Source organism: Plantactinospora sp. B5E13, from assembly GCF_039871775.1.
GTDB lineage: Bacteria > Actinomycetota > Actinomycetes > Mycobacteriales > Micromonosporaceae > Plantactinospora.
Genome location: NZ_JBDPLT010000013.1, coordinates 115,092 through 172,762 on the forward strand (window position 1 = coordinate 115,092; position 57,671 = coordinate 172,762).

Below are 57,671 nucleotides of genomic sequence, written 5' to 3' on the forward strand. Positions count from 1 at the left end.
GATCCTGCCGCTCTACCTCATGTTGCGCGACCTGAACCTGGTCAACTCGTACTACGCGGTGATCCTTCCGCAGGTCGCCTTCGCGTTGCCGCTCACCATCGTGATCCTGCGTCCGTTCCTCGCCGCCATTCCGCGCGAACTGGAGGACGCCGCCGCGATCGACGGCACGGGCCGGCTCGGTTTCCTCTGGCTCATCGTGCTGCCGCTGTCGAGGCCCGCGCTCGTCACGGTCGGGATCTTGGCGTTCGTGGCGAGTTGGAACGCGTTCCTGCTGCCGCTGCTGGTGCTCAGCGACGCCAGCCTGCACACCCTGCCGCTGGGAGTCCAGAACTTCTCGAGCCAGTACACCTCCGACACGGCGGGCATCCTCGCCTTCACGTCCCTGGCGATGCTGCCGGCACTGCTCTTCTTCACCTTCGCCGAGAAGCAGATCGTGGGTGGCCTGCAGGGTGCGGTCAAGGGCTGACCGGTAGCGGTGGGTACTGACCGCCGGCCCGGCGGGCACCGACCGAGGATCGCGGGGTACGGACCCGGTGGCATCGCCGGGTCCGCCCCCGCGCCCGGCGCCCGGCGGTGCGGGCTCCGGCCCCGACCCCGGCTGCGGTCGGCGGCGCCGGGCCCCGCCCCGTGGGGGACCAGGGGTCATGATCGTCGTGATCGCCCTGGCGGGGTACGGGCGATTTCGCCGGCCGATGTGAGATTCCCCGACCGGGTCTGGCACAATGGGTCGCTGGTATCCGGCTGCACGTTCGGCGCCCTCTACCCCGGGCGTGTCGCCAGTCCATCGAGCAGTCCCCGGCCCAAACCCCACTGTGCCGGTCGGCTCTCACCCGCGCACCGCCCGTTTCCGGGCCGGTGGACATCGCAACAGGAGCGAACACACTGTGGCCGTAAAGATCCGGCTCCTGCGGATGGGTAAGATCCGCAACCCGCAATACCGTATCGTCGTCGCCGACTCGCGTACGAAGCGTGATGGTCGGGCGATCGAGTTCGTCGGGATCTACCAGCCGAAGGAAGACCCTTCGGTGATCGAGGTCAAGTCGGACCGGGTGCAGTACTGGCTCTCCGTCGGTGCCCAGCCGAGCGAGGCCGTCCAGCGACTGCTGGAGAAGACCGGCGACTGGCAGAAGTTCAAGGGCCTGCCGGCTCCGCCGCCGCTGCTGGTGGCACCGGAGCGGGCCGACCGCAAGGCGGCCTACGAGGCTGAGGCGCGGGCGGCGGCCGGACTGGCCGAGGCGGCCAAGCCGGCGAAGAAGGCAGCCAAGGCGGCCCCCGCCGAGGCCCCCGCGAAGACCGAGGAGCAGGCCGGTGCGGACTCCGGCGAGCAGGCCTGACGTGGCCCTTCGGCCGGCGCTCGAGCACCTGGTCAAGGGCATCGTCGACCACCCGGACGACGTACGGGTCCGGATGGTCGACTCCCGGCGGGGCAAGCGCCTGGAGGTCCGCGTGCACCCCGAGGACCTCGGTACGGTCATCGGCCGGTCCGGTCGGACCGCGAAGGCACTGCGTCAGGTCATCGGTTCGATCGGTGGACGTGGCGTACGGGTCGACATCGTCGACTCGTACTGATCCGTGACGATGCTCCTGATCGTCGGCCGGATCGGCCGTCCGCACGGTATCCGCGGCGAGGTGACCGTGGAGGTGCGGACCGATGATCCCGAAGCACGGTTCGCCGTCGGATCGGTGTTACGCACCGATCCGACGGCGGAGTCCGTCGACGTCCCACCGGTGACCGCGCACGGCGAACTTGTCCGGGTGCCCGAACAACTCACGGTCGAGGCGACCCGGTGGCACCAGGGCCGGCTCCTGGTCACCTTCGACGGGGTCTACGACCGGAACGTGGCGGAGGCGCTGCGCGACACCCTGCTCTGGGTCGACAGCGCGGCGGTGCCGGCGCCGGAGGACCCGGACGAGTTCAACGATCACCAGCTGGTCGGGCTGACCGTGGTGACGCCCGCCGGTGAGGTGCTCGGCGAGGTCGCCCGGATCGACCACGCGCCCGCCTCGGACCTGCTGGTCCTGCGCCGCCCCGAGGGGCGTACCGCGCTGATCCCGTTTGTCAGGGCGATGGTTCCCGAGGTCGACCTGGCCGGGAGACGGGTGGTCGTCGACCCGCCGCCGGGGCTGCTCGACCTCTGAGGTGTCGCCCGGCTGGGGTGTCGGCAGGCGCCCTTCCTACCCAAGAAGCGACAAGAGGGGCCCTTCCTCACATGCGGGTCGACGTGGTCTCGATCTTTCCGGAATATCTCGCTCCGCTGGAGCTGTCCCTGATCGGGCGGGCCCGGGCGACCGGCGTACTGGATGTCGCCGTGCACGACCTGCGGACCTGGACCCACGACGTGCACCGGACGGTCGACGACACCCCGTACGGCGGTGGGCCGGGCATGGTGATGCGGCCCGAGCCGTGGGGGGAGGCGCTGGACGCGCTGGCTCCGCCGGGGGCGGAGCCGCCGCGGCTGGTGGTGCCGACCCCGGCCGGGGCCCGGTTCACCCAGTCGACGGCGTACGAGTTGGCCGCCGAATCCCGGCTGATCTTCGCCTGCGGCCGGTACGAGGGGATCGACCAGCGGGTGCTCGACCACGCCGCGACCCGGATGCGGGTGACGGAGGTCTCGCTCGGCGACTACGTGCTCTTCGGCGGCGAGGTCGCGGTTTTGGTGATCATGGAGGCGGTCACCCGGCTGCTGCCGGGCGTGCTGGGTAACGCCGACTCGCTGGCCGAGGAGTCGCACGCGCACGGGTTGCTGGAGGCGCCGGTCTACACCAAGCCGCCGAGCTGGCGGGGGCACGAGGTGCCGGAGATCCTCCGCTCCGGTGACCACGGCCGGATCGCCCGGTGGCGGCGGGACCAGGCCCTGCTCCGGACGGCCGAGCGCCGGCCGGACATGCTCGCCGCGCTCGCCCCGGCCGAGCTGGACAAGAAGGATGTGGCGACCCTGGCCGGGACCGGATTTCAACCCTCGGTTGACTATATGGCAGAGTAGTGGGGTTGCCGCAGTCGTGCGCGCCCGCGTACGGCTGCGAGGATCCCCGCCAGGGCCCGTTCCGGGCCTGTCGTGGGGATCAGAATCACCCATCCGCGCGCCGACGATCGGTGCGCCGTGAGCCTTCGAGGATGCAGCGATGAACACCCTGGACGCCCTTGACGCCCAGTCGCAGCGGACCGACCTCCCGGACTTCCGGGCCGGTGACACCGTGAAGGTGCACGCCCGGGTGGTCGAGGGCAACCGGTCCCGGGTCCAGATCTTCGAGGGTGTCGTGATCCGGCGCCAGGGCGCCGGACTCCGGGAGACCTTCTCCGTTCGCAAGATCAGCTTCGGCGTCGGGGTGGAGCGGACCTACCCGCTCAACAGCCCGGCGATCGACCGCATCGAGGTGATGGTCCGCGGTGACGTCCGCCGGGCCAAGCTCTACTACCTCCGTGAGCTGCGGGGCAAGAAGGCCAAGATCAAGGAGAAGCGGGAGAAGCGGGCCAGCTGAGGCTGATCCGACCGACCACGCCGAGGCGATCGAGGGGTGCCGTCCCGGGCCACGCCGACTACGCTGGCCGCACGGGCAGAAGCGATACCGCGACCCTGGCTCCGTCGGGGTCGCGGTACAACCCCGCGCTACCGCTCGCGGTGCGCCATCACCGGAGTTGGTCCGGTGATGGCGCGGTGTCTCGGGATCGGGGAGATGCGTGGTGCGTAGGGTGGACGAAGAGGACGATGTCGAACCATGGCGTCGTCGGCCCCGGCGATCCCGACGCACCCGGAAACAGATGCCGCTCTGGCAGGAGTTGCCGCTCCTGCTCGTGGTCGCCTTCTGCCTCGCCGTTCTGATCCGTACCTTCCTGCTCCAGGCGTTCTTCATCCCCTCGGGGTCCATGGAGGACACCCTGTTGATCGGCGACCGGGTGCTGGTCAACAAGATCGTGTACGACCTCCGGGATCCGGTACGCGGCGAGATCGTGGTCTTCCGGGGAACCGCCGAGTGGGCACCACAGCTCACCGAGGAGCCGGATCCCGGATTTGTCGCGAAGCTCGGACGGACCATCGGCGACCTGGTCGGAGTGAGCCGCCCGGGCGACAAGGACTTCATCAAGCGGGTCGTCGGACTCCCCGGTGACCGGGTACGGTGCTGCGACGACCAGGGTCGGGTCACCGTCAACGACGCTCCGCTCGACGAGCCGTACGTGCTGGAGAACTCCCCACTGGACCTGCCGCCGAACCGGGACGAGTGTCGGTCCCGCCAGTTCGACGAGGTGGTGGTGCCTCCCGGGCAGTTGTTCGTGATGGGTGACCACCGGCTGGTGTCGCAGGACGCGCGCTGCCAGGGGACGGTGCCGATCGACAACGTGATCGGCCGGGCCTTTGTGATCGTCTGGCCGTTGTCCCACTGGACCTCCCTGCCGGTGCCGGATACCTTCGAGGACCTGCCGACGCCGGTCGCCGCCCCGGCCCCCCTGGACGCACCGGGTGCCGGTGACGGACACCGGGACGGCACTCCGCAAACCGCCCCCAACCTGGGAGATACGGCCATCGCCATGCCAATTCTGGGCTCTCTGCTCGTTACCCAGCGTTCCCGGCGTACGTCCGGGACCCGGCGTCGTAGGCTCCATCCGTGATTGACGAGCAGACCGACAAGCCGAAGCCGCGCGGTTCGTTCTGGCGGGAGCTGCCCATCCTGCTGGGCGTGGCGATCCTGGTCGCGGTGCTGGTCCGCGCGTTCGTGCTGCAGACCTTCTGGATTCCGTCCCCGTCGATGGAGCACACCCTCGACATCGACGACCGGGTGCTCGTCAACAAGCTGGTCTACGACTTCCGGTCGCCGCACCGGGGGGAGATCGTGGTCTTCAAGGCCCCGACCCAGTGGACCGGCAACCCGGAGGGCGAGGACTTCATCAAGCGGGTCATCGGGGTCGGTGGCGACCGGGTGGTCTGCTGTGACGAGCAGGACCGTCTGATGATCAACGGTCAGTCGTTGGACGAGCCGTACATCTTCCGGGACCCCGGTGGCGTACCGGATCCGGCGGCGGACACCGAGTTCGACATCACCGTGCCGCCGGGCCGGCTGTGGGTGATGGGCGACCACCGCTCGCAGTCCGGCGACTCGCTGGAGCACTGGCAGCAGAGCCAGAGCAACATCGACGTCGCGACGATCCCCGAGGATTCCGTGGTGGGGCGGGCCTTCACCGTCTTCTGGCCGGTCGGCCGCGCCACCTGGTTGTCCGTGCCGGACTCCTTCGACGCCATCCCGGATCCCAAGAGCTGACGGATCCCAAGAGCTGACGGATGCCGCGTCGGCGGCGTGCCGGGTGGACGGGGCGACCGGGTCCGGAGCGCCGTGGGAAGCGTGGTCGCCCCGCCCCGGACTAGGCTGGTCGGATGACCGTCTTCACCCCTCGCCAGGCCGCCCGGGTGCTGCTGGTCGACGGCGAGGACCGGGTACTGATGTTCCGGGGCTGGGACCCGGCGCGACCGGAACACCGGTACTGGTTCACCCCCGGCGGCGGCCTTGACCCGGACGAGTCGCCGCAGGTGGCGGCCGCGCGGGAACTGGCCGAGGAGACCGGGTTGCGGGTCGCTCCGGACGAGATCGGCGAACCGGTCTGGCGGGAGACGACGGAGTTCTCCTTCGGCGGCCGGTGGTACCGCCAGGAGCAGCAGTTCTTCCTGGTCCGGACCGGCCCGTGGGAGGTGGACACGGCGGGATTCGACTCGGTCGAGCGGGACACGATCGACGCCCACCGGTGGTGGACGATGACGGAACTGGCGGGCACGACCGAGCGGTTCTATCCGAAGGAGCTGCCCGAGCTGCTGCGCCGGGCACTGGAGGGGGAGAAGGCGTGCTGACCCCGCCCCGTACGGTGGTCCGCCGCGAGGGCGGCATCTACGCGATGGAACGCGCGCTGCGGCGGCGTGGCTTCCGGTACGTCGCCGGCGCCGACGAGGCGGGCCGGGGTGCCTGCGCGGGTCCACTGGTGGCGGCGGCCGCGGTCCTGCCGGAGGGGCGGCGGGGCGAGATCGACGGGCTGACCGACTCCAAGCTGCTCACCGCCGCGGCCCGGGAGCGGATCTACGCCGAGGTGGTGGAACGGGCCCTGGCGTACGCGGTGGTGATCATTCCGGCGGCCGAGGTGGATCTCCGGGGCCTGCACGTCTGCAACCTGGCCGCGATGCGTCGGGCGCTGGCCTCGCTCCCGGTCTCCCCGGAGTACGTGCTGACCGACGGGTTCGGGGTCGACGGCCTCGGTGTGCCGGGGCTCGCGGTGTGGAAGGGTGACCAGGTCGCCGCCTGTGTCGCGGCGGCGAGTGTGCTGGCCAAGGTGACCCGGGACCGGATCATGGTCGAGCTGGACGACCAGCACCCCGGGTACGGATTCGCCGAGCACAAGGGATACATCACCGCCGAGCACACCGCCGCGTTGGAACGTCACGGTCCGTGCCCGGAACACCGCTTCTCGTACGTCAACGTCGCCACTGTCTCCGGGCGGATCGGTCATCCGCCCCGGACCCGGCGCCCTGCCGGGCTCGGCGGGATCGAGTCGATGGCGCGGGCCGGCCAGCTAGGGAGTACCGTCGGCGTGGCGTTGGGCGAGCGGCCTCGGCCATCAGCGTCGGTGGGGGAAGATGTGGCCATGGAAGGCGGAGTGGGATGAGCGCGGAAGATCTCGAGAAGTACGAGACCGAGATGGAGCTGCAGCTCTATCGGGAGTACCGCGACATCGTTCGCCAGTTCTCCTACGTGGTGGAGACCGAGCGCAGGTTCTATCTCGCGAACCAGGTAGATCTGCACGTCCGTAACTCTGACGGCGAGGTCTACTTCGAGGTGGAGATGCACGACGCCTGGGTCTGGGACATGTACCGGCCAGCGCGATTTGTGAAGAATGTCCGGGTGATGACGTTCAAGGACGTCAACGTCGAAGAGCTGGAAAAGCCTGATATCTCGCTACCCGCTGATTCCGGCTTCGGCGGCTGACCGGTCTGGCGCAGGTGGGCCGGAGTCGAGGCCACGGCCGGGTTTGCGGCCAGGCCAGGCCAGGCCAGGCCAGGCCAGGCCAGGCCAGGTCGCGGCCGGGGCCCGGGGGTTGCCGCCGGCGCGAGCGGCCCGACCAGCGGCTCCGCAGGCGCTGACCGACTGAGCCAGTCGTCGGGGGCGGAGCGGCCCGACCGGCGTACCGGCCGGACCCGTCACCTCGGCGCCCGACCCGGCGCCCCGGTTACTGCTCCGCCGCGACCAGCACCTCGACCCGCTGTACGAGGTTGTTCGCGAACCCGCCCCGGTTCCACGGCTGTTCGACCGGCTGGACCCGGCCCGAGGCGTCGGTCGCCCGGGCGCCGAGCGTGTAGCGACCCGGCGTCGCCGTCCACTCGTACCGCCAGCGGCGCCACGCCCACCGGTCGTCGACCGCCTCCGGCCCAGACGCCCCGTCCGGGCTCGACAGGTCCGGAACCAGCTCGGCCGCAACCCAGGTGACCCCGCCGTCGGTGGTCACCTCGACCCCGGTCACCGGCCCGTGGCCCGACCAGGCACGGCCCTCCACAATGCAGGGCCCGGGCCGCACCACCCGGGTACGTGACATGAAATCGGGGAAGCCGGGCGGTTTCAGCAGGGCGCGCGGCTCGATCCGGGTCACCGGTACCCCCGGATCGTCGGCATCGGTCCGGACCCGGTACGCCACCGCGTTCTGGTAACCGTCGAACTCGCGGTCGAGCACGCTGATCCGGGTCAGCCACTTGACGTGCGCCATGCCGTACCAGCCGGGAACCACCAGCCGCAACGGCGCGCCGTGCTGTGGCAGCAGTGGAAGCCCGTTCATCTCGTACGCCAGCAGCACCTCGTCCCGGAGCGCCTCGGCGACCGGCAGACCCCGCTGGTAGTCCTGTTCGACGCCGCGTTCGACGCCGTGGTCGGCCCCGGTGAACACCACGTCCACCGCGTCCGGGCCGAGCCCGGCCTCGCGGAGCAGCGGAGCGAGCGGCGTACCGGTCCATTCGGCGGTACCCACCGCCTCGCTCAGCCACGGCTGGCTGACCGGCCGGGGTGTCAGCAGCGCCCGGCCGTTGCCGGCACACTCCAGGGTGACCCGCCGGGTGACCCGGGGGCGGTCGCGCAACGCGTCGAGATCGAGGGTCAACGGCCGCTCCACCCGGCCGTCGATGGTCAGCGTGTGCCGCTCCGCGTCCAGGTCCGGGATGTCGTAGTGGATGAGCAGGTAGTGCAGACCGACCGGGGTGACGTCGTAGCGCAGCGCCTCCAGCGGCAGTGCGTGGTTGCGCGCGGCCAGGCCGAGTTCCTCGAGGCTGATGGCCTCCTCGGGCTCGGCCACGCGACCCGGCCGACTCACCTCGTCCAGTGCGGTCATCAACACTCCTCTGACCCGGTAACGGGACTGGTCCCCGTGCTGGAGCTCCAGACTAGGGGAGCTTTCCGAGCAGGTCGTGGCCGGTCCGCGCGGCGCCGCGAGCAGAGCGGACATAACAGATCATCGGGCTTCGCGGGCGTTTTCCACAGTCGGGGCGGTTGTCCACAGGTACGGGTCAACCCAGTTGCGGCAGCGGGTGGGCGGGACGACGCTGCAGGACCATGAGAGGGAGACCACGCGATCGGGCGGCCACGTTGCCGGTGCCACCACCGTCCCCGAATGTGGGGCTGTTGTCGACGGTGTTGGCTGCCGCGTCGACGGTGCTGGCGGCCGTGTTGTCGGTGGTGCTGGTCGCCGGCACGCCGGGAGTACCCGCTGCCGGATGGTCGGGAGCGCTGGTCGCGTCCCCGGCGGGCGGTTCGACCGCGTTGCCGCCGGGCGGGCGGGTCGGGCTTCCGTCGGTTGGGTCCGTCGTGCCGGTCCGACGTGCCCCGGCCGACGCCTTCCGTTGGCCGCTGGACGGGACGCCCCGGCTGGTACGCAAGTTCGATCCGCCACCTCGCCCGTGGGCCCGCGGGCACCGTGGTGTCGATCTTGTCGCGTCGTCCGGGGCGACGGTACGGGCGGCCGGGGCCGGTGTGGTCCTCTTCGCCGGGATGGTCGCCGGCCGGCCAGTCGTCAGCGTGGCTCATCCGAACGGGTTGCGGACCACCTACGAGCCGGTACGACCCGAGGTCAGGGCCGGTGACCGGGTAGCCGCCGGGGACCCGCTCGGGTCGCTCCAGCCGGGCCATCCCGGATGTCCGACGGTTTCCTGTCTGCACTGGGGGCTGCGTCGGGGCGAGGAGTACCTCGACCCCCTGCTGTTACTCGGGCTCGGACGGGTCCGGCTGCTCCCCGTCGACGTCGGGTCCGGGCACGGTTGACCGTCCGGATCCGGGGGCCCGGATTGACCATTCGGCCTGGGCCGTCAATCTGGCCGAGCCGTCAGCCCGGCCCGGGTTGTCACCGGTGCCGGGCGAGCAGGGCGGGCAGAGCCTCGGCCAGCCGCTGGTACTCCTCCACCCGGTTGTAGATCTGTCCGGAGAGCCGGAGCCAGCCCCGGCCGTTCCACGCGTTGATCGCGACGTCGACGCCGAGTTCGTCGGCGATCCGCTCTCGAAGTGTCACCGCGTCCGCGAAGGTGGTCGCCAGACCGGCCGGTAGCGGGAGGAGCCGCATCGAGACCATCGGCCCGCCGGGATTCGGCAGGTCGGCCGGCGCCACGCCCAGGGCCTGACCGACCAGCCACTGCCCGTACGCGGCGAGTTCCGCGTTGTGTGCCCGTACCCGCTCGATTCCGAGCGTACGGAGCGTGAAGATCCCGACCGGGGCGGCGAGCCAGGCGCTGTAGTCCTGCGTCGCCTGCCACTCGACGGAGAGCGGAAAACCGCTGTCCTGCTGCCAGGAGACCGCCAACGGTTCGATCCGTCGCCGCCACTGCGGCGCCACCACCAGAGCGGCGGTGCCCCGCGGCGCGAAACCCCACTTGTGGAAGTTGCCCACCCAGAAGTCCGCGCCGATCGTGTCGACGCCGATCGGCAGCATTCCGGGGGCGTGCGCGGCGTCGACCAGGACCGGCACGCCGCGTTCCCCGGCCGTCGCGGCGATCGCCGCCGCCGGGAACAGCCGGGCGGTGGACGAGGTGATGTGGTCGACGACAAGCAGCTTCGTACGACCTGGCCGCAGCCCAGCCCGGACGATCTCGACAACCTCCTCGTCGGTGGCCTGCAACGGCACGGTGAGGGTACGGCGGACAGCCCCGGTGCGCCGGGCCTCCCGATCGATGGAGAGACTGACCGCGCCGTACCCGTGGTCGGTGCAGAGCACCTCGTCACCCGGCTCCAGACGCAGCGACTGCAGCACGATGGCGGCGCCGGTGGTGGCGTTGGGGATCAGCGCCGTGCCCTCCGGGTCGGAGCCGAGGAAACCGGCCAGGTGGCGGCGGGCGTGCGTGATCCGGTCGACCAGTCCGAGGGTGAAGAACCGCATCGGATTCGCCTCGGTCTCGTCCCGGAGCCGCTGTTGAACCCGCTGGACCGAGATCGGGACCGCGCCGAACGAGCCGTGGTTGAGTTGGGCGACGCCCGCGTCCAGCGAGAACAGGAGTCGAGCGCCCGGAATCGGTTCGGGCGGCTGCGGCCCGGTCGTGCTCACCGCATGATCCTAACCGTCGGCCGGGCCCGGCGGAGCGCTGCCGGCCTGGTCAGGCCCGGGGATGCGCCTGTCGGTACGCGGCACGGAGCCGTTCCGTCGACACGTGGGTGTAGAGCTGGGTACTCGACAGCGAGGCGTGCCCGAGCAGTTCCTGGACCGCGCGCAGGTCCGCACCGCCCTCGAGCAGGTGGGTGGCGGCGGAGTGGCGCAGACCGTGCGGGCTGGTCCGGGGCAGGTTGGCGGTCTGCGTGTAGCGGCGGATCATCCGTCGGACAACCGTCGCCTGGATCCGGCCGCCGCGGGTGCCGAGCAGCAGCGCCGTACCACTCGCCGGACCGGCCAGCACCGGTCGGCCACGCCGGAGCCAGTCGTCGATGGCCCGCTGCGCCGGCAGCCCGTACGGCACCGTGCGCTCCCGGTCACCCTTGCCGAGGACCCGGACCACCCGCCGTGCCGGGTCGACGTCGCCCAGGTCGAGGCCACACAGTTCGCTGACCCGGATACCGGTGGCGTAGAGCAGTTCGAGCACGACCCGGTCCCGTACCGCCTCGGGAGAGCCGTCGTCGACGGGGGCCTCGACCAGTTGGGTCGCCTGGTCGGCGCGGAGCACGGCGGGTAGCTCCCGGCGGGTCCGGGGGCTCGCCAGGGCCGCGCCGGCATCGGTGTCCGTACGGCCCGTCCGGTGCGCCCAGCCGGTGAAGGTACGCGCCGACGCGGCTCGCCGGGCCAGTGAGGCGGGGGCGGCACCGAGGGTACGCAGTTGGGCCAGCCAGCTCCGCAGCACGGCGAGGTCCAGGGCACCCGGATCACCGCAACCCATCCGGACCGCGTGGTCGAGCAGTGACACCACGTCCGCGACGTAGGCGCGTACGGTGTGCGCCGACCGGTTCTCCACCCGGGCGAGGTGTTGGGCGAACTCGTCCACGGCGTTCTGGAACGGCGGCGGTAGGGCCTCGTGGCGGGCCCGGGTGCTGTGGCGTTCCGCGCGACGCATCACCCATGCACGGTGGCTCCCAACGGTGGCGACGTCAACCCGGCACACCGGGGACGCGGCCGGCTCCGGGACGTCCGACCCCGGCGGTGGGGAGGGCGTAGCCGTCGTCACGCCGGACGAGCAGGCCGAGCTGCTCCAACATGGACAGCTTCCGCAGCGCGGTACGCAGGTCGAGCCCGGCCCGGGCGGCGAGCACCTCCGGCCCCACCGTGCCGCGGCGGGGCACCGACTCCAGGACCAGCGCGGACTCGTCGTCAAGGTCGTCCCGGGGCCGGGCCGGCCCCCGGGCCGGCGGCGCCAGGTCCACGCCGATCCGTCCCACCTCCTCGAGGATGTGCGGCACGCCGGTCACCAGGCGGGCGTTCGGGTGTTCCCGGAGCAGTTCGTGCGCGCCGACGGACATGGCGGAGGTGACCGGGCCCGGTACCACCATCGAGGGTCGGTTCAGCGCCAGTGCCCGACGCAGCGTCTGGGTGGCGCCGCTGCGCGCCGCCGCCTCCACCAGCACGGTGCCGGCGGTGACGGCGGCGATGACGCGGTTGCGGATCAGGAAGCGGGGCCGCAGCGGCTCCGCCCCGGGCGGCCACTCGCTGATCAGCAGCCCCACCTCGGCGATCCGGTCGAAGAGCGCGGTGTTGCCGACCGGATAGGGACGGTCGACACCGCAGGCCAGCACCGCCACCGTGCGACCACCCGCGTTGAGTGCGCCCCGGTGCGCCGCGGCGTCGACGCCGAAGGCGCCGCCGGAGACGACGGTCCAGCCCCGGTCGGCGAGGCCGTAGCCGATGCCGGCGGCGACGTGCTGCCCGTACGCGGTGGCGGCCCGGGAGCCGACCACCGCCACCGAACGCTCCAGGGTCTCGCCGAGGTCCCAGCCACCCCGTACCCAGAGGCAGAGCGGTGGCGCCATCTCCTGGTCGACCCGCCGGTCGGCATGGGCCAGGGTGAGCCGTTCGAGGTGTCCCAGCTGTGCCGGCCACTCGCTGTCCTCCGGGGTCACCAGCCGGGCACCGAGCCGCTCCGTGATCTCGGCGGCGGTGCTCGCGACCTGCCACGGGTCGCCGGCGCCGAGACGGGCCGCAGCCTTGGCCCGCAGTCGCTCGTCGGTGACGTCCCCGGCGCACAACCGGCGCAGCGCGTCAACCGGGCCGAACTGCCTGACCAGACGGAACACCGCACGGTTGCCCGGCTCCAGCAGCCAGGTCAGGGCGATCCTGGCCACCTTGGCCTCGTCCATCCCGGACATGCCGCGGCTCGGTCCGCAGGCGTCTGCCGCAGGACGCGCCCCGTGCGGTCCGGATGTGATCGGCTCGCTCATCCCACGCTCCCGGTCCGCAGCTGGGTCGCCTCGTCGATGTCGGCGGCCTCCGGACGATCCCGCCCGTCCAGGTCCGCGATGGTCCAGGCGACCCTGATCACCCGGTCGAAGCCGCGGGCGGAGAGGACGCCACAGTCCAGGAGCTTCCGGAGCGCCTCGGTGTCGCGGGTGGGCAGACGCCACGGCGGACGTCGCAGGTGCGGGCCCGGCACCTCGGCGTTGACCCGCCATCCACCGTCGATCCAGCGGGCGGCGGCAGCGGCCCGCGCCCGGCCGACCCGCGCGGCGACCACCGTCGACGACTCGACGGTCCGTCCGCTGTCCATCAGTTCGGCGGCACGCAGCGGCGCCAGCGTCACCTGTACGTCGATCCGGTCCAGTAACGGCCCGGAGAGTCGGGCCAGGTAGCGGCGACGGGTCAGTGGCGGACACTCACAGGCGACGTCCCCGGCCGGCTTCGCGCACGGGCACGGGTTCGCCGCGGCGATCAGCTGAACCTGGGCCGGATACTCCGTGCCACCTCGGGACCGGTTCAACACGATCCGCCCGCTCTCCAGCGGCTGGCGCAGCGCCTCCAGGGTGCCCCGCTGGAACTCGGGGGTCTCGTCCAGGAACAACACCCCCCGATGGGCCAACGACACGGCCCCCGGTCGGGCCAGCCCGGACCCACCACCGACCAGGGAGGCGACCGTCGCGGTGTGGTGCGGTGCCTGGAACGGGGGTCGGCGGATCAGCTGGCCGTCCGGCGGCAGCAGCCCGGCGATCGAGTGCAGCGCGGTGACCTCCAGCGCGGCCTCGTCGTCCAGCGGCGGCAGGATGGCGGGCATCCGTTCGGCGAGCATGGTCTTGCCCGCGCCGGGCGGACCGATCAGGGCCAGGTGGTGTCCGCCGGCGGCGGACACCTCCAACGCCCGCCTGCCGAGTTCCTGTCCGGCCACGTCGGCGAGGTCCGGTCCCGGTCGGGGCGGGGCGGCGGAGGGGGACGGTGGGGTCAGCAGCGGGGCGCCGTCACGGATGAACCCGACGAGCCGGTGCAGACTGTCGACCGCCCGGACGTGCACGCCCGGCACCACCGACGCCTCCGCCGCGTTCTCCACCGGCACGATGACCCGCGTAATCCCGGCGCGGGCGGCCGCCGCGACCATCGGCAGTACGCCCCGGACCGGCCGGACGGTGCCGTCGAGGCCCAGTTCGCCGAGGACCGCGACCTTGTCCAGGGGAGCCAGCGGCAACTCGCCGGATCCGCCCAGCAGGGCGGCGGCGATCGCCAGATCGAAGGCGGAACCGTGTTTCGGCAGGGTGGCGGGGAGCAGGTTGAGGGTGATCCGGCGGTTCGGCCAGCGCTGCCCGGAATTGACCACCGCGGCACGGACCCGGTCCCGCGCCTCGTTGAGTGCGGTGTCCGGCAGCCCGGAGAGGACGACGGTGGGCAGGCCGGGCGCGAGGTCGGCTTCGACCTCGACGAGGTGTCCGGTCACCCCGACCAGACCGACACAGAGCACCTTGGCGTAGCTCATCGGTCGTACCCGCTGATTGTCGGTGTCATGGTCTCGACGGTGCCGGCTGGACGGCGCCCGCGTGGGCCGGTGGTCCTCTGTTGTGGATAACCGGGTGCCCTGTGGACAGTCAGACGATCAAGGGCGAGGTGTGTTATGGCAGCCCGTGACGTGCCAGCTCGCCGTGCCACCGGGATGCGGCGACGTGACGGCGGGAAGGCGTCGTGTCGGCCGCTTCCGGTCGGGCTCAGAAGGCCGACCTGATGTGGGTGACCCGGGCGGCCCCGGTGCGAGCCGGACGGACCTCGACGATGTCGAAGCGGATCTGTTCCGCGTGGATGCCGCTGGTCCGCAACCACTCGGCGGCCAACCGACGCAGGCGGCGTACCTTCGCCGGGGTCACCGCCTCGGCTGGCGTGCCGAAGGTGTCGCCCCGACGGGTCTTGACCTCGCAGAAGGCGATCACCTCGCCGTCCCAGGCGATGATGTCGACCTCGCCGTACGCGCACCGCCAGTTCCGGGCGACCACCCGCAGTCCGGCCTCGACGAGATGTCGTACCGCGCAGCGCTCCCCGTACGCGCCGACGGCCTGCCTGAGCCCACTCATGGCGCCGACCGTGCCGACGTTCCGCCGGCCGGGCAACCCCGACCGGCGGAACTGTGGATATCCGGGGATGCTGTGGACAGCCGGACGATCATGGTGGCGCCGTGCTACAGGGGTTGAGAGGCTGAGGTTCGGGTCGTCACGGTGGTGCGGAGTCGAGGGTCATGCCGGTGTTGGCGAAGAAGCCGGCGAGGAGATCGGTCTGTTGCTGGCAGGCAAGGTGTTGATCACGGAGTGTTGTCATACGGTGTGGGCGCTGGTCGACGTGGAGGAGTACGAGGGCTGCAGCGGCTGCGAACCGGCCTCTGACCTCCCGCCGGCTGCGGACCCACCCATGCAACGGCCCCGCGACCGGACCTGTCTGCCGGCACACCTTGGTCATGGCGTGTCGATGGTCCGAATCAGGAACGAGCGGAGCACGTCGGTGTACCGGTCCGGGTCGGCGTTTCACGCCTCGGTGTGCGCGGCTCCGTCGACCCGGTGGTACTCGACGAGGTCCGGTCGGGAGCGGGCGAACTGGTCGCTCGATCGGGCCGGCACGAGTACGTCCGCCGTGCCGTGGAACAGCAACGTCGGGACGGTACGTGCGTCGGCCCGGTCGGCGTGGCCGAGGTCGGTCAGTCGCAGCCGCGCCTTGTGCTCGACGATCCACACCAGGATGTGTGTGAACCAGCCCGGCATGTGCAAGCCGGCGGATCTGGCCATCGATGGAGTCGCGCCAGCCGAACATCGGGGAGCCGAGGACCACCGCCCGTACCGGTGTGACGTCGGCGGCGCGGTGCAGGTAGTTGTCGATCATGCAGCCGTCCATCGGCCACCCGATGAGAACGACGCCGTCGGCGCCGCAGGCCGTGGCGGAGCGTACGGCGGCGTCCAGGTCGCGCCATTCGGTGTCGCCCAGGTGGTGGTGTCCGTCAGGGCCGGCGGTGCCCCGGTGCCGTTGCGGAACTTGGGGCCCGCAGCGGTAGCGGTGTGCGTCAGGCGGTGGCACCGCCGTCGACGACGAGGTCGTGGCCTACGACGAAGCTGGATTCGTCGGAGGCCAGCCAGAGCACGGCAGCGGCGACCTCGGCCGGGTCGCTGACACGTCCGGCGGGGACGGCGACCTTGACACGGGCGTCGCGGTCGGCCTGGGTTTCCCCTGGCCGGTAGGACATGGGGGTGTCGCTGGCGCCAGGGCTGACGGCGTTGATGCGGATGCCGTCGCGGATGTGGTCGCGGGCGGCGGTCTGGGTCAGCACGCTGACCGCAGCCTTGGATGCGGCGTAGGCGGCCAGGCCAGGTCGGCGGCCGTGGGCGCCGATGTTGGAGGCCATGTTGACGATGACGCCGCTGCCTTGAGTGCGCATGTAAGCGATTTCGTGCTTCATCGTCAGGAACACCCCGGTCAGGTTGACGTTGAGCACCGCCGACCAGGTGTCCTCATCGAGGTCGGCGACCGGCGCGCCCCTGCCGAAGGTCCCGGCACTGTTGAACGCCACGTCCAACCCGCCGTGGCGACGCACGACCTCGGCGACCATGGCCGCGACCTGGCTGCTGTCGGTGACATCGGCAGTCACCCAGTCGATCTTGCCGCAGCCTGGTCGCAGACGGGCTGCGGCTGCGGCGAGCTTGTCGGGGTTGCGGTCAGCCAGCACCACGGTGGCGCCACGGTCGGCGAAGGCTTGCGCCGTGAATCCGGCGATCACGCCGGCGCCTCCGGTGATCAGCACAATCTTGTTGTCGAAACGCGCGCTCATGTCAGGTTCCCTTGATGTACTTCGCAATGGTCGGACAGGAATGGATGGTCGGGATCCGTGTCGCGGGCCGAACGCTCTACCGGCGGGCGGGGCGTGTGAGTAGAGCCAGCGGTGCGGTGAGTGCCAGAGCTGCGGTCAGGCTGAGGATGCTGGTGCGGTCGCCGTGGGTATCGGCCAGGGGTGCGACCAGGGCCAGCACCAGCGGCGGACCGATCTCCATGGCGGTATTGGTCACCCCGGCCAGCAGTCCGCGGTCGGCGTCTGTCGCCGCGCCCATGATGGTCACCGTGGCCGCCGACAGCGTCACTCCGATCCCCACCGGGAACGTCAGCAGCCCGAACGGTTGGAGGGCGGGTGCAGACAGCGACGCGTTGACCAGCAGCAGTCCGGTGGCTGCGACGGTGAGCCCGGTCCCCAGCACGCGGGATGCCCGGTAGCGGGCCAGCAGCCGTACCGCGAGTGGCCCGGCGGCGAGCACCGCCGTGGCCGGGGCCAGGAACCGCAGCGAGATCGCGGCCGGGCCGTGCCCGGTCGCAGCCAGGCGCAGGGTCAACAGGTAGTACAGCGAGGCCATCGCGCCCGCGGCGAGCAGGATCGCCGCCAGCCCCGACGTCGCCGACACGGACAGTCTCGGCCACAACCGCGCGCCACCGGCGCGGCGCTGAGTCACCGCGAACCCGGCCAGTAGCGCCAGCCCGATACCGGTCACGGGCAGCCATCCCACAGCGAGCCCGCCGATCAGCGCTGTCAGCCCGGCGACCAGCAACGTCGCCGTGGCTACCCTGGTCCGCGCTGTCCCCGCCGCCGGCAACACCGGCACCCGCTGGGCGATGACGACGGCCGCTGCCAGCGCGACCAGGGCCGGCGCAGCGAACAGCCACCGCCACGACCCCCACTGCACCACCAGCCCGGAGGCCACCGTGCCGGCACCAGCGCCGGTCACCGCCAGCACCCCCCACACCGCTGTTGCCCGCTGCCGCCGCTGCGCGGGAACAACCGCCGGGATCAGCACCATCGCCGCCGGGACAGCGAACGCCGCCCCCACCCCCTGCACGAATCGCGCCGCGATCAGCACCACCAGCCCCGGCGCGACCGCCGCCGCCAGCGATGCCACCACGAACATCGCCAACGCTCCCAGCAACAGCCTGCGATGCCCGACCCTATCGCCAGCACGCCCCGCGACCAGCAGCAACGCACCGAACGCCACGCTGTAGGCGGTCGATACCAGCACCAGTGCCGACGAACCTAACCCCCATTGCACCCGTAGCACCGGCAACGCCACCGTCACCATCGTGATAGAGGAGATCATCGTTACCTGCACCGCTGCCAACGCCGCGAACCCGCCGGCCCGGTGCGCTCCAGTCACCGTCGCCGGGGTCGCCGGCACGCTCATGACACCCTCATCTTTCTAGAACAATCAGTCTCGAATGTAGTCCGAAGTGGGTGCGCCCGCAGAGGAGCTCAGTGGTAGCGGTCAGCGCAGCGCCGAGAGCGCTACTGCGGCCGCGTCGCGCAGTCGGATCCCGGCGTCGAGGGTGCGTTCGAGCACCCGCACGCCCTGGAAGAACACCAGTAGGAACCGCGCCAGGGCCTGCGGATCCGCGTCCGCGGACAGCTCACCCTGCGCCTTGGCCCGCATCAACGCTGAGGTCAGTGCCGTCTCCAGGTGCGCCCAGCTCGCCTCGACCAGCCGTGCCACCCCGGGGTCGCGGGCGGCCAACTCCACTGCGCTGTTGACCACCATGCAGCCCAGCTGCTGGTCATCCTCGGCCGCCTCGGTCACATAGCGCTCCACCAGCGATTTCACGGCTGGCAGCACCGGTCCGGGCTGCGACAGTTCGGCCATGATCCGCGGATCGGCGGTGTCCAGGTAGCGTCGCAGCGCCTTGGCGTAGAACTCCTGCTTGTTGCCGAAGGTCGCATAGATGCTCGCCTTGGCGATCCCCAGATGCTCCACCAGGTCCGCCATCGACGTCGCCTCGTACCCGCGCCGCCAGAACAGCTCCAACGCCTGCTGTAGCACCGTGTCCGGATCGAACTCCTTGGCCCTTGCCATGATCCCGACGGTAAAGCATCTGGACCGATCGGTCAAATATGCGGTGGCTGCCGAACCCGATCATGGTGATGGTGGCCTGGTGGGGTCGCCGGTAGATTCGTACGTGCCCGCGACGAGCCCAGCCCCACCCGGAGCTAGATGTCGAGGATCAGGGCACGGTGGTCGGAAACCTCCGGCTCAGTCAGGACCTCGAACCGCTTGACGGCGGCAACATCGGAGACGAGCAGGTAGCTCGCGTGCCGCACCGGTTTAGGGTAATGAGACGTCCGTGTGTCGGCCGGGCCCACCAGGTCGGTCAGGCCGATCGCGGCCAGCACGTCGAACGTCTCACTGCCGGGCAGCAGGTTGAAGTCACCGCAGACCACCACCAGGTCCTCTGGACCGCGTACCCGGTTGACGAGTTCCGCGAGTCGCTCTGCCTGGCGCAGCCGCGCCGGGGTGTCTGCCTTGCCGGCCGGATCGCGTAATCCGTGTACCTGCACCACCCACACCGACCGGCCGGTGGCGCGGTCGACGGTGCGCGCCGCGAGCGCGATGCGTGGACGGTCCGAGATCCACGCGTCATGGTCGACGAACTGACCGTGCACGAAGGCGGAATCGACACCAGTGACCGGCAGATGCTCGGCGACGAAGGTCGCGAGACCGAAGTCCTGTCGATGCCGGCCACCCTCGTCGTCATATACGGGTCCTGAGTCGCCGGCCAGGAAGATCGCCTGATGGTGCGGCAACGCGATGCGCACATCGTCGAACAGGTCGGCCCGCTGGGGCAGGACCCGTTCGCCGTCTTCGAAGCGGGTCCACCCGGCCAGGCCGGGAGTCCGGGTGACTTCCTGCAAGCAGACGATGTCCGCCCCACTGTCGGGCAGCCACTTGACGAGTTCGTCGCACAACGCGCCACCCCAGGCGTTCACACTTGCGATCCGCAAAACGACACACCTGCCATGTCTGACTCGGCGTCCACCCGCCGACCGACCATGCTTGGAGGAATTCGATCCTAAGCGGCCGGAGGTGCGGCGATCCGGACGGGTGCGCCGCCCGGCGCACGCGGTGTCACAGCGTCAGGGCTCCGGCAAGTGCAGTAGATAGGACACCCCGCGCAGGGTGTAGCCGACCGCGAAGCGGCGTTCGATGACCTCGGCGACCCGGGCCAGGGTCCAGCGGGCGTCCTCCCAGCCGTGGGCCAGAGGACCTTCATCGAGGGTTCTCGTGAGTTCTTTGCGCTGCTCGGGGGAGAGTTTGCAGTCCGAGCCGCCCGGCCCGGTCGACGCCAGGGCGTTCGTTCCGCCGGCTGCCCATCTACGTCGCCACTCACGGACGGACTTCTCGGAGCCCCGCAGCTCAGAAGCGATCTGCGTTGTTGGTTTGGACTCTTCGAGCATCGTCGCGGCCTGGCTCAGGACCTCCTCACGCCGGGCCCGGGCCGCCGCGTTCATGCCACCACCAGCCGGATGCCTCATCACCTCGAACTCCCAAACCATCGACGAAGATCACGCAGACACGTCGAACGACGTCAGCCTTTCAATCTCTGTAGCGGCGCGATTCCGGGCGGGACGCCTCCCGTACCTCGGTGGAACTGTCGGCCACCATTACCGGAAAATCCCCAACAAGGCCGATCAACGGCGAATAGCAGCAGTTAAGCCGGCATCCGGGTCAGCGAGGTGGCGGATTCCGGAGCAGGTCACATACGGTCCCTGGCCGTGGATCAACAACGCGGCTTTCCAGGGGATCAGGCGGGTGGCTGGCAGGTCGACGAACCGGGCTACACCGACTCGAGGTGGCGGGGTACGACGGCGGAGGAGTCGTACCGGAACAGCTATGCCGGTTTCCGCCCGGCGGAACCGGACGTCCCGGCGCGGGACCCGCTCACGCCGGGATACGAGGTGCCGCCGCCCGGCTACGCGCCGGGCCCGTTGACCGCGGAGGACGGCCACCCGTCGCGGCCGTGGGAGATGGCGGGTACCGAGCAGTTCCGGGTCGCCTCGCCGGCCGGGGCCGGCGCGGACACCCGTACGACGGTGGGCGGTGCGGTGCCGGGCGAGCCGGATGCGGCACGCTCCCCGTTCGGCGGCTACCCGATCGTGCAGCCGGTGCGTGGGACCGACGGGTCCGGGCGCGGAGGTGAGGTGTCGGGACGGAGTGCCGAACCGGCGTTCGGCGGTCCCGAACCGGCGCCGCGCGACGTGGAACCGGCGGTGCCCGGTCCGGCACCGACAATGCAGGACGGCGGGCGTCCGAGGCACGGCACCACCCCGGCTCACGGGGGCGCGGAGCACCGTGACGGGCCGGCGTACGACGTTCCCGGCCCCGGTGGCGACTTGCCGGAACCTGGTCCCGTGCCGACCTCACCCGGCCCGGAACAGCCGGCGTCGGTGCAGGAGCCCACCGGACTCCTGCCGCAGGTCGACTCCCGGGCCGGGTACGACGTGCCGCCGGGCGCCGGACCGGGGCGGCACCACACCGAGCCGCTCGACCGGGCGGCACTGCGGCGCCCCGACGTACCGGTGTCCCCGGCGATGCCCGGGGCGAGTGCGGGTGACGGGATCTACCGGAGTCGCCGCCCCGCCCTGGCGGTGGTCCTGGCGATCCTCACCCTGGTCTTCGAGGTGCCGGCCCTGCGGGTCCTGGCCAGCGGCATGGTGGGCGACCCGGTCTCCGCCTCGGCGGTCCTCGCGGGCACCTTCCTGGCACTGGGCATTCCGGCCTTCGCCACCGGGCTGTACGGCCTGGCGACCAGCGCCGCAGCCTTCGGGGATCCGGCCCGGGTCTGGCTCCGCCCGCCGACCGGATACCTCACCGTCGGTCTCGTGCTCTTCCTGGCGGCGGGGCTGGCGGCCGGTTGAGCGGGCTGGCCGCCGGCTGAGCAGGGCTGGCGGCCCGCCGGGCGGGGCCGTACCGGCGGTGCCGGGGACGTGGTCGGTCGTCACCGTCACCGGCGGTACGTGGCGGATGTCCGGTTCCGTGCCGGTCACGGCGGGGCGGTGGATCGTCACCGTCACCGCCCTTCCGGCGGCGGATGTCCAGGTCCGTTCGGGTGGGCGTTGGTGGTGGTGGGCGGGCGGCGGGGGTTTGCGCGCCGCGGAACGGGACGAGGCGTACACTTGACCACTGGCGACCGCCCTGCGCGGTCGACCTCGCGTGCCCTCTCCACGGTCTGTCCGTGGGGCGACGGCCCCCTGGTCCCGATCTTGATCGGGTCCGTCATGGCCGGCGACCAGGCACCAGGACGCCCGGCCACCGGCCGGGCGTGACAACCAGGGATCTTGAGGAGTACCCCACCATGGCCGTCGTGACCATGCGTCAGCTGCTGGAGAGTGGTGTCCACTTCGGGCACCAGACCCGGCGCTGGAACCCGAAGATGAAGCGCTTCATCATGACGGAGCGCAACGGCATCTACATCATCGACCTGCGCCAGACCCTCGACTACATCGAGAAGGCGTACGAGTTCGTCCGCAACACCGTCGCCGAGGGCGGCAGCATCCTGTTCGTCGGCACCAAGAAGCAGGCCCAGGAGGCCATCGCCGAGCAGGCGACCCGGGTCGGCCAGCCGTACGTCAACCACCGCTGGCTCGGTGGCATGCTGACCAACTTCCAGACGGTCTACAAGCGTCTGCAGCGGATGAAGGAGCTGGAGGCCCTCGGTGACCTGAGCGGCACCGCCGCCGGGTACACCAAGAAGGAGACCCTGCAGCTCTCCCGCGAGAAGATCAAGCTGACCCGCACCCTCGGGGGCCTGCGGGACATGCAGAAGGTGCCGGCCGCAATCTGGGTGGTCGACACGAAGAAGGAGCACATCGCCGTCGACGAGGCCCGCAAGCTGGGCATCCCGGTGATCGCGGTGCTCGACACCAACTGCGACCCGGACGAGGTCGACTTCCCCATCCCGGGCAACGACGACGCGATCCGCTCCGCCGAGCTGCTGACCAAGGTCATCGCGTCGGCGGTCGGTGACGGCCTGATCGCCCGCTCCGGCAAGCGTCGGGGCACCGACGAGAAGCCCGAGCCGGGCGTGGTCGGCGCGGACGAGCCGCTCGCCGAGTGGGAGCGCGAGCTGATCGAGGACACCGAGAAGAAGGCCGCCGTCGACTCGGAGCAGAAGGCCGGCGAGCCGGCTTCCGCCGCCGCCGAGTGACCTACCCGGCCGGGGTGCCGTCGCGCTGCGGCGGCACCCCGGCCGGGTGACAGGCACGACGGCCCCGCATCGGGGTAGTCCCGTTCGGGTGAACCGCAGAAGACCACCGAATCAGCCGCGTTACACATCGAAGAGAGAGTCATGTCCAACTTCACCGCCGCGGACGTCAAGAAGCTCCGGGACCTCACCGGCGCCGGCATGATGGACTGCAAGAAGGCCCTCACCGACGCCGAGGGCGACTTCGACAAGGCCGTCGAGATCCTGCGTATCAAGGGTGCCAAGGATGTCGGCAAGCGGGCCGGCCGGACCGCCGCCAACGGGTTGGTGGCCCACTCGGGCAAGGCCCTGCTCGAGCTCAACTGCGAGACCGACTTCGTCGCCAAGAACGCCGACTTCATCGCGTTCGCCCAGCTGCTCGTCGAGCACGGGGAGCGGTCCGGGGTCGCCGACGCGGAGGCGCTGCTCGGCACCACCCTGCCGGACGGCCGTACGGTCGCGGACGCGGTCCAGGAGCAGTCGGCCAAGATCGGCGAGAAGCTGGTACTGAACCGCTTCGCGAAGCTCGACGGCACGGTCTCGGTCTACCTGCACCGCAAGGCGCAGGACCTGCCGCCGCAGGTCGGGGTGCTGGTGGAGTACACCGGCAAGTCGGACGAGGCGGCCGACGCCGACGCCCGCGGGGTGGCGATGCAGATCGCCGCGATGCGGCCGAAGTTCGTCAACCGCGACGAGGTTCCGGCCGAGACGGTGGCCTCGGAGCGGCACATCGCGGAGCAGACCGCCCGTGAGGAGGGCAAGCCAGAGGCGGCGCTGCCCAAGATCATCGAGGGTCGGGTCAACGCCTTCTTCAAGGACTACGTCCTGATCGAGCAGGCGTCGGTCGCCGACAACAAGAAGTCGGTCAAGCAGGTCCTCGCCGAGGCTGGCATCGAGGTCACCCGGTTCGTCCGGTACGAGGTCGGGCAGGCCTGAGTCGTATCGTTTCCCCGTCGATGCCCTGACCCGGGCGTCGACGGGGTGTAGCAGGCAAGAGGAGGCCGCTGGTGTACGTGACAGGCACCGCGGCCTCCTTGTCACGTAGGGTCAGCAGCGGCAGTTGGGTGACGTGGCGCCGGGTTGCGGCGTGGGAAGGCGGGTCGGATGACGCAGGTTGTGAGTGACCGGACCTCGGCGACGGACGACCCCACGGCACCGCCTCCTGGGCGGGCCCGTCGGGTGGTGCTGAAACTCTCCGGAGAGGTGTTCGGCGGCGGTGCGATCGGGGTCGACCCCGACGTGGTCCAGGCGATCGCGCGGCAGATCGCCACCGTGGTGCGCCGGGGCGTGCAGGTGTCGGTGGTGGTCGGCGGCGGCAACTTCTTCCGCGGCGCGGAGCTGCAGAAGCGCGGGATGGACCGGGCTCGGGCCGACTACATGGGGATGCTCGGCACCGTGATGAACTGCCTGGCGCTGCAGGACTTCCTGGAGAAGGAGGGCATCGAGACGCGGGTGCAGACCGCGATCACGATGGCCCAGGTCGCCGAGCCGTACATTCCGCTGCGGGCCATCCGGCACCTGGAGAAGGGTCGCGTGGTGATCTTCGGCGCCGGTGCCGGTATGCCGTACTTCTCCACCGACACGGTGGCGGCGCAGCGGGCGTTGGAGATCCACGCCGACGTGGTACTGATGAGCAAGAACGGCGTCGACGGTGTGTACACCGCCGATCCGCGTACCGACCCCACCGCCAGCAAGCTGGACCAGATCACCTTCTCCGACGTGCTGCGTCGTGGGCTGCGGGTCGCGGACGCGGCGGCGTTCAGCCTCTGCGAGGAGAACGGCCTGCCGATGCTGGTCTTCGGCGCCGAGGGCGACGACACCATCATCCGGGCCGTCGGTGGCGAGCGTATCGGGACCCTGATCACGGCGTGAGCCGTTTTATCGAAGCACCATCCAGCAGAAGGAGGCGAAGGAGCAGGTGATCGACGACACCCTCCTCGAGGCCGAGGAGAAGATGGAGCGCGCGGTCGAGCACGCCAAGGAGGAGTTTGGCGCGATCCGCACCGGGCGTGCCACTCCGGCCATGTTCTCCAAGATCATCATCGACTACTACGGTAGCCCCACGCCGCTCACCCAGATGGCCTCCGTCGGGGTGCCCGAGCCGCGGATGGCGATCATCAAGCCGTACGACGCGTCGCAGCTGCACGCGATGGAAAAGGCGATCCGCGACTCCGACCTCGGGGTCAACCCGAGCAACGAGGGCAACCAGTTGCGGATCCTGCTGCCGCAGATGACCGAGGAACGCCGCCGGGACATGATCAAGGTGGCCCGGCACAAGGCCGAGGAAGCCAAGGTGGCGATCCGTAACGTCCGCCGCCGCGCCAAGGAGGAGCTCGACCGGATCGTCAAGGACGGCGAGGCCGGCGAGGACGACGGCCGGCGCGCCGAGAAGGAGCTGGACGACCTCACCCAGAGGTACGTCGCGCACGTCGACGAGCTGGTGAAACACAAGGAAGCAGAGTTGCTCGAGGTCTGATGTCCCACGTCGACCCGTACGGCGGCACGGAGCCGCGTGGCTGGCAGCGGCCGGAGCAGCCGCGCGGCACCGAACGGACCCGTGGCCCCGAGCGGCGGGACGTCCCGCCGGGCCGGCCGTGGCCAGCCGGTGACGATGACACCCTGGTTCGGGCGCGGCACACCGGTGTCGCGCCCGACACCTATCCGCCGGTGCCGGCATACCCGGACCAGCACGAGCCTGCCGTTCCCACGGAGTCGTACCTGCCGCCGGACCTGTACGCGCCGGCCGGACGTCCCGGAGCGGGGCGCGGCGCGGCTCAGCACAACGGACACCACGACCTCGACCCGGAGCCCGGACCGTGGGCGCGGGACCGGGTGGACGGTGGGCCGGCGTACCCGGACCCCGACGACGTCGCGGACGCCCCGACCAACCCGGTCGGTTGGCCGCGGGTCGGGCCGGTGCCGGAGACCGGCCCGGATCCGCGGGGCGTTCCGGGCCCGGAAACGGGCCCCGCTCGGACGGACGGTCCCGAGCCGAGGGCCGGTTCGGAGGTACGGGTGGACGACGACGGTGACCCGGAGGAGTCGCCACCCCGCCGGCGCGGCCCCGGACGCCGTCGCGCGACACGTTCCGGAAAACCGGCCGGGACCGGGCGGGCCGGTCGTAACCTGCCGGCCGCGATCGGCGTCGGACTCGGCCTGGGCGCGGCGATCGTCGTACCCCTCTTCCTGTTCCGTCCGGCCTTCCTCGCCGTGATCGCCGCCGCGATCGCGGTCGGCATCTGGGAGATGACCCGGGCGGTACGCGCCAACGGCGCCCACCCGCCGTTCGTGCCGCTGGTCGCCGGCGGGTTGCTGATGGTCGGGCTGGCCTGGTGGGCCGGGCCCGACGCGCTCAGTCTCGGTCTGCTGGTGACGGTGCTGGCGACGCTGGTGTGGCGGCTCGGCGACGGCCCGGCCGGCTACCAGCGGGACATGACCGCCGCCACCCTCATCGCCGTGTACGTGCCGTTCCTCGGCGGCTTCGCGGCGCTGTTGGCCGCCGCACCGGGCGACGGTCACCTGCGCGTCCTGGTCACCCTGGTCGCCGTGGTGCTCTCCGACACCGGCGGGTACGCCGCCGGGGTCGCGTTCGGGAAGCACCCGATGGCCCCTTCGGTGAGCCCGAAAAAGTCCTGGGAGGGGTTCGCCGGCTCGGTGACGGCGGCGGCGCTCGGTAGCGCGCTGTTGTTGTGGCTCCTGCTGGACGTCGCACCCTGGTGGGGGGCGTTGTTCGGCCTCGCCGTCTCGGTGGCGGCGGTTCTCGGTGACCTCGCCGAGTCGATGATCAAGCGGGATCTGAAGATCAAGGACATGAGCAACCTGCTGCCGGGACACGGCGGCCTGATGGACCGGCTCGACTCGATCCTGTTCGCGGTGCCGACCGGCTACCTGCTCCTGGCGCTCATGGCTCCGATGGGATGAACGTCACGTGAGCGTTTTCCCGCGTCTCCACCGGCTGACCACGCGGGTTCGGCACCTCCGGCCAGGTGCGTTGTCGCGCGGACGTGGGAGACTGGACAGGCCATGACGAGCCTGCCCTTGATCCAGATCGCCGCCGAGACCCAGGTCGGGTCCACTCCGTCGCGCCGCGCCGCCCTGCCACCCCGGCATCTCGCCGACCTTGACCTGGCGGGCCGCCAGGCCCTCGTCGCCGAGCTCGGCGAGCCGGCGTTCCGGGCCCGGCAGATGTCGACCCACTACTTCGGCCGGCTGGTGCGGGACCCGGCACAGATGACGGACCTGCCGGCGGCCACCCGGGAACGGCTCGCCGAGGCGATGCTGCCGAACCTTCTCACCCCGGTCCGCGAGGTCGCCACCGACGACGGCGCCACCCGCAAGGCGCTGTGGCGGCTGCACGACGGGTCGATGGTGGAGAGCGTCCTGATGGGCTACCCGGACCGGGTCACCGTCTGTATCTCCAGCCAGGCGGGCTGCGGGATGGCGTGCCCGTTCTGCGCCACCGGGCAGGCCGGCCTGACCCGCAACCTCTCCACCGCGGAGATCGTCGACCAGGCGGTCCACCTTGCCGGCGTGACCGCCTCCGGCGCGATCGCCGGCTCCCCGCCCCGGCTGTCCCACGTGGTCTTCATGGGCATGGGCGAGCCGCTGGCCAACTATTCCCGGGTCATCGCGGCGGTCCGGCGGTTGACCGCCCCCGCCCCGGAAGGGCTCGGTCTCTCCCAGCGCCACATCACGCTCTCCACGGTCGGCCTGGTCCCCGCCATGCGACGGCTGGCCGAGGAGGGGCTGTCGGTGACCCTTGCGTTGTCGCTGCATGCGCCCGATGATGAGCTGCGCGACGAACTGGTCCCGGTCAACCAGCGGTGGAAGGTGGCCGAGGTGCTGGACGCCGCGTGGAACTACGCGGAGCGTACGGGGCGCCGCGTGTCCATCGAATACGCGATGATCAGAGATGTGAACGATCAGCCGTGGCGGGCCGACCTGCTCGGTCGCCTGCTGGCCGGTCGGCTGACCCACGTGAATCTGATCCCGCTCAACCCGACCCCGGGCAGCCGTTGGGACGCGAGCCCGAAGCCGGTCGAGCGGGAGTTCGTTCGACGCCTTCGCGCGGCGGGGGTCTCGACCACGGTCCGGGACACCCGGGGGCGTGACATCGACGGCGCCTGCGGCCAGCTGGCCGCCGCGGCGGTGACGCAGTGATCGAACGGGGCATTGGGCTTTACAGTGCGACTCGCGGCGCCGACCCGCGCAGCGGGACGGCATAGCGAGTGAAGCGAGCGAACCAGGAGACATAGTGGCGAGTCAGGGTCAGCGTTTCCGGCGCAAGGCGCTCCGGCGGGGCTACAAGGTCGAAGAGGTGGACTCGTTTCTGGACCGTGTCGAGGCCACGCTCGCCGGTGAGCCCATCGGGGCACCCGTCGCCTCTCAGGAGGTGCACGACGTCGTCTTCCGGGTGCGCTTCGGCGGCTATGACGAGTGGCAGGTGGACCTGCACCTTGACCGGGTCGAACGGCAGATCGCCGAGTTGGAGGAGCGGGGCGGCGGCGCCCGGGGTGGCGAGTCCCGGATGAACGACCGCGGCGCGCTGCCCGATCGACTTGGCCCGCCCGACCGGATGGGCCCGCCCGACCGGATGGGCCCGCCGGACCGGATGGGCCCGCCGGACCGACTCGGCCCGCCGGACCGGATGGGTCCGGGGGCGCCGATGGGTCCGGGGGCGCCGATGGGTCCGCCGGAGCGGTTCGGTCCGCCGGGTGGCCCGGCCGACCGGATGGGTCCGCCGAGCCGCGACGACCGTGGCCTGCCCCCGGGCGCACTGCCGCCTCGGCCGATGCCGGCCCAGGTCGGACCGCCCGGCGACCGGTACGGCCAGTACGACGAGCCCACCAGCACGTTCGGCGGCTTCGAGCCCAAGCGTGGTGCGGGTGAGCCGCCCCGGGGTGGGTTTGAACCACAGCGTGGTGGTGAGCCGCCGCGGGGTGGTGGGTTTGATACGCGAGGTGGGTTCGATCCGCAGCGTGGCGGTGAGCCGCCGAGGGGTGGTTTCGATCCGCGGGGCGGGTTCGATCCGCAGCGTGGCGGTGAGTCGCCGCGAGGTGGGTTCGATCCCCGGGGTGCGGGTGAGTCGCCGCGAGGTGGGTTCGATCCCCGGGGTGCGGGTGAGTCGCCGCGAGGTGGGTTCGATCCGCAGCGTGGTGGTGAGCCGCCGAGGGGTGGGTTCGATTCGCAACGTGCCCCGGGTGCCCCACTTCCGCCTCGTGGTTCCGGCGGCCCTGGCGGCCCCGGCGGTGGCTTCGGGCCGGGCGGCCCCGGTGGACCGGGTGGCTTCGCCCCGGGCGGCCCCGGTGGTCCCGGTGGCCCTGGCGGGCGGGTGGCTCCTGATGGTGGCTTCGGACCGGGCGGTCCGGGTGGCTTCGGCCCCGGCGGTCCCGGCGGTCCCGGTGGTCAGGGCGCCGGCCCAGGCGGTGGCTACGGTCCCGGTGGACCGGGCGGCGGCCCCGGCGGCGGTGGCTTCGGTCCCGGCGGTCCGGGTGGACCGGGCGCGGGCTTCGGGCCAGGAGAGCGGTTCGACGGGTTTGACGCCGGCCGACACGGCAAGGCGGACATGACGGCCGAGATTCGGATGCCTGACCGGGAGTTGCGCGGCCCCGGTCGGGGAATGGGTGACCCGGTCGGTGGACCGCCGGTCGGTGGGCCACCCCCGATGGCCGGCCCCCCGATGGCCGGCCCCCCGATGGCCGGCCCCCCGATGGGTGGGCCGCCGATGGGTGGGCCGCCGATGGGTGGGCCGCCGCCGATGGCGGGTCCGGGACTCGGCGGTCCGGGCGGTGAGCTGGCCCGGATCGACCACATCCGCCGCACCTTCCAGGTACGGCGCTTCGGCAGTGGTTATGACCCGGAGCAGGTCGACCAGTTGTTCGAGGGGATTCTCGGCAGCATGTCCGGGCGCGGTCCGATGCCGGTCAACCCCGCCGACCTCGACACCATGCGGTTCGGTCTGGTTCCGGGTGGCTACTTCGAGGCCGAGGTTGACGCCGCGCTGAAAGAGGTCAAGGACCTGCTGCTGGGCAAGTGAGACCCACCGACCAGCGGTCGCGCTCCGGTCGCCCGTCGGGCGACCGGAGCGCGGGGAGCAGGGAGCGGGGCCCTAGGAGCGCAGGCCGTTGCGACGCAGCACGGTGTCGCCGATGACCACGACGACCAGGAACGCGGCGAAGCCGCCGAGCCAGAGCTTCGCGATGCCGCTGACCTCGTTGTTGTTGAACATCATCGCCACCATGGCGGCCGCGGAGACGAGCGCCCCGATCCGGCCCGCCTTCCGGTGCCCGGGCTTGTGTTGGTCGGGTGACGTCACCGGCTCGCTTCCAGCCACTTTCCGGTCCTTCCTTGACGATCGGATCCTGGTAAGTCTGGCATGTGGCACGGAGCCGGCGTGGCCGGCCTCCGCCCTCCACCGCCACGGCGGCTGTCCGGGCGGTGCCGGCGCGACGGTGCCGGCTGTCAAGGGGTTCAGCGTGGCGAACGGGACCGACGGGCACAACCGGACGTCGCGGGTTGGTCGGGCCGAGCGCTCCGGTAGCGTTTGGCGTACGCCTTGATTGTCTGCCAGCGGGATGAGACAGCTGATGTCCAGGGGATCCGATGTCCAGGGGGATGGTGCGGTGCGACTGACCGGTACGGGCCACGCGAGTATGCGGATCGACACCGGTGCGGGGAGCATCCTCTGCGACCCGTGGGTCAATCCGGCATACTTCGCCTCTTGGTTCCCATTTCCGGACAATTCACAGCTCGACTGGGAGAGCCTGGGGCAGGTCGACTACCTGTACGTCTCCCACCTGCACCGGGACCACTTCGACGCGGCCCACCTGAAGAACTTCATCTCGAAGAAGGCGACGGTGCTGCTGCCGGAGTACCCGACCTCGGAGCTGGAGGACGAACTCCGCGACCTGGGTTTCACCAGCTTCCTCCGAACGAAGACCAACGAGGTCCACGAGCTGGACGGCGGCCTGAAGATCATGATTCAGGCGCTGACCAGTCCGACCGACGGTCCGATCGGTGACTCGTCGCTCTGGGTGGAGTACGACGGCGTACGGGTGCTGAACCAGAACGACGCCCGGCCGACCGACCTCAGCACCTTCGCCGAGCTGGGACACGTGCACGCGCACCTGCTGCAGTTCTCCGGCGCCATCTGGTACCCGATGGTCTACGAGCTGCCCGCCGCCGCCAAGACCGCCTTCGGCAAGCAGAAGCGGGACCGGCAGTTCGACCGGACCTGGCGGTACATCAACGACCTCAACGCGTCGTACGTCTTCCCGATCGCCGGTCCGCCCTGTTTCCTCGACGACGAACTGTGGCAGTTCAACGACATCCACGGCGACGAGGGCAACATCTTCCCCGACCAGTCGGTCTTCATGCGCGAGTACGCCAAGGTCGGCGGCACCAACGGCGTGGTCCTGCTGCCGGGCAGCGTGGCGGAGCTGACCACGGAGAACTGCGAGACCACCCATCCGACCCCGGTCGACGAGTTCTTCGCCAACAAGGTCGCGCACCTGGAGGAGATGCGGGAGCGCAAGCGCCCGATCATCGAGGCGGAGAAGGCGTCCTGGCGGCACCCCGAGATCGACGTGCTCAAGGAGATGAAGCAGCGGATCGAGCCGCTGCTAGAGGAGTCGATCTACCTGGCCAAGGGGGTCGGCGGCCCGGTCCGCTTCGACCTGGTCGGCTACGACGGCGAATCGGTCGAGTCCATCGTGGTGGACTTCCCGGGCAAGCAGGTGCGGCCGTACGCGGACGAGAAGGTGCGGTACCGGTTCCGTACCGAGCGGGCGCTGATCGAGCACCTGCTGCACATCGGCGAGGTGGACTGGGTCAACTCGCTCTTCCTCTCCTGCCGGTTCTCGGCCGCCCGGATCGGGCAGTACAACGAGTTCGTCTACTCCTTCTTCAAGTGCCTCTCCGAGGAGCGCCTCCAGTACGCCGAGGGCTGGTACGACGAGCACGAGCGGGCGGTCGACGCCGAGGACATCACGCTCGGCGACTGGGTGGTGCAGCGGCGCTGCCCGCACCTGAAGGCGGACCTGAGCCGGTTCGGCATCGTCGAGGACGGCCAGCTCACCTGCCAGCTGCACGGCTGGCGGTTCGACCTGGCGAGCGGGCGGTGCCTGACCAGCGTCGGGCACCGGATCCGGGCGCACCGGGCCGACGAGCCGGCGCCGCAGCCGAGCCCCGAGCCGGCCGGCTGACAGACGTCAGGCAAGGGCTTTCCGCACCCACCGCCTGCCGCACCGGCGACGGGAAGGGCCTCCTGACACCTCAGCGGCCGAGGTCGGTGAGGATCCGGCGGGCCGCGTTGTGCCCGGCGGCACCGATGACGCTGCCCGCCGGGTGGCAGCCGGCCCCGCCCGCGTACAGGCCGTCGAGTCCGGTGGCGTACGGCATCCGGTCGGTGAACGACACCGTGTTGTCGACGTGGTGGATGTGCCCGCCGGTGATGCCGAAGTGCGCCTCGATCCCGGGCGGGGTCAGCGGCACCGCGTCGGCGACCAGATCCGAGGTGCCGGGGGCGTACCGGTCGCAGATCGCGAGCAGCTTGTCGACGTAGCCGGGGAGGAGTTCCTCCCAGGAGGCGTCGGCCGGGGCGTACGGGACGGACTGGACGAAGAGCGCGGACGAGTGGTGGCCGGCCGGGTCCCGCAGCGACGGGTCGACGGTGGTGTGCAGGTACCACTCGATGGTCGGCTCCTCCGGCAGCCGTCCCGCCCGCACGTCCGCCCACATGCCGCGTAGCGCCGCCATCGGCGACTCGCCGCCACCACCGCCGGGCAGCAGGGACGCCGAGCCGGGCAGCAGGTGGATGGTGGCGCCGAACGGGCTCGGCGCGTCGGCCGGCAGGCAGGAGAACGTCGGCAGGTCGGCCAGCGCCAGGTTGACCTTGAGGGTGGTGCCGGTCCGCCGGACCGCCGCCATCCGTTCGGTGAGCGTGGCCGGCAGCGCGCCGTCGGGCACCAGCTCCATCAGCCGGTACGGGTCACCGGCACCGAGCACCACCTCGGCCGTGACCGTCCGCCCGTCGGCCAGGACGACTCCGCTGGCCGCCCCGCCGTCGACGGTGACCGCGGCGACCGGCGTACCGGTGAGGATCCTGGCGCCGGCGGCGCGGGCGGCGTCGGCGAAGGTTCGGGAGACGGTGCCCATGCCACCCTCGACGATCATCCAGGTGCCGCCGGAGCCGGGCAGCCGGCACATGTTGTGGGCCAGGAAGTTGTAGCCGGTGCCGGGGTCGTCCGGGCCGGCGTTGAGCCCGGAGAGGCCGTCGGTGACGGCGTACATCGAGACCAGCAGTTCGGAGCGGAAGTCGAACCGGGCCAGGTAGTCGGCGACCGAGCCGCGTACCAGGTCGACGAAGGCCTGGCGCAGCGCGGGCCGGACGTGCCGGTCGGCGATCTCCTCGACCGGTTGCGGTTCGGCCAGCCAGGCCGGGGCGAGGTCCTCGCGCAGCGCGGCGAGTTCGGCCTGCATCGCGTCGTCGGCGGCCACGTCGGCGAGGGAGAAGAACCGGGTCATCTGCATCCGGGTCACCTCGCGGTCGGCGCCGAACAGCAGGTACGGCGAGCCGGGGCCGCCCGGGGTGGGCAGGAAGTAGTGCGGGTCCCGGCGCAGCGTCGGCAGTTTCACGTCGAGCAACTGGACCAGTTCCGGCGGCATCAGCCCGAGCAGGTACGAGCCGGTGGAGTGCCGCAGCTCGGGGACCCTAGGGAACGGCCGCTCGGTCCGGGCGGCGCCGCCGATCGTGTCGGCCGCCTCCAGCACCACCACGTCGAGGCCGGCGCGGGCCAGCAGGACGGCGGCGACCAGACCGTTGTGCCCGGCTCCGACGATCACGACGTCGGCGCGGCGCGGCAGGGTGTCGTCCGCCCGGTCGGGTGCGGCGAGGTCAGCCCGGTTCGGCATCTCGGCGTTCATGCTCGGGGAGCCTAGCCCGAACCGTCCCCGGCGGGGTGGCTCCCGGCGAGAGCCGGGCCAGGAAGGCCGACAGCTCGACCTCGAAGAGCGCGTCCGGATCGGACACCGCCCACCGGAGGTGCTGGTAGACCTCCATCGAGACGATGCCGTAGAGCGACGCCCAGCCGGTCAGGAAGACGTACGCCACCTCGACCGGCAGTTCGCCGTGGCTGCGCATCAGCGGGCCGAGGGAGCCGGCCAGCCGCTGGTGGAGCAGTTCGGCCGGCGGGGTGGGAAACGGCGTCCGGTGCCACAGGTCCAGGAAGGACCGGAGGAAGACCGCGCCGAACCGGGCACCGGGATGGGTCTCGTCGACGCACGCCTCCTCGAACGCGTCGATTCCGGGTACCGGACTGCCGAAGGCGAGCATGAACTCGGCCGGATGGGCGACGGACCAGGCCCGGAACGCCCGGGACATGGCGGCGAGCTGGGTGAGCGGGTCGTCGCCGGCGGCGTCCCGGGCGGCCTGCACCTGGTGCCGCAGTTCGTCGTAGAGGTCGCCGGCGAGTTCGACGACCAGCGCTTCGAGGCTGGGAAAGTAGCGGTAGATGGCGGGGGCCGTCATCCCCATGTCCCGGGCGATCGCGCGCAGCGAGATCGCCGGCGGGCCGCCGGTCACCAGAAGTCGTCGTGCCCCGTCCTTGATTTCGGAGACGGTCGCGGTACGCAGGCGTTCCCGGCGAGTGGGCGCGGTCATGTCGAATCCCCTTGACGTGAAAGAACGTCTGTTGCAAAAGTGAACGGCGTTTACCATGATGAGTGGTGGTTACGACTAAGACCCTAACGGTCGACGGGGAGGACGGGCGATGTTCGCGTGGTGGGGACGGGCCGTGGGCCGACTCCGGTGGTGGGTGCTCGGCGCCGCCCTGCTGCTGGTCGCCGTCGGGGCGACCTGGGGCGTGGGGGTTCTCGGCACCCTGACCGGAGGCGGGTTCGACGACCCGGACAGCGAATCCAGCCGGGCCGCCGCCCGGATCGAGGCGGAACTCGGCAACCAGAGCGCGGACGTGATCGTGCTCTGGTCCAGCCCCACCAGCACCGTCGACCAGCCCGCCTTCCGCGATCCGGTCACCGCCACCCTCGACCGGCTGCGGCAGCGGCCCGAGGTCGCCACGGTGACCAGTTGGTACGACACCCAGGCACCGAACCTGGTCGCCCACGACCGGCACGCGACGTACGCGCTGCTGCGGTTGCGGGGCGCCGACCCCGACCAGCGGCAGGAGGCGTACGACACGCTGCGGCCGGCACTCGACACCCCCGGCGTCACCACCCAGGCCGGCGGCAACATCGCCTTCCTCGCCGAGGCGAACGAGCAGACCGCCGAGGACCTCACCCGGGCCGAACTGCTCTCCCTGCCGATCCTGCTCGTCCTGCTCATCCTGATCTTCCGTGGCCTGGTCGCCGCCGCCACCCCGCTGCTGGTCGGCGGGCTGGCCATCCTCGGCGCGTTCATCCTGGTCCGGCTGCTCGGCACGGTCACCGACATCTCGATCTTCTCGATCAACATCATCACGCTGATCGGGCTCGGCATGGCCGTCGACTACGCGCTCTTCATCGTCAGCCGGTTCCGGGAGGAACTCGCCGCCGGACACCCCGTACCGGCCGCGACCGCCCGGACCATGGCGACCGCCGGGCGCACCGTCCTGGTCTCCGGACTCACCATCATCACCGCCCTGGCCAGCCTGCTCATCTTCCCGCAGTCGTTCCTCAGGTCGATGGGGCTGGGCGGGATGGCCGCCGTCCTGGTGGCGATGCTCGCCTCGCTGACCGTACTGCCGGCCCTGCTCACCATCCTCGGCACCCGGATCAACGCGCTCGCCGTACGCCTGCCGTTCCGACGCCGCGCGGACCGCAGCCGGTCGACGGCGGCCGAGACCGGCGGAGGCCGACCGGGCGCGGCGTCGCCGACGGGGGGCGGAACCGGTGCCTGGGCCCGACTGGCCCACAGCGTGATGCGCCGCCCGGTGCTGTACCTGGTGGGGGTCGTCGCGGTGCTGGCGGTGCTCGCCACGCCGTTCTTCCGGATGGAGGCCGGCGGCTTCGACGAGCGGGTCCTGCCCACCGACGCCCCGCCCAGGGTGGTCGCCGAACGGATCCAGACGGAGTTCCCGGGCGGCAGCGTCGCCCCGGTCGGCGTGCTGGTCTCCGGCACCGACGCCACCGGCGCCCGCGACTTCGCCGACCAGGTGTCCCGGCTGCCCGGGGTGACCGGAGTCGAGGTCAGCGCCAACCAGGGCGGGTCGACCCTGCTGTCGGTGACCTACCCGGGTGAGCCGACCGGCCCGGTCGCCGAGGACGTCGTACGACTGGTCCGCGACCTGCCAGCACCGGCCGGCGCCGAGGTGCTGGTCGGTGGCCGGCCCGCCGCCGACCTGGACATGCTGGACAGCCTCACCTCCCGGCTGCCGCTGATGGCCGGGATCATGGCCGCCGCCACGCTGGTACTGCTCTTCCTCGCCTTCGGATCGGTGCTGCTGCCGGTCAAGGCGGTACTGATGAACCTGATCTCGATCGGCGCCTCGTTCGGGGTGGTGGTCTGGATCTTCCAGGACGGGCACCTCGCCGACTGGCTGCACTTCACCCCGACCGGCTTCATCGAACCGAGCAACCCGATCCTGATGCTGGCGGTCCTGTTCGGCCTCGCCACCGACTACGAGGTCTTTCTGCTCTCCCGGGTACGCGAGGAGTGGGACCGGACCGGCGACAACACCGCGTCGGTCGCCGCCGGCCTCCAGTACACCGGCCGGATCATCACCGCCGCCGCGCTGCTGCTCGCCGTCGTGGTCGCCGGCTTCGCCACCGGAGGCGTGGTTTTCATCAAGCTGATCGGCATCGGGATGATCGTGGCGATCGCGGTCGACGCGACCCTGGTCCGGGCGCTGCTGGTGCCGGCGACGATGCGGCTGCTCGGGCGGTGGAACTGGTGGGCACCCGGCCCGCTGGCCCGGGTCTACCGGCGGTACGGCATCCGCGAGTCCGACGGCGGACCGGCGGCCGAACACACCCGGCAGGCCGCGCTCGCCGGGCGGCGGTGAGGCCGGGTCCGTCGGGCATCGGTGTCAGTCCCGGCATCGTCGGGATCGGTGACTGTCGGGGTCGGTGATCAGTCCGGCGGCTCGGTGGGGGAGGGCGGGTCCGGCGGACGACGCGTCCGACGGCGGGCGCGCCACGCGGCCAGGGCCAGCGTGGCGGAGTAGCCGGCGAGCACGATCACGTGGAACAGGTAGAGCCAGAGCAGGACGGCGACACCGGCACCGATCTGGTCGAGACCACCGAACGGCACACCCAGGTCGATCGGAAGCGAGGCGAAGAGCACAAAGCCGTGCAGGAAACCGGAGAGGTTCGCCGCGCTGAACGAACCGACGGCAGACGCGGAGAGCCAGTCCGGCGCGGCCGGGCCGACCACCCGGTACACCCAGAGCAGCACCGGGGTGAGCACCAGCCACACGACCAGGAACGACAACACCACACCGAACGCGCCGAACCAGCCACCCCGCCGGACCAACCCGGTGGTGGCCGGCAGGGCCGACAGGACGGCCAGCAGCAGCGCCGGAGCGCACGCGAACAGCGGCAGGAGCAGCAGCCGTCCACGCCAACCGACAAGCGTCTCGTCGGTGTGCGACCGGGCGACCGACACGAACGCCCGACGCAGCCCCTCACCGTAGAGCGAGGCCGGCAGCACCGAGGCGAGCGCCAGCAACGGGGTCAACGTCACCCCGGCCTCGACCAGCGCGGCCACCGCGTCGGGCGTACCGATCTCGTCCGGCAGGGTCCGCACCGCGTACGCGGCGAGCCGGCGTACCCGGTCCCCGCCGGCCACCAGCGTGGTCAACCAGATCGCCAGCAGCGCCACGGGCACCACGGCGATCGCCCCGTAGAACGTGATGGCGGCGGCGTGCAGGGAGAGGTCACGCCCGCGTACCGGTCGGAACGCGGCAGCCACGACCCGCCTCGTCCGCCGCCAGCCGCCCACCCTGTCCCTGTTCCCCGTACCGTTCGCGCTCAGTCCTGGCCCCCGCCGGATGTCCGCGTCCCGTCGGCCGCGACACGCGAACGGGTGTCCGGGGCGACGGAGCAATCCGCTGGTCGACCGGACCGGTCGGCGGCTAGCATCCGGCGCCATGGCGACGATCTACTCGACGGACCGGCTGGTGATCCGGGACTGGACGCTGGAGCAGGCCGACCTGGACCGGGTCTTCGAGATCTACTCGCGGGCCGAGGTGGCCCGTTTCCTGGCCGCTTCGGGGCTTCCGCTGCGGGAGCCGGCCGGTGCCGCGGAGACGGTCCGCCGCTGGCACGCTCGTAACGCCACCTTCGGCGAGGGGTTCGGTATCTGGGCGGTGCAGCGTCGGGACGACGGGCTGGTGGTCGGCACGGTGATGCTGAAGCCGCTGCCCGGGGTCGACGAGGCGAAGCTGACCGACGACATCGAGGTCGGTTGGCACCTGGACCCGGAGTGCTGGGGGCACGGTTACGCCACCGAGGCGGCCCGGGGTGCGGTCGCGCGCGGCTTCGCGCTCGGGGTCGAGGAACTCTACGCGGTGGTCGCGCCCGAGAACGAGGCGTCGATGCGGGTCGCCCGCCGGCTTGGCATGACCTCGGTCGGCCGTCGCCGTGACTGGTACGGCGGAGTCGAGGTGGAGACGTTCCACCTCGGCCGACCCTGACCGTCCTGAACGGGGTGGTACGCCGTATCGAACCGTGACTTGAGGGCCGGGGTATCCCGAGGTGTGCACAGGCTGGAGGCGGCTGCATTGACCGAGGTGTTTTCAGTCGACTGTGACGTCTGCGGCGGCCGAATGGAGAGGTGGCCTATCCCGCCAACGAGGTGGGTCACTGAAACGTGGTCGTGTACGTGGTGCTACGCGGATACGTTCCTCGGGGGTGAGTACTTCGTGGTCGCCCGCCCTCCCTACCACTCTGCCGATATCCGCTGGGAGGTGGCATCGGTGGAGGACTCGCTGGTACGTCATGCGTACGGGTCGTTTGACAAAACTCTGTGCGGTGTGGGCGCTTCGGGGGTGGAGGGTCCCGGATTGCCATGGTTTCTGAACTCTCGTGACAGTTGCCAATCCTGTCGGGAGGCGGCTCTGGTGATTGACGGTCGCTGGCCGTCGGATCGTCGGGGTTACGAGGTTCGAGTCAGCATCAGGGTGGGGGAGACGGTTGACTCTCCATGTCGCGCGCCTCAGACCGGAAGCTAAGGCTGCTCTCGATCAGGCGGGGTGGGCGCCGGGCAGAAGGACGTCGCCTTGGCGTTGGTTGGGCCCGTTGCTCGCCGAAGGGTACCCCCGGTTTCCGGCGGCCCTCGACGCCCTGGCGGAGCTTGGCGGACTTACGGTAAACCCGCTGCGCTTCATCGGGCCCAACTTCCCGAACTCCGAGGTCATCTTCGATCCGTTGCTGGGAGGTTCAGGCCAGACCGAGCTTGCCGGAAAGGTTGTCGAGGTCGTCGCTGAGAAGGTCTTCCCTCTCGGCGAATGGCGGAACGACATGCTCCTGCTCATCGGGGAGACAGGAGCGGTGTTCGCCGTGGGTCCATACGGCATGTGGCGGGTGGCCAACGGACTTGAGGAGGCGCTCAACCGCATCGTGTGCTCCGATACGGAGCTAGAGGTGTTGAGGCATCCGTCGCAGTTCTAGCTTGCGATCGGACGGTACGTGCGCATCCGGTCGAACGGGCGGCCGGAGTCCGCGTACGAAGACTCCGGCCGCCTGCCCTTTCCGACGGGTCGGACCGCCCGCTCAGTTCGCCGGGAAGGTGATCGTCACCGTGCCCGAGCGGGGGATCCACACCGGCGTCGCGCTGGCGGGGTCGGTCCCGCCGTACCAGCGGGTGGTGGTGCCGTCGGCGTACTCGACCGTGACCCGTTGTGCCCCGATGACCGGGACGGTCACCTCTGCCGAGCCGTCCCAGTTGCCTGCCACGGCCATCGGGTCGGCGGTGACCGCATTGCGGACGACGACCCGGCCCGGCCCCGGCAACCCGATCCGTAGTTTCGCGCCGGCCTTCATCCGATAGTCGAAGTCGGTGGTCCCACCAGCCTGAACCGGTACCAACCTCGCGGTCAGCCGGTTACCGACACCACCGCTCCACTGCAGCGGGTGGTTGTCGGCGGCGAAGAGGAGTGGCCACCGATATGGGCCGAGTTGGTCAACCGTGTAGCTGCCGTCCTCGGCGACCGGCCAGTGGTACGTGTCGCTGCCGAGGAGCACGCTCGGGCCCACAAGGCTCACGATTCCGTGCCGCACCGGAACCCCGCTCGTGCCGGTCACCGTGCCGCTGATGCGGCCGGCCGGGTCCAGGCGGACCGGGGCCAGGGAGGTGGTGGCGCCGGGGGCCACCGTGACCCGGGTCGCCGCGGCCTGCGTACCGGTGCCGCCGGTGGGACCGACCCACTGCCCGCCGTACGGACTACCGCGCTCCGGCATGACGAAGACGTTGTAGCTGCCGGAATCCCTTACCCGCAGCGTCACCGCGCCCGTCGAGTCGCTCTGTCCCCCGCAACCCAGTTCGACGACGAAGGTGTGCACCTTCTGCGCATAGACGCAGGCGTCGCCGACCGGGGCGCCGGTGGCCCGGTCGACGACCGTGGTGGAGATCTTCCCGTATGGCTGAAGGGCCAGTTCGACGTCAGCCTGCTGCCCGGCGGTGACGGTCACCGTCGGGCCGTTGCCGGGAAGAAAGTGATCGTCGCCGCCGCCCCGCACGGTGTGCGTTCCGATCGCGACGTCGGACAGCAGGACAGCGCCGGTTGTCGTACTGACGATCTGTTCCCCGACCTGGACGTAGAAGTTGTCGACAGCGGCACCGGTGAGTCCGTCCTTCGCGGTGACCCGGATGGTGCCGGTCGGCAGCCGCTGGTCGTTGACCGTGGTGATCTGATCGGCCAGCACAGTGATCGGATCGGCGGCCGCTCGACTGAGCTTGCCGTGGGCGTACTGGTCGAGCTTCGTCTGCCAGTCGTAGAACCGGACCCGGTAGCTGGCCGACGGAATGCCGTCGATTCGGTACGCGCCCTCGGCGTCCGTCGTGGTGGTGATGTTGCCCTCGACGTCGTCGCTGTCCACCATCACCGAGACGTCCGCCAATGGTTCGCCGTCGGTGTCGGTGAACCGTCCGGCGATCGAGCCGAGTGGCACCAGCTGCTCGTCCAGCGTGACCGTCCCACCACCGGCCACGTCGAACGACTGCGCCTGGGTCCGGGTGAGCGCCTGCGGTGCCCACTGCTGAGCCCCGGACGGCAGTCGGAAGTACACCCGGTAGGCGCCCGGCACCAGGTCCTCGATCCGGTACGCGCCGGAGTCGTCGGTCGCGCCGAAGCCGTAGGAGGTGTCACCCTCGGCCTGTACGGAGATGCCGGCCGCCGGGGTGCCGTCGGCGTTGGTCAGCCGTCCGGCGATCGTCCCGGTCTCCAGCCGGACGTCGTTCACCGTCACGGTCTCACCGGCCGCCACCGCGAACAGCGAGGCCTGCGACCAGGAGAAGGTGCCGTACGCGTACTGCTGGGTGTTGCCGTAGTTGAAGCCGACCCGGTAGGTGCCCGGCAGTACGGAAATCGAGTAGTTGCCGTCCCCGTCCGCGGTGGCGCCGGTGGGTACCCCCTGGCTACCGTAGGCGCCCACCCAGGCCGACACGCCGTTGCCGGCCGGGTCGGTGAACCGTCCGATGATCGTCCCGGTCGGCAGCAGTGACTCGTCGACCGTGGTCACTCCGTCGGCGGTCACCGGGAACAGGGTCGCGGACTCAAGGTCGGCCTTGCCGTGGGCGTACTGCTTCGGGTGGCCGGGTGCCTCGACCGACACCCGATACGGCGAGCCGGCCACCGGCAGGTTCGACACCGTGTACCGGCCGATCCAGTCGGTCATGCCCGACTCACCGAACGACCCGTCGGCGGCGGAGACGAAGATCGACGCATCCGGTACCGGTATGCCGTTGTTGGTGATCGTGCCGGCGATGGTGCCGGTCGGCTCGTCGGCCCGGGCCGACGACGCCGCCGCGAAGGTGGCGAGCAGCGCCGCCGCCAGCCCCGCCACGAGTCGGCGCAGTATTCTGCTGGTGTTTATCCGATTGGTCATGATGCCCCGGTCTGAGGAGTAGGGCGGAGAGACGTCGAATCCTCCCCGACGGTGGCACGATAGTCGACGGGACCACAGTGGACGGCCCTTCCGGCATGCGCGCGGCTCCCCGCGGCGAGCAACTCGATTCTGGAACCAATGAGGCGGAAACCTGTACGATTCGGCCAACCAGATAGGATTTGGGCATGTCGATACTCGGGCAGCTCAGCGCCTATTTTGGTGGGGGCGTGCTCTTCGTCGGGGACAACGAGAGTGACGCGGGCGAGGACCTCGGCGAGAGCGGGGACCACCCCCTGCTCGACGTGGGGAAAAGCCAAATGGTTGTCCAGGTTCAGAACGGTGCTGCGGAGGGTGCTACCACCGTCCGTGTTGCCGCCGTCGCCGTCGACGATCCGGTGGGGCCGGTTGTTTTCGACGGCACGATCCGCATCTCCAGCGGACTTCTACGGGTGGGTGACGGGCTGGATCTGGCGGTGCTCCGGTTCTACGTCCCTGTCGGCGACCTGCCGGTACAAATCCATGTGAACGCCGCCGATCAGGAGGATCTTCGTTCACCGGAGTTCGTCGACATCGTCCTGCCGAAGTATGGGCGGCTCGTCATGAGGCCGGATGGTTCGTTGAGCGGCTGAAACCGTGAACGTCACAGTCATTCCCCGCTTGTCTAACTGATGGAGCGGCCGTCACAGCGACCGGTGCGGCCGGAACGAGGTGGAAAAGGTTACCTCGGCCGGTCCCGACCGCTGATCGGGACGGCAGGAGAGCCGAACGGGCCCGAACAGGAGAGACTGTCCGGGCCCGTTCAGTATGGCGAGGGCCTCAGCCGAAGGCACGTACGCCCGCCAGGTTTTCCGGCAGCACCACCTGGACCGCCGGTCTCGTGTCGGTGGTCGTCGGGTGGTAGACCCGCAGCTGCCCGTCCACTCCGGACCGGACCCACAGGTCGGGCACCCGGTCCCCGTTCACGTCCGGGATGCCGATCACCGCGCTGATGTTGGTCTCGGTCCAACTGGTCCCGTACGAGACGTCGCCGCTGCGGGAGCCGGCGGCCGTCTTGAGCGAGTCCAGGTTCACGCTGCCCGCGACCGTGCCCGGCTTGCCGTGCCGGATGTACATGATGCCGGTGTCCAGGTTGCGCCAGAGCAGGTCAGGGGTGCCGTCCAGGTCCACGTCCGCCACGTTGACGATCTCCGCGCGGCCCCACGCGGTGCCCTGCATCAGGGTCGCCTCCTGGAAGCTCGCGCCGGTGTAGCCGCTCAGCACCCAGAACGCGGTTCCGGCCCGCAGCGCCAGGTCCGGGAGCTTGTCGCCGGTGATGTCACCGATTGCCTTGAGCTGGGTCCAGGTGGCCGGGTTCGGGGCGTTCGCCGGCAGCAGGACCCGTAGTCGCTGGTCGACGTCGAAGCTGCCGTACCCGTCGCCGGGGTAGAGCCAGAAGCCGCCGTCCGGGGTACGGGCGAACAGGTCGGTCGAGCCGTCCCCCGGGTAGACGTCGGTGTACTTGCTGATGAGGGCGGCCTTTCCGGTCGCCGGGTCGTACCAGTGTCCGGGCGGGTCGAGCTGCCGGTCTGCGGTGTACGAGGCGGTGAGTGAGGAGTGCAGCTCGCCGTTGACGTCGCCGGCGTAGGTGCGTAGCTTGCCGTCCGCGTCGATCAGCATCAGGTCGGGGAGGCCGTCCCCGCCGGTGTCGCCGGGACCGTCGGCGGCGTCCCTCGGCGGCACGTAGAAGGTGTACTTCTTCGGGTCGCTCTCGTTGCCGGCCGCGTCGAGGGCGTTCACCACGAGCGTGTTGGGACCGGCGTGCCGTGGTCGCAGGGCGGGTACGGTGGCGCTGCCGGCGCTGGCGGTCACCTCTACCGGGCTGAACCCGCCGAGGGAGTATCGGAACTTGACCGCGTCGGTGGCGGTGAAACTGACCGGGCCGGTCCCGCCGAACTTGACCGTCGACCAGGTGGCGCCGTCCGGGGTGGCTTCCAGCCAGACGTCGCTCCCGACCTCCGGAGTCCCGGGTTTCTGACCGTCGACGGTGAGTCGGCAGGGAGCGTCGCCGTTCGGGAACCAGTCGGAGACCTTGCCGGACTCGTCCTCGGCGCGTACGTCCCACGAGTAGCTGGCCTTGTCCTGCAGCGTGCTGGAGGGGATGAGCACGTCGCCTCGGCCGCTGCTGAGGGTGGTGTCCAGGGTGCCGGCCGGGACCGCGGCGCCGTCCTTCCAGAACCGGAAGCGCAGCGCCTTCAGGTTGCCGTCGGCGTCGGTGGCGGTGGCGGCCAGGGTGATGTCCCTCTTGCCGACCGTCACCCCCGGACCGGTGCCGGCTACACAGGCACCGCCCGGGTTGCTGGTGCCGTTGGTCGGCTGGTTGGGGGGTCGGTTGTATACGACGCTCAGCTCGGTGGAACTGACCAGGAACTTCCGCCAGGTCACCGTGTCGGACTCGGTCGTCGCGCGCATGCCGAAGGTGATGTTCGTCGAGCCGCTGTTGGCGGCACGCTGGGCGGCGTCGAGCACGTTGAAGGCCACGTATTCGTCGGCGCAGCTGCTGCCGTAGCCGTGTGCGAACGAGCGCCGCTGCTGCTCCCTGCTCCACGATGGCTGGGCGTTCCAGGTGGTGCCGGAGGAGATGGCGCCGGTGAGCCAGAGCTGCATCTCCCGGGCGCTGCAGTTCCAGGAGTGGTTGTTCAACATCCTGAGCGTGGCCGAGCTGACCGTGGCGCCCTTCAGGGCGGAGCTGAAGCCCATCCGCCAGAAGGAGCGGGCCCGCAGCGGGGTGTTCCGCTCGTAGCCCACCCGGGCGTCGGTGGTGCCCTTGTTGAAGTTGGTGCCGTTCCAGGTGTTGGTGTTGGGGTGCTGGGCGTAGACCGTCGCCCAGGCCTGCCGACCGCTGGTCAGGGTCGGGTCCAGGAAGACCGGGAAGAGCACGTCCTCGGCGCTGAGCAGGCCGGTGGTGGCGGCGTCGAGGTGCAGGCGGGCCTGCCCGCTGCCGTCGCCGTCCAGTCGGGTGGGGATCCGGGCGTGTCGGGAGCCGGGTTCGCTGCCGTTGAGGCCGGAGAGGCGGAGTACGTCGGAGGGGCTGGCCACGGCGGTGCGGGGAGCGACCTCGGGCGCCTCCGGGTCCTGGCCGGCGGAGTCCCAGGCGAACGGGGTGGGGATCGCGCTGATCTCCTGGCCGGCCCGGTCGAGGATCCGGACGCCGCCGGTGGTGGCGTCGTGCCGGAAGACCGCCGTGGCGGAGCGCAGGCCGTAGCCGACGCTGTGGACCGCTCCGGCCGCCGCGCGGTTCTTGACGATCAGCACCTGGGCGAGACCGCCGTCGTCGCGGGCGACGGCCAGCAGGTCCACCCCGGGGCGGACCTCGGGGTAGAGGGCGCGCGGTCCGTCGAGGACCGGTTCCGGCAGCGGACCCGGCCAGGTGTACGCGACAATGTGGCCGTCGAGGTCCACTTCGGCCAGCACGCTTTCGTCTCCGCTGGTGCCGCCGCCGGAGAGGCGGACCGGGACCGGCGGGTTGACCGGTCGGACGTCGAGGCCGCCGGAGGTCTTCTCGCCCCGGATCAGCGTGGTGTCGATCGGCGCCCACTGCCCGGTAGCGGTCCTCGCCCGCTGTGCCGTGGCGTGGAATGTGCTCCGGAGCTGGCCGTCCGGACGTGCCCAGGTCAGTGAGGTGGCGGTGGTGGCCGTCTCCACCAGCACCTCCTGGCCGGTCTGCCGGGCCTCGGTCATCGCGGCCGTCTCGTCCCGGGGGGCGGCCGGTGCCGGGGTGGCACCGAGGGCCTCCTTCCGGGGCTCGTCGGACCCGTACCACCACGGCAGCGGAGCGGCGACGAGGACCAGCACGACGCCCAGGCTGAGAGCCAGCCTGGTGCGCGTACGCACGAAGGGACTGAGCAGGCGAGGCGCGATCACGGCGGATCCACTCCTGTTGGGCCGGGCGGACATGGGGGAGACGCGGGTGAGGCAGCCCGTCCGGCGGGGCGCCGGGCAGAACGCGGCCACACGATCGCACACCGTGGGGGAGTTACGTCTATCCCTTGATAGTTATGGATACGTGACCTGGCTCCGCGGGCTATCGAGCGTTACGCCAGAGATCTGGCCTTCTGCGGGTATTTGCGGCTGCGATGTAACGGACATGCGGTGATTGGACCGTCAGGTGATGAGTCGTACCGTCCACAGTGACTGGTGCCGAATAATGCAGTGACAGGGATCACTCGATGTGCGCTGTGGTTACGTCCGGTGACCTTGAGCAACCGATTCTCTTGTCGCAGAGTGCTCACGCATGTGCCATGCGTGGCACATGCTCGCGGCCTGCCCGCAGTCCTCGTTCAATTCGCGCCTGGTGGGAGTCGACGCTCATGCGTGGTACCGGTTTGCTGTCCCGGCGGTGGCACGGCCGTCGGACTCCGGTGAAGCCAGGTCGGCACTGGCGGCGTCGTAGCCGTACGGCGATCGTGCTGGCGCTCTCCGCGACCCTGGTCGCGACGAGTCTGCCCGCCGCCGCCTGGGCGGTGCCCGGGACCGGGATGGACCGCGACGGGATCCAGGTCGACCTGCCGGACATTCCGCGCAGCGCGCGGATCGGGCAGGACGAGAGTGCCGATCCGAACCTGACCACCGCCGAGGCCACCCCGGTGGTCCCGTACGAGCCGCAGGCCCTCACCCCGTGGCAGCAGGACAGCGGCGTGGTGGACCTGACCGGCGTCGAGGCCGGTGCCAGTCTCCCCGTCGACGACCTGCCGGTCGCCCTCGGCGTACCGGAGGGCGGTGATCCGGCCGCGGTCGCCGGCACCTGGACGATCGACCTCGCCGCCCCGGAGGCGTCCCAGACCGCCGGGGTGTCCGGTCTGATCATGAAGATCACCCCGCCGGCCACCGCCGACCCAGCCGGCGAGGTCGTGCTGAGCGTCGACTACACCGCCTTCGCCGACGTGTACGGGCCGCAGGCCGCCGACCGGTTCGGCGTGATGGTGCTGCCCGACTGCGTCTACGACGCCCCGGAGACCGGCGACTGCGCCCCCGGCGACGGCACCGGAAGCCTGGACCTCGCCCCCGGTACGGCACCCATCCAGCCGCTGCGCAGCGAGGTGAAGCTGGTCCCGGCCGCGCAGGCACCGGCCCGCGCCGCCGTCATCGCCGACGACCCCGAGGAGAACGAGGGCGACGAGGGGGACGGCGACCCCGAGGGTGACGGCGACGGCACCGGCGAGGGTGAGGGCGAGGACACCGACGAGGGCGAGCCCGAGCCTGAGGAGCCGGAACTGCCGGTCCGCCGGGTCGTGACCGGTAGCGTGCCCATCGGCTCGCTGCTCGGCGCCTCGACCGCCCGCGCCTCCGCCGCCGGCCCCGCGATCTCCGCCGCCGACACGTCGAGCGGCTCGGGTGTGGTCGGTGTGCTGGACACCGGCGCCTCGGCGGCCGGTGACTTCACCGCCACCCCGCTGCTCTCCTCAGGCTCCTGGGCCGCCGGCTCCTCCTCCGGTGCGTTCACCTACTCCTACCAGGTGCAGGTGCCGGAGACGGCCGGCGGGCTGATGCCGAGGGTCGCGTTGTCGTACTCCTCGCAGTCGGTGGACGGCCGGACCTCGGCCACCAACAACCAGGCCTCCTGGATCGGTGACGGCTGGGACTACAGCGCCGGGGCGATCACCCGCAGCTACGCCAACTGCCGGCAGGACTCGAAGAAGTCGGGCTCGAACAACGCGAGCCACCGCACCGCAGACCTCTGCTGGGGCTCCGACAACGCCACCCTTTCCCTCGGCGGCCTGACCACCGAACTGGTCAGGGACAAGACCACCGGGGTCTGGCACACCGCGAACGGCGACGGTTCCCGGGTCCAGCTGGAGACGGACACCAGCCTGGCCAACGGGGACGCCGACGGCGAGTACTGGATCGTCACCACCCGGGACGGCACCCGCTACCACTTCGGTCGGCACCGCCTGCCCGGGTGGTCGGACCGGGGCAGTGCGGCCGACGACCCGGTGACCAACTCGGTGCTCACCGTGCCGGTGTACGGGAACCACCCGGACGAGCCCTGTTACAAGGCGGGCAACTGGGCCGGCTCCGCCTGCACCCAGGCCTGGCGCTGGGGTCTCGACTACGTCGAGGACGTCCACGGCAACGCGATGAGCCTGTGGTGGGCCAAGGAGACCAACCACTACGCCCGGAACTTCAACTTCAAGGACCCGGTCGGCTACGACCGGGGCGGCTACCTGACCCGGATCGACTACGGGCAGCGCGCCACCACGGTCTTCTCGGCGGCGCCCCTGGCCCGGGTGAACTTCACCGTGGCCGAGCGCTGTTTCGCCGAGGGCTCGACCACCTGCACCGACGCCAACTTCGGCAGCAAGGACCCGAACAAGTACCGGATCTGGTACGACACCCCGGCCGACCTGAACTGCGTCGCCGACAAGCAGTGCTGGAACGCCGGGCCGGCGTTCTTCTCCCGCAAGCGACTGGACAAGATCACCACCTCGGCGCAGCGCCTCCCCGGCAACACCGCGCTCCAGGCCGTGGACGACTACCAGCTCAAGCAGTCGTTCCCGATCCTGCGGACCGGCCCCAACACCGCGCTCTGGCTGGAGTCGATCACTCGTACCGGCTACGGCCGCAACGGCACGACCGACGCCAGTGTCCGGCTCAACCCGGTCCGGTTCATGGCCAACGCCGAGGACATGCCGAACCGGGTCAGAAAGGACCACCGGCCCGGCTTCTCCCGGCTGCGCATCGCCCGGGTGGTCAACGAGTACGGCGGCGAAACGGTTGTCACCTACAAGCAGCCGACCGGCGACTGCCGTACCGGCACAGGCCTGCCCGGCAAGGGCGACACCGCCGAACTGAAGGCGAACAACCGACTCTGCTACCCGTCGTTCTGGCACCCCGACCCGGCGGTCGAGGACATCGACTGGTTCCACAGGTACGTCGTCGAGAGCGTCGAGGAACTGCCCGCCGTCGACGGCGCGTTCGGCACCACCACCCGGTACGGGTACGCGAACCCGGGGTGGCGGCTCGCCGAGCAGGAGTTCACCAAGAAGAGCACCCGCACCTACTCCCAGTTCGCCGGCTTCGCCCAGGTCACCGTCCTCACCGGAGCGGACGACCCGGACATCGGCAGTCGGCGGACCAAGTCCGTCACCCGGTACTTCCGGGGCATGGGGGACAGCGTCTCCGTGGCGGACATCACCGGCGCCGAGATCGCCAAGGACCGGGAGCCGTTCGCCGGCCGGGTCGCCGAGGAACTCACCTACTCCAGCGCGGGCGACGCCGACGCCGACTGGCTGACCCGCAGCGTGACCTATCCGGAGGCCAGGGAACTCGCCCGGCGGGACCGGGACGACGGGCTGACCCCGCTGCGTTCCTGGCGGGTCACCGAGCCGCGCCAGGTGGCGTACGCCCGATCCTCCGGCACCGGCGACGACCCGCGCCTGCTGCGGATGGTCGAGACGAAGACCACCTTCGAGACCACCCACGGCCTGCCGACCCACGTCGAGGTCCTCGGCGACACCGGACGGACCGGCGACGAGTCCTGCACCCTCCTCGAGTACCACCACCACACCGACAAGAACATCATCGGGCTGACCAAGCAGACCCGGACCAGCCCGACGACCTGCGCCGCCGCCACCTTCGACAACCTGACCACACTGAGTGGCGCCAGCCAGGTCGCCTACGACGACCGGGCGTACGGGGTCGCCCCGTCCGGGGCGGACCGGGGGCTTGCCCGGCAGACCTGGTCGCTCAAGGCCGACGGCTCCGGGTTCCAGTCCGACGGCAGCAGGACCTTCGACAACATCGGCCGGGTCAAGTCGGCCACCGACCCGGACGGTCGGACCTCCAAAATCACCTACACCCCCGACGTCGGTCAGGCGTTCAGCGTGACCGAGGAGAACTCGCTGGGGCACAAGCAGACCCAGGAGTTGGATCCGGGCCGCGCCCACGCGGTCAAGACCACCGACCTCAACGACCGGGTCAGCGAGGCGAGGTTCGACCCACTGGGCCGGCTCGTCGAGGCGTGGGGTCCGGGTCGCACCCCGTCCGCCGCTGCCGTGCCGGACTTCCGGGCCGAGTACGCCGTACCGGCCGGGAAGCCGCCGTACATCACCACCTTCAGCCGCGGGCACGAGAACCGGGTCCAGACCTCCGTCACCATCTACGACGGTCTGGGCCGGGAGCGGCAGAGCCAGGTCGAGGCGGTCGGCGGCGGTCGGCTGATCACGGACACGCTGTACAACAGCTCCGGCGAGGTGTGGCAGACCAACAACGCGTACCTCGCCGACGGTTCCCCGGTCGGCACGTTGTTCACGCCGCTCGCCGACACGGCGGTGCCGAACGCCACCCGGTACACCTACGACGGCCTCGGCCGGGTCACCCGGGAACTGCCGATCCTGCGTGGCGAGGAGATGCCGGGACGGGCGACCAACTACAGCTACGGCGCCGACTTCTCCACGGTGTTGAACCCGACCGGGGCCGCCTCCTACCGGATCTTCACCGACGGGCTGGGCCGGACCAGCCGGGTGGACACCTTCACCGACGCCGCCCGTACCGAGTTCACCTCGATGGGCTACCAGTACGACACCCGGGGCCGGCTGGTCCGGGCAGCGCACTCCGCCGACCCGAACCGCCCGTGGACCTGGGCGTACGACCAGCGTGGCCGGCCGACCACCTCGACCGACCCGGACGCCGGGGCCACCCGGATGACATACGACCACCGGGACCGGCTGCTGACCACCACCAACGCCCGGGGTGTCACGGTCTGGAACGGCTACGACGAGCTGTCCCGGCCGAAGCAGCAGCGGCTCGGCGACAGCGGCGGCGCCCTGCTGGCCGAGTACACCTACGACACCGCCCCGGGCGGCAAGGGCCTGCCGGCGACCGCCACCCGGTACACCGACGGACTGCCGTACACCCAGACGGTCGGCGGCTACACCACCGACTACCAGCCGACGTCCACCACGCTGACCCTGCCGCCGGCGATCGCCACCACCTGGGGCCTCCAGACGTCGTACACGTACAACTACGCGTACACCGACACCGGGCTACCCGAGTCGACCTCGCTGCCCGCCGTCGGCGCCCTGCCCGCCGAGAAGATCGTCGCTCGGTACAGCAAGGACGGGCTGCCGCTGTCGGTCTCCGGCACGGACTGGTACGGCTCGGAGACGGTCTACTCCCCGTACGGTCAGTTGCTCCGGTCCACGCTCGGCGCTCAGCCGTACCGGGTCTGGGCGATGGCCAGCTACGACGAGGCCAGCGGGGCGCTGACCAGCCAGCAGGTGTACCGGGAGCAGGTCGGCGACACCGCCGTCGCCGCCGGCAACCTGGTCTCGCAGCGCTCCTACGCGTACGACGACGCGGGCAACGTCACCGCGATCCGCGAACACTCCACGAAGATCGCGGAACGCCAGTGCTTCACGTACGACCCGATCGGCCAACTGCGGACCGCCTGGACGGCCACGAACCAGGAATCCTGCGAGGGTGGCCCGGTCGGCTCGGGTGGTGCGGTCAACGTCGCTGCCGGCACCGACGGCTCCGGCTACTGGCAGGAGTACGAGTACGACCTGCTCGGCAACCGCACGAAGCTGGTGGAGCGGGATCTCACCGGTGACACCGCCAAGGACGCGGTGAGCACCTACGACTACGGCAAGGCCGACGGCAGCCAGCCGCGGACGCTGACCAAGGTGACCAAGAACTACCGCACCCCGCAGGGTGCGGAGGTCACCGCGGTGGCGGAGCGGCTGTACGAGCTGACCGGCGAGACCAAGTCGGTCACCTCGGTGGAGAACGGTGACCAGCAGACGTTCACCTGGACGTACGACGGCCAGATCGAGCGGATCACCGGCCAGGGTGGCAAGGGCATGTCGCCGTACGTCGGCCTGGCGAACAAGTGCATCGACCTTGCCGGCGGCACCCTGGCGGCGGGTGGGGAACTGCGGCTCTACCCGTGCAACGGCACTCCGGCGCAGAAGTACACGTTCACTCCGGCTCCGAACCAGAGCAACCCGAACCTGGGCACACTGCACGCGTACGACAAGACCTGGTGCGCGCAGCCGGCGGCGAACACCGCCGGGTCGGCGTTCGGGATCCAGAAGTGCGATGGCTCGGCGAACCAGCGGCTGGAGCGGACCGCGGCGGGGCAGCTCAAGCACACCGCCTCCAACCTCTGTGCCGCGGTCAAGGACGGCGCGACGGCCAACGCCACACCGATCGTGCTGGCCGCCTGCGACAACGCCGCGACGGCGCAGAAGTGGCAGGCACAGGACGAGACCCGGCACATCTACGGGCCGGGCGGCAGTCGTTTGCTGACCATCCAGGGGCGGCAGGCCACCCTGAACCTGGGCGAGGCCCAGGTAACCGTCCAGCAGGGCGGGACACTGGTCAACACCCAGCGTTCGTACCCCGCGCCGGGCGGCGTGATGATGCGCTACCGGCACCCCACCGCCGGATCCACCCTGGTCGCGGTCGCCGGTGACCACCAGGGCAGCCCGTACGCCGAGGTCTCCCTGACGACCGGGATGACGATCCGGCTGCGCAAGCAGGACCCGTTCGGCAACCAGCGTGGTCCGGCGTTCAACATGCAGGGCAACACCGGTTTCCTCGGTGCGCTGCGGGACGACTCGTCCGGCTACACCCCGCTCGGGGCCCGGCTGTACGACCCGCAGGTGGGCCGGTTCCTCTCCGCCGACCCGGTGCTGGACCTGACCGACCCGCAGCAGAACAACGGCTATGCGTACGCCCACAACAACCCGGTGACGCTGTCGGACCCGACCGGTCTGTCGGTGTCGCTGACCGCCTCAGAGATGGCGGCGGCGCTGGCCGGGGCAGGGCTGTCGGCGGCGCAGGTCGCCCAGGCGCAGGCCACCATGGGTCGCTCGCTGATGTCGGTGATCCTCGATTCGGCCTGGTACATGCTGAAGGAGTTCATCGGCATCAACGACGCCATGGCCTGCTTCGGCGGTGACATGTGGTCGTGCGGCAGCCTGATCCTGGACGCGATCCCGTGGGGCAAGATCGCCAAGATCCCGGGCGTGATCCGGGCCATCGACCGGACGATCAACGCGATCCAGGCGTGGCGGGCGGCGAAACGGGCCGCCGAGGCGGTGCTGGCTGCGGCTCGGGCAGCGGAGCAGGCGGCCTTGACCGCCAAGAAGCTCGCCATCGAGCGGGCGAAGCGGGCCGCGCAGTTGGCGAAGAAGAAGGCCGCAGAGAAGGCCAATACGACCAGTAACAAGGCCGTCAACAATACGAAGAAGACCGGTAACCCGGAGCAGAAACAGGCCCAGGCCAAGTCCAACCCGAGAGGATCCTCCGCCGGCAGCGGTGGGAAGTCCGGCGGTAGCGGATCGAAGCCGGGTGGTTCCTCAGGCGGCTCCTCGCGCGGCAGTGGTGGCGCCAGCGGCGGCGGTGGCACTGGCAAGGCTCGCGGAGGCTGCGACAGCAGTTTCGTACCCGGCACGACGGTCCTGATGGCGGACGGTTCGACGAAGCCGATCGAGGACGTGGAGCCGGGCGACAAGGTTATCGCCACCGATCCGAAGACGGGGCGACTCCAGGTGGAGACGGTCGCCGCCGCGATCAAGCGTGACAGTGCCAAGCACCTGGTGAGGCTCGTCGTCGACATCGACGGCGAGCGGGGAGCGGCGTCGGCCGAGATCACCGCCACCGACAACCACCCGTTCTGGGTGCCGGAGTTGCGTGAGTGGACCGAGGCCACCGACCTGCGATCTGGTCAATGGCTCCGGACCAGCGCCGGCACCGAGGTCCAGATCACCGCGATCGAACGCCGGATGGTCGCGGAGGCCACGGTCCACAACCTCACCATCGCGAACATCCACACGTACTACGTGGTCGCTGGCGACCGGTCAGTCCTGGTGCACAATTGCCCGAGCGATCCGATCCAGCCTCGGAAGGTGTTCCGGATGGGTGAGAACGGCGCGGACGACAGCAAACAGCCGGAGATTCCGGTGGGCTCCTGGCAATCGGACGGATCGAATCTGGCCGATGGTGATCACTTGTTCGTCGTCATGCGCGACGGAACCGTCCGATCCATGCCTCACGACCGGGCGGACACCTACGGCAGTTGGGGTGCCGGGCATTCTAGCCTCGCAGAGAAGCAGCCGGTGTTCATGGCAGGGAACCTCAAAGTCAGCGGTGGCCAGATCGTCGGATACGACAATCAATCGGGTCACTATTGGCCAAACAACTTCGCCGGCTATATGCCGGTCAAGGACGTGGCCTCCGAGGCCCTGACGGCCAACGGCTATTCACTTGCACCAGGAGCAGTTTGGCGCGACGCGAGAATGGGGCAAGGAAGGAACTAGTCCAGTTGCTTCCGGTCGTTGTAGCCTGCCATCCGTCGCACGGGACAGGGCGACGGGTGGCAGATCAACGATCTGCTGAACAACGAGCAGGGGAGGTCGCATGGAGTTCGAGGTCCTCCTTCGCCGGCTGACGGATGTGCGCGGCTGGAAGGCCGCAGCCGTGGTCCGGGATGTCGGCGGCGACATCGCGGCGCCCGAAGCGTTGCGGCGTCTCGCCCCCATGTTGGGCTGGCACGCCGCAGATCTGTTCGTGTTGGCGGGCCAGGACCTACCCGCCGATCTTGCTCCCACGGATCCCAAGGCTGACCCGGGCAGGATCGCCTGGGACTACGTCGCCGTGCCGCCGGCGCGGCCGGTCCTGCTCGCCACTGCCCGTGCCATGCCGCAGCAGCCACTGGTAGGAATGCTCCCCCCGCCGCGTTGGCCCGTCCCCGACGACAGGGCAAGGGCAATCATCGGCCGGCTGTTGCACTATCGCAACTTGAAGGGCACGTCCCCTGCCGAGTTGCTGCTCTACTCGGGCGGCCCGTACCTCTCGCGACCCACGGTCAACCAGATCGCCTTCGGAGGCAGGGCGCTTGACCCGCAGCTCGTCAGCGCGTTCGCCCGCTTTCTCGGAATACCTGTCGGTGACCTTGCCGCGTTGTGTGCGGTCGATATGACCGAGGAAATCCCCGCGCCCGCGTACTCAGCCGGTCTTGCCGAGCTGATGTGGGAAGGCCGGCGGCTGACCTCCCAACAGCTTCAAGAGCTCGTGGCGCTGGGGCACGATCTACGCCACCGCTTCGACGCCGAACTTGACGAAGGAGTCCGCTGTCATTGCGGCCGGGACCACTAATAGTTCGCCTTAGGGTGACTGGATAGGTCTCTGAATCGAGGCGCGTGGGAGCCGGTGGCCAGGCTGGACGTGGCCGGCATGGATTCGAAGGTGCGACTCCCGAACGGATTTGGGGGCGTCAGTTGTCGGACAAAACGTGCGACGCTGTGCGTACGGCGCTGCGCGGCTAGGCTGGTCTGAGCAGAATGTCCCGCTGAGGGGGTGAGCCGGATGGCCCAGGCCCCTTTCGCGTCCGAGCCGTCGTTCGACGTGCTGCGGTGGCGTGACGAGCCGTGGACCGCTCAGCTCGCCCTCGACCTGTTGCCGGAGACCAACGGCCCCAAGGTTGAGGTCTTGAGCGGAAGCGTGATCGTGACCCCCCACGCCGGAATCGATCATCAGTCTGTCGAACGTGAACTGCCCTACCTGGTGCACCGCGCGGCGCGGCGGGCCGGGTTCTGGGCCTATCCCGAGATCAACGTCGTCTCCGGCGACGATCTGTTCATTCCGGATCTTGTTGTTCTCCGTCGATCTGGCGGCGGCCGAAGCGCGGTGCCGATCGCGGAGGCGGTGCTGCTCGGCGAGATCGTCTCGCCCGGCAACCGGCGTAAGGACATCATCGACCGGCCCCGCGAGTACGTCGCCGCCGGCGTGCCGTTCTTCCTCCGCGTCGACCTGCGTAATCGGGTGCCCTCGATCGCCCTGTTCGAGTTGGCCGACGGCGAGTACCGCCCGGTCGCCGCCGCTGCCGCCGGCAGCGTCTTCGAAATGCGGCAGCCGTTCCCGTTCTCGGTCGACCCGGCCGACCTTCTCGACGAGGAGGCCCCGCCGGACGAGGGCGAGCAGGCCCCGCCGGACGAGGGCGAGCAGGCCCCGCCGGACGAGGGCGAGCAGGCCCCGCCGGACGAGGGCGAGCAGGCCCCGCCGGAGGGTGCGGAGGAAGTCGGGCGCGAGGGCTGAGGCTCTCAGCGGGCGTTCAGGGGCGATCGGGGAGAATGTCCGGGTGAGTTCCCCGCGCGAGATCGTCCTGCTCGGTTCGACCGGCTCGGTCGGCACCCAGGCCATCGACATCGTCCGGCGCAACCCCGACCGGTTCCGGGTGGTCGCCCTCGGTGCCGGCGGCGGCAACGTCGCCCTGCTCGCCGCCCAGGCCCTGGAGCTGGAGGTCGAGGCGGTCGGGGTGGCCAAGGCCTCCGCCGCCCAGGACCTGCAGCTCGCCTTCTACGCCGAGGCGGCGAAGCGGGGCTGGTCCAGCGGCGACTTCAAACTCCCCAAGATCATCGCCGGTCCGGACGCGATGACCGAGCTGGCCGAGTGGCCCTGCGACATCGTGCTCAACGGCGTGGTCGGCTCGCTCGGCCTGCCGCCGACCCTGGCCGCGCTGCGCGCCGGGCGTACCCTCGCGCTGGCCAACAAGGAGTCGCTGGTGGCGGGCGGGCCGGTGGTCCGGGCCGCGATGCGCCGACCGGACCAGATCGTCCCGGTCGACTCCGAGCATTCCGCGCTGGCGCAGTGTCTGCGCGGCGGCACCCGGTCCGAGGTACGTCGTCTGCTGCTCACCGCCAGCGGCGGGCCGTTCCGGGGCCGGCGTCGGGACGAGCTGGCCCAGGTCACCCCGGAGCAGGCGCTCGCCCACCCCACCTGGAACATGGGTCCGGTCATCACGATCAACTGCGCGACCCTGGTGAACAAGGCGCTCGAGGTGATCGAGACGCACGAACTCTTCGGGGTGCCGTACGACGATATCGACGTGGTGGTCCACCCGCAGTCGATGATCCACTCGATGGTCGAGTTCACCGACGGCTCGACGCTGGCCCAGGTCAGCCCGCCGGACATGCGGTTGCCGATCGCCCTCGCCCTCGGCTGGCCGGAGCGGGTCGCCGAGGCCGCCCCGGCGGTCGACTGGACCACCGCCCAGAGCTGGCAGTTCCTGGCCCTGGACGACGACGCCTTCCCCGCCGTACGGCTGGCGAAGCAGGCCGGGACGTTCGGGCGCTGCCGTCCGGCGATCTACAACGCGGCGAACGAGGAGTGTGTGGCCGCCTTCCTCGCCGGCCGGCTGCCGTTCCTCGGCATCGTCGACACGCTCGAGCGGGTCCTCGACGCCGCACCGGATTTCGCCCAACCGGGTACCGTCGAAGAGGTGCTCGCCGCCGAATCCTGGGCGCGGGCCCGTGCCCAGGAGATCATCGCGATGGCGGTGGAAGGAGCCTGATGCTGTACCTGCTCGGGGTGGTGGCGTTTGCCCTGGGAATCCTGATCTCGGTGAGCCTGCACGAGGCCGGGCACATGCTCGTCGCCAAGCGGTTCGGGATGAAGGTGACCCGCTATTTTGTCGGTTTCGGGCCCACCGTCTGGTCGTTCCGCCGGGGTGAGACCGAGTACGGGATCAAGGCGATCCCGCTCGGCGGCTTCTGCAAGATCGTCGGGATGACTCCGCAGGACGACGACGTCGACCCGGCGGACGAGCCCCGGGCCATGTGGCGGCAGCCGCTCTGGAAGCGGACCGCGGTGATGGCGGCCGGTTCGGTGGCGCACTTCTGTCTCGCGATCGTCACGCTCTGGTTCGCCGCGATCTTCATGGGCCTGCCGAACCCCG

The 57,671-nt window shown here is 70.6% G+C and carries 47 protein-coding genes and 2 pseudogenes (2 of these 49 cut by a window edge); 31 read left to right on the forward strand and 18 right to left on the reverse strand.

Annotated features, from left to right (window positions below; all coding sequences use genetic code 11):
• The 11 genes from ABGB05_RS14735 to ABGB05_RS14785 all read left to right on the forward strand — a co-directional run.
• Positions 1–466 carry the 3' portion of a carbohydrate ABC transporter permease gene (locus ABGB05_RS14735; RefSeq protein ID WP_347653844.1) on the forward strand. 401 nt of this gene lie to the left of the window's left edge, so only the last 466 of its 867 coding nucleotides appear in the window; its start codon lies beyond the left edge, outside the window; it ends in the stop codon at positions 464–466.
• A gap of 418 nt (positions 467–884) precedes the next feature.
• Positions 885–1,334 (forward strand): 30S ribosomal protein S16, encoded by a 450-nt coding sequence (rpsP, locus tag ABGB05_RS14740; protein ID WP_331216055.1) that lies wholly within the window; start codon positions 885–887, stop codon positions 1,332–1,334.
• A complete protein-coding gene (locus ABGB05_RS14745; RefSeq protein ID WP_199853371.1) occupies positions 1,309–1,569 on the forward strand; it encodes an RNA-binding protein in 261 nt (86 codons plus the stop codon). Before rpsP ends, ABGB05_RS14745 begins: the two co-directional genes overlap by 26 nt.
• 9 nt (positions 1,570–1,578) lie before the next feature.
• Entirely contained in the window at positions 1,579–2,139 is a 561-nt protein-coding gene (rimM, locus tag ABGB05_RS14750; RefSeq protein WP_347653912.1) for a ribosome maturation factor RimM, read from the forward strand.
• 71 nt (positions 2,140–2,210) lie between these two features.
• A complete protein-coding gene (gene trmD / locus ABGB05_RS14755; protein ID WP_347653845.1) occupies positions 2,211–2,984 on the forward strand; it encodes a tRNA (guanosine(37)-N1)-methyltransferase TrmD in 774 nt (257 codons plus the stop codon).
• A 139-nt stretch (positions 2,985–3,123) separates the two neighbouring features.
• Positions 3,124–3,480, forward strand: a complete 357-nt coding sequence (gene rplS / locus ABGB05_RS14760; RefSeq protein ID WP_347653846.1) for a 50S ribosomal protein L19 — start codon at positions 3,124–3,126, stop codon at positions 3,478–3,480.
• 280 nt (positions 3,481–3,760) lie between these two features.
• The gene (lepB, locus tag ABGB05_RS14765) at positions 3,761–4,606 is read left to right on the forward strand and encodes a signal peptidase I (RefSeq protein ID WP_347653847.1); all 846 of its coding nucleotides are present in this window, start codon (positions 3,761–3,763) and stop codon (positions 4,604–4,606) included.
• Positions 4,603–5,253, forward strand: a complete 651-nt coding sequence (lepB, locus tag ABGB05_RS14770; RefSeq protein ID WP_347653848.1) for a signal peptidase I — start codon at positions 4,603–4,605, stop codon at positions 5,251–5,253. The genes lepB (ABGB05_RS14765) and lepB (ABGB05_RS14770) overlap by 4 nt, the downstream gene beginning before the upstream one ends.
• A 113-nt stretch (positions 5,254–5,366) precedes the next feature.
• On the forward strand, positions 5,367–5,834 hold the full coding sequence (locus ABGB05_RS14775) for an NUDIX domain-containing protein (RefSeq protein WP_347653850.1): 468 nt from the start codon (positions 5,367–5,369) through the stop codon (positions 5,832–5,834).
• A complete protein-coding gene (locus ABGB05_RS14780; RefSeq protein WP_347653851.1) occupies positions 5,828–6,640 on the forward strand; it encodes a ribonuclease HII in 813 nt (270 codons plus the stop codon). The genes ABGB05_RS14775 and ABGB05_RS14780 overlap by 7 nt, the downstream gene beginning before the upstream one ends.
• Entirely contained in the window at positions 6,637–6,960 is a 324-nt protein-coding gene (locus ABGB05_RS14785) for a DUF2469 domain-containing protein (protein WP_007075222.1), read from the forward strand. Before ABGB05_RS14780 ends, ABGB05_RS14785 begins: the two co-directional genes overlap by 4 nt.
• Positions 6,961–7,201: 241 nt before the next feature.
• Here the strand turns inward: ABGB05_RS14785 and ABGB05_RS14790 are convergent, their stop codons facing one another.
• Positions 7,202–8,347: a sulfite oxidase gene (locus tag ABGB05_RS14790; RefSeq protein WP_347653852.1), complete on the reverse strand. Its 1,146-nt coding sequence runs from the start codon at positions 8,345–8,347 to the stop codon at positions 7,202–7,204.
• A 290-nt stretch (positions 8,348–8,637) separates the two neighbouring features.
• Between ABGB05_RS14790 and ABGB05_RS14795 the strand changes: the two genes are divergently transcribed.
• Positions 8,638–9,273: a M23 family metallopeptidase gene (locus ABGB05_RS14795; RefSeq protein ID WP_347653854.1), complete on the forward strand. Its 636-nt coding sequence runs from the start codon at positions 8,638–8,640 to the stop codon at positions 9,271–9,273.
• A gap of 79 nt (positions 9,274–9,352) precedes the next feature.
• On the opposite strand, the gene ABGB05_RS14800 is transcribed toward ABGB05_RS14795, so the two are convergent.
• The 11 genes from ABGB05_RS14800 to ABGB05_RS14850 form a co-directional block, all read right to left on the reverse strand.
• On the reverse strand, positions 9,353–10,543 hold the full coding sequence (locus tag ABGB05_RS14800; RefSeq protein ID WP_347653855.1) for an aminotransferase class V-fold PLP-dependent enzyme: 1,191 nt from the start codon (positions 10,541–10,543) through the stop codon (positions 9,353–9,355).
• A 49-nt stretch (positions 10,544–10,592) separates the two neighbouring features.
• Complete coding sequence (locus tag ABGB05_RS14805) at positions 10,593–11,537, reverse strand: tyrosine recombinase XerC (protein WP_347653913.1); 945 nt, start codon at positions 11,535–11,537, stop codon at positions 10,593–10,595.
• 34 nt (positions 11,538–11,571) lie between these two features.
• A complete protein-coding gene (dprA, locus tag ABGB05_RS14810) occupies positions 11,572–12,783 on the reverse strand; it encodes a DNA-processing protein DprA (protein WP_347653856.1) in 1,212 nt (403 codons plus the stop codon).
• Positions 12,784–12,851: 68 nt separating this feature from the next.
• Positions 12,852–14,372, reverse strand: a complete 1,521-nt coding sequence (locus ABGB05_RS14815) for a YifB family Mg chelatase-like AAA ATPase (protein ID WP_347653858.1) — start codon at positions 14,370–14,372, stop codon at positions 12,852–12,854.
• Positions 14,373–14,598: 226 nt separating this feature from the next.
• Positions 14,599–14,958, reverse strand: a complete 360-nt coding sequence (locus tag ABGB05_RS14820) for a YraN family protein (protein ID WP_347653859.1) — start codon at positions 14,956–14,958, stop codon at positions 14,599–14,601.
• Positions 14,959–15,402: 444 nt separating this feature from the next.
• On the reverse strand, positions 15,403–15,660 hold the full coding sequence (locus ABGB05_RS14825; protein WP_347653860.1) for a hypothetical protein: 258 nt from the start codon (positions 15,658–15,660) through the stop codon (positions 15,403–15,405).
• A 272-nt stretch (positions 15,661–15,932) separates the two neighbouring features.
• A complete protein-coding gene (locus ABGB05_RS14830) occupies positions 15,933–16,694 on the reverse strand; it encodes an SDR family oxidoreductase (RefSeq protein ID WP_347653861.1) in 762 nt (253 codons plus the stop codon).
• 76 nt (positions 16,695–16,770) lie between these two features.
• On the reverse strand, positions 16,771–18,015 hold the full coding sequence (locus tag ABGB05_RS14835; RefSeq protein WP_347653914.1) for an MFS transporter: 1,245 nt from the start codon (positions 18,013–18,015) through the stop codon (positions 16,771–16,773).
• A gap of 153 nt (positions 18,016–18,168) precedes the next feature.
• Complete coding sequence (locus tag ABGB05_RS14840; protein ID WP_347653862.1) at positions 18,169–18,750, reverse strand: TetR family transcriptional regulator; 582 nt, start codon at positions 18,748–18,750, stop codon at positions 18,169–18,171.
• Between the two features lie 134 nt (positions 18,751–18,884).
• Positions 18,885–19,676, reverse strand: a complete 792-nt coding sequence (locus ABGB05_RS14845) for an endonuclease/exonuclease/phosphatase family protein (protein ID WP_347653864.1) — start codon at positions 19,674–19,676, stop codon at positions 18,885–18,887.
• A 132-nt stretch (positions 19,677–19,808) separates the two neighbouring features.
• Complete coding sequence (locus tag ABGB05_RS14850; protein ID WP_347653916.1) at positions 19,809–20,207, reverse strand: helix-turn-helix domain-containing protein; 399 nt, start codon at positions 20,205–20,207, stop codon at positions 19,809–19,811.
• Positions 20,208–20,447: 240 nt separating this feature from the next.
• On the opposite strand from ABGB05_RS14850, the gene ABGB05_RS14855 reads away from it, so the two are divergent.
• The 9 genes and pseudogenes from ABGB05_RS14855 to ABGB05_RS14895 form a co-directional block, all read left to right on the forward strand.
• Positions 20,448–21,590, forward strand: coding sequence for a hypothetical protein (locus ABGB05_RS14855; protein ID WP_347653865.1), 1,143 nt, complete (start codon positions 20,448–20,450; stop codon positions 21,588–21,590).
• Positions 21,591–22,027: 437 nt separating this feature from the next.
• The gene (gene rpsB / locus ABGB05_RS14860) at positions 22,028–22,879 is read left to right on the forward strand and encodes a 30S ribosomal protein S2 (RefSeq protein ID WP_347653866.1); all 852 of its coding nucleotides are present in this window, start codon (positions 22,028–22,030) and stop codon (positions 22,877–22,879) included.
• Between the two features lie 141 nt (positions 22,880–23,020).
• Positions 23,021–23,851, forward strand: coding sequence for a translation elongation factor Ts (gene tsf, locus ABGB05_RS14865; protein ID WP_347653867.1), 831 nt, complete (start codon positions 23,021–23,023; stop codon positions 23,849–23,851).
• Between the two features lie 168 nt (positions 23,852–24,019).
• Positions 24,020–24,787, forward strand: a complete 768-nt coding sequence (gene pyrH, locus ABGB05_RS14870) for a UMP kinase (protein WP_347653868.1) — start codon at positions 24,020–24,022, stop codon at positions 24,785–24,787.
• Positions 24,788–24,833: 46 nt separating this feature from the next.
• Positions 24,834–25,391, forward strand: a complete 558-nt coding sequence (gene frr, locus ABGB05_RS14875; protein WP_347653870.1) for a ribosome recycling factor — start codon at positions 24,834–24,836, stop codon at positions 25,389–25,391.
• Positions 25,391–26,836, forward strand: a complete 1,446-nt coding sequence (locus ABGB05_RS14880) for a phosphatidate cytidylyltransferase (protein WP_347653871.1) — start codon at positions 25,391–25,393, stop codon at positions 26,834–26,836. The genes frr and ABGB05_RS14880 overlap by 1 nt, the downstream gene beginning before the upstream one ends.
• Positions 26,837–26,938: 102 nt before the next feature.
• A complete protein-coding gene (gene rlmN, locus ABGB05_RS14885; RefSeq protein WP_347653872.1) occupies positions 26,939–28,075 on the forward strand; it encodes a 23S rRNA (adenine(2503)-C(2))-methyltransferase RlmN in 1,137 nt (378 codons plus the stop codon).
• Positions 28,076–28,169: 94 nt separating this feature from the next.
• Positions 28,170–28,817 (forward strand): annotated as a pseudogene (locus ABGB05_RS14890) (DivIVA domain-containing protein); the annotation flags it as partial.
• Positions 28,818–29,291: 474 nt separating this feature from the next.
• A pseudogene (locus ABGB05_RS14895) lies at positions 29,292–29,951 on the forward strand (cell division protein DivIVA); the annotation flags it as partial.
• 72 nt (positions 29,952–30,023) lie between these two features.
• Here the strand turns inward: ABGB05_RS14895 and ABGB05_RS14900 are convergent.
• Positions 30,024–30,248: a hypothetical protein gene (locus tag ABGB05_RS14900; protein ID WP_347653874.1), complete on the reverse strand. Its 225-nt coding sequence runs from the start codon at positions 30,246–30,248 to the stop codon at positions 30,024–30,026.
• A gap of 289 nt (positions 30,249–30,537) precedes the next feature.
• Between ABGB05_RS14900 and ABGB05_RS14905 the strand changes: the two genes are divergently transcribed.
• Positions 30,538–32,118 (forward strand): Rieske 2Fe-2S domain-containing protein, encoded by a 1,581-nt coding sequence (locus ABGB05_RS14905; RefSeq protein WP_347653917.1) that lies wholly within the window; start codon positions 30,538–30,540, stop codon positions 32,116–32,118.
• Between the two features lie 70 nt (positions 32,119–32,188).
• Here ABGB05_RS14905 and ABGB05_RS14910 read toward each other — a convergent pair whose 3' ends face one another.
• On the reverse strand, positions 32,189–33,826 hold the full coding sequence (locus tag ABGB05_RS14910) for an NAD(P)/FAD-dependent oxidoreductase (RefSeq protein WP_347653919.1): 1,638 nt from the start codon (positions 33,824–33,826) through the stop codon (positions 32,189–32,191).
• Positions 33,810–34,574 carry a TetR/AcrR family transcriptional regulator gene (locus tag ABGB05_RS14915; RefSeq protein WP_347653875.1) on the reverse strand — a complete coding sequence of 255 codons (765 nt, stop codon included), beginning with the start codon at positions 34,572–34,574 and terminating at the stop codon, positions 33,810–33,812. Before ABGB05_RS14915 ends, ABGB05_RS14910 begins: the two co-directional genes overlap by 17 nt.
• Before the next feature lie 133 nt (positions 34,575–34,707).
• On the opposite strand from ABGB05_RS14915, the gene ABGB05_RS14920 reads away from it, so the two are divergent.
• Positions 34,708–36,912, forward strand: a complete 2,205-nt coding sequence (locus ABGB05_RS14920; protein WP_347653877.1) for an MMPL family transporter — start codon at positions 34,708–34,710, stop codon at positions 36,910–36,912.
• Positions 36,913–36,980: 68 nt separating this feature from the next.
• Here the strand turns inward: ABGB05_RS14920 and ABGB05_RS14925 are convergent, their stop codons facing one another.
• Complete coding sequence (locus tag ABGB05_RS14925) at positions 36,981–37,850, reverse strand: YhjD/YihY/BrkB family envelope integrity protein (RefSeq protein WP_347653878.1); 870 nt, start codon at positions 37,848–37,850, stop codon at positions 36,981–36,983.
• 148 nt (positions 37,851–37,998) lie between these two features.
• Here ABGB05_RS14925 and ABGB05_RS14930 point away from each other — a divergent pair, with 148 nt between their 5' ends.
• Together ABGB05_RS14930 and ABGB05_RS14935 are read left to right on the forward strand one after the other, a co-directional pair.
• Positions 37,999–38,544, forward strand: coding sequence for a GNAT family N-acetyltransferase (locus tag ABGB05_RS14930; RefSeq protein WP_347653880.1), 546 nt, complete (start codon positions 37,999–38,001; stop codon positions 38,542–38,544).
• A 499-nt stretch (positions 38,545–39,043) separates the two neighbouring features.
• On the forward strand, positions 39,044–39,520 hold the full coding sequence (locus tag ABGB05_RS14935) for an SUKH-3 domain-containing protein (protein ID WP_347653881.1): 477 nt from the start codon (positions 39,044–39,046) through the stop codon (positions 39,518–39,520).
• Between the two features lie 102 nt (positions 39,521–39,622).
• Here ABGB05_RS14935 and ABGB05_RS14940 read toward each other — a convergent pair whose 3' ends face one another.
• Positions 39,623–41,956 carry a carboxypeptidase-like regulatory domain-containing protein gene (locus ABGB05_RS14940; protein WP_347653882.1) on the reverse strand — a complete coding sequence of 778 codons (2,334 nt, stop codon included), beginning with the start codon at positions 41,954–41,956 and terminating at the stop codon, positions 39,623–39,625.
• 185 nt (positions 41,957–42,141) lie between these two features.
• Between ABGB05_RS14940 and ABGB05_RS14945 the strand changes: the two genes are divergently transcribed.
• Positions 42,142–42,585, forward strand: coding sequence for a hypothetical protein (locus ABGB05_RS14945; RefSeq protein ID WP_347653883.1), 444 nt, complete (start codon positions 42,142–42,144; stop codon positions 42,583–42,585).
• A gap of 187 nt (positions 42,586–42,772) precedes the next feature.
• On the opposite strand, the gene ABGB05_RS14950 is transcribed toward ABGB05_RS14945, so the two are convergent.
• Positions 42,773–45,856: a DNRLRE domain-containing protein gene (locus ABGB05_RS14950; RefSeq protein ID WP_347653885.1), complete on the reverse strand. Its 3,084-nt coding sequence runs from the start codon at positions 45,854–45,856 to the stop codon at positions 42,773–42,775.
• 446 nt (positions 45,857–46,302) lie between these two features.
• On the opposite strand from ABGB05_RS14950, the gene ABGB05_RS14955 reads away from it, so the two are divergent.
• From ABGB05_RS14955 to ABGB05_RS14975, 5 genes are all read left to right on the forward strand, one after another.
• Positions 46,303–54,255 (forward strand): ricin-type beta-trefoil lectin domain protein, encoded by a 7,953-nt coding sequence (locus tag ABGB05_RS14955; RefSeq protein ID WP_347653886.1) that lies wholly within the window; start codon positions 46,303–46,305, stop codon positions 54,253–54,255.
• 100 nt (positions 54,256–54,355) lie between these two features.
• Entirely contained in the window at positions 54,356–55,093 is a 738-nt protein-coding gene (locus ABGB05_RS14960; RefSeq protein ID WP_347653887.1) for a hypothetical protein, read from the forward strand.
• Between the two features lie 210 nt (positions 55,094–55,303).
• Positions 55,304–56,032, forward strand: coding sequence for a Uma2 family endonuclease (locus ABGB05_RS14965; protein WP_347653889.1), 729 nt, complete (start codon positions 55,304–55,306; stop codon positions 56,030–56,032).
• A 43-nt stretch (positions 56,033–56,075) separates the two neighbouring features.
• Positions 56,076–57,287, forward strand: coding sequence for a 1-deoxy-D-xylulose-5-phosphate reductoisomerase (dxr, locus tag ABGB05_RS14970; RefSeq protein WP_347653890.1), 1,212 nt, complete (start codon positions 56,076–56,078; stop codon positions 57,285–57,287).
• Positions 57,287–57,671, forward strand: the 5' portion of a protein-coding gene (locus tag ABGB05_RS14975; protein WP_347653891.1) for a site-2 protease family protein. It continues 857 nt past the right edge of the window; 385 of the gene's 1,242 nt are visible here — the first part of the coding sequence; its start codon is at positions 57,287–57,289; its stop codon lies beyond the right edge, outside the window. The genes dxr and ABGB05_RS14975 overlap by 1 nt, the downstream gene beginning before the upstream one ends.

Coding starts and splice junctions, on each gene's coding strand:
- rimM (WP_347653912.1), top strand. CDS start 1,579: ATGCTCCTGATCGTCGGCCGGATCGGCCGTCCGCACGGTATCCGCGGC.
- trmD (WP_347653845.1), top strand. CDS start 2,211: ATGCGGGTCGACGTGGTCTCGATCTTTCCGGAATATCTCGCTCCGCTG.
- rplS (WP_347653846.1), top strand. CDS start 3,124: ATGAACACCCTGGACGCCCTTGACGCCCAGTCGCAGCGGACCGACCTC.
- lepB (WP_347653847.1), top strand. CDS start 3,761: ATGCCGCTCTGGCAGGAGTTGCCGCTCCTGCTCGTGGTCGCCTTCTGC.
- ABGB05_RS14775 (WP_347653850.1), top strand. CDS start 5,367: ATGACCGTCTTCACCCCTCGCCAGGCCGCCCGGGTGCTGCTGGTCGAC.
- ABGB05_RS14785 (WP_007075222.1), top strand. CDS start 6,637: ATGAGCGCGGAAGATCTCGAGAAGTACGAGACCGAGATGGAGCTGCAG.
- ABGB05_RS14790 (WP_347653852.1), bottom strand. CDS start 8,347: ATGACCGCACTGGACGAGGTGAGTCGGCCGGGTCGCGTGGCCGAGCCC.
- ABGB05_RS14805 (WP_347653913.1), bottom strand. CDS start 11,537: ATGCGTCGCGCGGAACGCCACAGCACCCGGGCCCGCCACGAGGCCCTA.
- dprA (WP_347653856.1), bottom strand. CDS start 12,783: ATGTCCGGGATGGACGAGGCCAAGGTGGCCAGGATCGCCCTGACCTGG.
- ABGB05_RS14815 (WP_347653858.1), bottom strand. CDS start 14,372: ATGAGCTACGCCAAGGTGCTCTGTGTCGGTCTGGTCGGGGTGACCGGA.
- ABGB05_RS14820 (WP_347653859.1), bottom strand. CDS start 14,958: ATGAGTGGGCTCAGGCAGGCCGTCGGCGCGTACGGGGAGCGCTGCGCG.
- ABGB05_RS14825 (WP_347653860.1), bottom strand. CDS start 15,660: ATGGCCAGATCCGCCGGCTTGCACATGCCGGGCTGGTTCACACACATC.
- ABGB05_RS14830 (WP_347653861.1), bottom strand. CDS start 16,694: ATGAGCGCGCGTTTCGACAACAAGATTGTGCTGATCACCGGAGGCGCC.
- ABGB05_RS14840 (WP_347653862.1), bottom strand. CDS start 18,750: ATGGCAAGGGCCAAGGAGTTCGATCCGGACACGGTGCTACAGCAGGCG.
- ABGB05_RS14850 (WP_347653916.1), bottom strand. CDS start 20,207: ATGAGGCATCCGGCTGGTGGTGGCATGAACGCGGCGGCCCGGGCCCGG.
- rpsB (WP_347653866.1), top strand. CDS start 22,028: ATGGCCGTCGTGACCATGCGTCAGCTGCTGGAGAGTGGTGTCCACTTC.
- tsf (WP_347653867.1), top strand. CDS start 23,021: ATGTCCAACTTCACCGCCGCGGACGTCAAGAAGCTCCGGGACCTCACC.
- pyrH (WP_347653868.1), top strand. CDS start 24,020: ATGACGCAGGTTGTGAGTGACCGGACCTCGGCGACGGACGACCCCACG.
- ABGB05_RS14880 (WP_347653871.1), top strand. CDS start 25,391: ATGTCCCACGTCGACCCGTACGGCGGCACGGAGCCGCGTGGCTGGCAG.
- rlmN (WP_347653872.1), top strand. CDS start 26,939: ATGACGAGCCTGCCCTTGATCCAGATCGCCGCCGAGACCCAGGTCGGG.
- ABGB05_RS14910 (WP_347653919.1), bottom strand. CDS start 33,826: ATGCCGAACCGGGCTGACCTCGCCGCACCCGACCGGGCGGACGACACC.
- ABGB05_RS14915 (WP_347653875.1), bottom strand. CDS start 34,574: ATGACCGCGCCCACTCGCCGGGAACGCCTGCGTACCGCGACCGTCTCC.
- ABGB05_RS14930 (WP_347653880.1), top strand. CDS start 37,999: ATGGCGACGATCTACTCGACGGACCGGCTGGTGATCCGGGACTGGACG.
- ABGB05_RS14940 (WP_347653882.1), bottom strand. CDS start 41,956: ATGACCAATCGGATAAACACCAGCAGAATACTGCGCCGACTCGTGGCG.
- ABGB05_RS14945 (WP_347653883.1), top strand. CDS start 42,142: ATGTCGATACTCGGGCAGCTCAGCGCCTATTTTGGTGGGGGCGTGCTC.
- ABGB05_RS14955 (WP_347653886.1), top strand. CDS start 46,303: ATGCGTGGTACCGGTTTGCTGTCCCGGCGGTGGCACGGCCGTCGGACT.
- ABGB05_RS14960 (WP_347653887.1), top strand. CDS start 54,356: ATGGAGTTCGAGGTCCTCCTTCGCCGGCTGACGGATGTGCGCGGCTGG.
- ABGB05_RS14965 (WP_347653889.1), top strand. CDS start 55,304: ATGGCCCAGGCCCCTTTCGCGTCCGAGCCGTCGTTCGACGTGCTGCGG.